Below are 56,407 nucleotides of genomic sequence, written 5' to 3' on the forward strand. Positions count from 1 at the left end.
GCCCCCGCCCCCGCCGTCGCGCGCTGCGCACGCACGCCCGACGGCCCGCACGCCCTGCCGCTCACGCCCGGGCACGACACGGCCCTCCCTGCCCGCCTTCCTGACGCCGGTGCGGTTCAGGGCTGTCGCGAGCGGGCCTTGTAGGCCGCCTTGCGGGCCTCCTTGGCAGCCTTCCTGTCCGGGTGCAGCCGGCCCATCGCCTCCAGCACCTCCCCCGCCGCCGGGTGGTCCACCCGCCACGCCTGGTCGAAGAAGCCCGTGTGGTGGGCGGTCAGGGACTCCATCAGCAGCGGCAGTTCCACGGCCTGCGCGTCCGCGGCCAGCTGCGCCGCGATCGTGTCGACGGTCAGCCAGTACACCATCGCCCCGTTCGGAGCCGGTACGTCGGCGGCCCCGCGCTCGGCGAGCCACACCCGGGCGAGGCCGCCGAGCTCCGGGTCGTCCAGCACCGCCCGGACCGCCGGCTCGGCGCCCTCCCCGGCGGACGCGAGGGCCTGCTGGCAGCGCAGCCGGCGCAGCGGGGCGCCGTGGTCCGAGCCGCGGGCAGCGGCCAGCAGCTCGGCGACCGCGCCGGACGGTTCGCGGTCGGCGAGCCACTGGCCGATCTCGGCCTGGGCCGCGCCCTCGGGGTAGTCGCAGACCGCGTCGAGCAGCGCGTCGGCGCCCTTGTCGGCGAGGTCGCCGACGGCAGGGGCCGTGATGCCGGCCTCCCGCATGCGCGCGCGGAGGCCGTACAGACCGAGCGGGGTGAGGCGGACCATCCCGTACCGGGAGACCTCCTCCGCGTCGAGCTCGCGCGGGCCGGCTCCGGCGGGCTCCTCGTCATCGGTCTGCGCCATCAGCGTTTCGTCGACGGGCCGGTACTCGACCAGCCCGATCGGCTCCAGCTGCCGGAACTGGTCGTCCAGGCGCATCATCACGTCCGAGACCTGCTCCAGCGCGGCGTCCGTCGGCCGGGCCATGCCGTCCGGAACCACCATGGAGGCGGCGAGCACGGGCAGCGGCACCGCGCCGCCCCGCTCGACACCGGCGTCGGCGACGGTGAGCAGGTAGAGGTTGGCGAGAACGCCGTCGAGGAAGTCGGCCTCCCGCTGCGGGTTCCAGTCGAGCCGGTCGAAGTCGATGGTGCCGCCCTCGTCCAGCGCGTCGACGAGGTCGTCGAGTCCGGGCACGGCCGCGTCGGCGAGGACGGCGTCCAGAGCGGACAGCCACAGGTCGAGCACCTCGGCGGGCGCGCCGCCACCGACCCGCGCCAGGTCCTCGCCGGCCGTGGCGCCGCCGAACTCCCCGGTCCCGCCCGCCTCCGCAGCACCCGCTTCCCGGCGACCCGCCTCCGCACCGTCCGCCTCCGGCCCTTCCGGCTCGGTCAGTTCGACGAGGCCGGTGTCGAGGGCCGTCCTCCACGCCTGGCTCGCGTCCGCGCGGGCGTCCGCGTCTGCGGGGTCGAGGCCGAGCGCGGCGGCGGCCTCGGGCAGCTGCGCCCGGTCGAGTTCGCCGTTGCCGTCGACGCGGGTGCCGGGGCCGGCCCAGCGGGCCAGGCGCACGGCGCGGGCGAACAGGGGGGCGACGAGGGCGTCTCGGGCGAGTTCCGCGTCGGAGGGCAGCCGTACCGGCGGCAGGGTGGAACGCGGCTCTGCGGACATGGATTGGGTCTCCTCGCGGACGCGGTCGTTCGGAGGGCCGTCAGCGGCCGTCCGGCGCACCAGAGTAGACGCAATTCGGACGTGTCCGGCGGTCATACCTTTGGTTCATCTCACAGTCGGCCTCCGTATGTCCTGGAGGTCTTGACAACGTCCCTGATCACCCAGGAAATTGACGCGCGTAGACATTAGGGGGACCCCGGCGATCCCTGCGGAACACGTACGGCCAGCCCGTCGACCACCGTGGATTTCCGGCCATTCAGCACCGCAGTACCGCACCGCAGCACCGCATCGCAGCACCAAGGCACCGCCGCTGTACCGCTCCTCGCAGTACCGCGCCGCCCCCCTCCGCTTTCCTCCTCCACACACCGGAGTACCTGACCATGCACTCCTCACACCCCCGCTCCGCCGCCGTCGCGGCCCTCGTCGCGGGCGCCCTGGCCACCGGCCTGCTCACGGGCACCGCCGGCGCGGCCGAAGGCGTCGCGGCCGACGGCGCGGTGCGCATCCACGACATCCAGGGCACCACCCGGATATCCCCGCTGAACGGCAAGCAGGTCACCGACGTCGCGGGCATCGTGACGGGTGTGCGCGCCCACGGCTCGCGCGGCTTCTGGATCCAGGACCCCGACGCCGACGACAACGCGGCCACCAGTGAGGGCATCTTCGTCTTCACGGGCTCCGCCCCGACCGTCGCCGTCGGCGACGCCGTCAAGGTCTCCGGCCTGGTCGGCGAGTACGTTCCCGGCGGCGTCAACTCCGGCAACCAGTCGGTCACCCAGATCTCCAAGCCGGCCGTCACCGTGGTCTCCTCGGGCAACGCCCTGCCCGAGGCCGCCGCCGTCAACGAGTACACCGTGCCCGCCGCCTACGCCCCCGCGGGCGACCCGGCCGCCGCCGGCAGCATCAACGGCCTGGCCCTGAACCCGTCCCGCTACGCCCTGGACTTCTACGAGTCCCTGGAGGGCATGAACGTCGCCATCGGCACCTCGCGCGTGGTGGGCGCCACCGCCGCCGAGTACGGCGAGCTGTGGGTCACGGTCAAGGGCTGGGAGAACAACGCCAAGCGCGGCGGCACCCTCTACGGTTCCTACGAGTCCCAGAACACCGGCCGCCTGAAGGTCCAGCAACTGGCCCCGCTCGCGCAGCAGCCCTTCCCGGTAGCCAACGTCGGCGACAAGCTGACGGGCACCACCGAAGGCCCGATGGACTTCAACCAGTTCGGCGGCTACACCCTGGCGGCCCGCACCCTGGGCACCCTCTCCAAGGGCACCACCGCCCCCGAGAAGACCAAGGCGCAGGCGCCGGGCGAGCTCGCGGTGGCCACGTACAACGTCGAGAACCTCGACCCGACCGACCCGCAGGAGAAGTTCGACGCCCTCGGGAAGGCGGTCGTGGAGAACCTGGCCTCGCCCGACATCCTGGCCCTGGAGGAGATCCAGGACGACAACGGCGCCAAGAACGACGGCACGGTGTCCGCCGAGCAGACCCTGGCCAGGTTCACGGCGGCGATCGCGGCCGCCGGCGGCCCTTCCTACCAGTGGCGCACCGTCAACCCGTCGAACAACCAGGACGGCGGCGAGCCCGGCGGCAACATCCGCCAGGTGTTCCTGTTCAACCCGGCCCGCGTCTCGTTCACCGACCGCGCCGCCGGCGACGCCACCACCGCCACCGGTGTGACCACGGAGAAGGGCCGCGCCGCCCTCACCCACTCCCCGGGCCGCATCGACCCGGCGAACCCTGCGTGGAAGGACAGCCGCAAGCCGCTGGCCGGCGAGTTCGTCTTCCGCGGCCGCCCGGTCTTCGTGATCGCCAACCACTTCGGTTCGAAGGGCGGCGACGAGGCCCTGACCTCCCACCACCAGCCGCCGGCCCGCCCCTCCGAGGCCAAGCGGCTGCAGCAGGCGCAGGCCGTGAACGCCTTCGTCAAGGAGCTCCTGGCCGTCGACAAGAACGCCAAGGTCCTCGCCCTCGGCGACATCAACGACTTCGAGTTCTCGGACACGACGAAGGCGCTGGAGGACGGCGGCGCGCTGTACTCGGCCATCAAGTCGCTGCCGAAGTCGGAGCGCTACTCGTACGTCTTCCAGGGCAACGCCCAGGTGCTGGACCAGATCCTGGTCAGCCCGGCGGTCAAGGGCTACACGTACGACAGCGTGCACATCAACGCCGAGTTCTCGGCGCAGAACAGCGACCACGACCCGCAGGTGCTGCGCTTCCGCCCGTAACACCACGGCACCGCACCACCGTGCGCCCGCAGCCCCGGGGGACGACCCACGGGGCTGCGGCCTCCGGTCCGCGTCAGGGCCCGGCCGCCGTCCCGGCCGGGCCCTCTGCCACACTTCCGGCCATGATCCTCCGCGAAGCCACCCGCCCGGACCTGCCCGTCGTGCTCGCCCTGCTGGACGACGACCACGCCGAACGGGCCGAGGTCACCGAGGCCCACAAGCGGGCCTTCGCCGCCATCGGGGCGGACCCCCGCAACGAGATGCTGGTCCTCGCCGACGGGGACGAGGTGGTGGGCTGCCTGCAGTTGACCTACATACCCGGCCTCGGGCAGGGCGGCCGGGAGCGGGCGCTGGTGGAGGCGGTCCGGATCCGCGCGGACCGGCGCGGCGGCGGCCTCGGCGCCGAGCTGATGCGGCTCGCCGTGGAGCGGGCCCGCGGGCGCGGCTGCGGAATGGTCCAGCTGACCAGCAACAAACGGCGCGGCGCCGCCCACCGGTTCTACGAGCGGCTCGGCTTCGCCCGCAGCCACGAGGGCTTCAAGCTGCACCTGGAACCGTGAGTTCCGGCACCGGGAGGCCGCGGAGCGGCAGCCCGGCGGTTCTCCAGCCGAAAAAACGGGCAGAAAGGGGAAGTCGGGGACTTTCGACCCTGGCGTGACGCTCGCCACATCCCGGCCCCTTCGGCCCGGGTTGTGGTGTTGAGTGTGTTCACGCCCGGTCTCGCCTTCCTGCCTTGCCCGTCGCCCGGAGGTCCGCGTGCTCCCCTCGATCTCCCCCGCCCAGCAGATCGGCGTCGCCGTCCTGCTCGTGGCCGTCCTCCTGTGGCTGGCCGGATTCGGTCGCCTGGTCCGGGGGGCCCGCTTCCCCCACCGCCCGGAGCCCGAGCCCCGCGTCGCGGGCCTCGCCGGGCTCGCCGCGATCCCCGCCCAGCGCCGCGCGGAGGCGCACCCGATGGAGTCGGTCGAGTTGACCGAGGCGGAGGAAGAGGCCTTCGCGAGCCTGGTCCGCTCGATCCGCACCCTCCCCCAGCGCTGACCCACGACAGCCCCGCGGCAAACCCGGAGCCGAACCGGGGCTGAACCCGCCGCCCGGACACGAACACCGGACCGCCGGCCTCCCGCCACACCCAACCCCCGAAAACGCGCGCGGCCGGTGTGCGCTCCCCCGCTCGGGGAGGGAGCGCACACCGGCCGCGCCAGGGCGGCGGGGCGTCAGTTGTGGCTGTGCAGGACGTCGTTCAGGCCGCCCCAGACCGCGTTGTTCGGGCGTGCCTCGACGGCACCGGTGACCGAGTTGCGGCGGAAGAGGACGTTGTTGGCGCCCGAGAGGGTCAGCGCCTTGACGATCTCGCCGTCCGGCAGGGTGACGCGGGTGCCCGCGGTGAGGTAGAGACCGGCCTCGACGACGCACTCGTCGCCGAGCGCGATGCCGATGCCCGCCTCCGCACCGATCAGGCAGCGCTCGCCGACCGAGATGATCTGCTTGCCACCGCCGGACAGGGTGCCCATGGTGGAGGCGCCGCCGCCGATGTCCGAGCCGTCGCCGATGACGACGCCCGCGGAGATGCGGCCCTCGACCATGGACGTGCCGAGCGTGCCGGCGTTGAAGTTGACGAAGCCCTCGTGCATGACGGTGGTGCCCTCGGCGAGGTGCGCGCCGAGGCGGACCCGGTCCGCGTCGGCGATGCGCACGCCCTTGGGGGCGACGTAGTCGGTCATCCGCGGGAACTTGTCGATCGAGGTGACCTGGAGGTGCAGGCCGGCGGCGCGCGCGTTCAGGCGCACGGTCTCGACCTGGTCCACGGCGACGGGGCCGAGGGAGGTCCAGGCGACGTTGGCGAGGAGGCCGAAGACGCCGTCCAGGCTCTGGCCGTGCGGCTTGACCAGGCGGTGGCTGAGCAGGTGCAGGCGCAGGTACGCGTCGTGCGCGTCCAGCGGCTTGTCCTCCAGGGAGGCGATCACGGTGCGGACGGCCACGACCTCGACACCGCGCACCTCGTCCTTGCGGATCGCCTTGGCCGCGGCGGCGCCCAGGAGTTCCACGGCCTGCTCGGCGGTGAGGCGCTCGGTCCCGGCCGGGCCGGGCTCGGTGACCAGCTCCGGCGCGGGGAACCAGGTGTCGAGGACGGTGCCGTCAGCGGCGAGGGTGGCGAAACCGGCGGCGGCGGCGCCGGTGGTACGGGTAGCAGTCATACGGGAAACCTAACCGGCCGCGGCCCGAGGTTGCGAACCGGTCTCGGGTGCCGGGCGCAGCCCCTGTCGCGCCGGCCGCCGGCCCGCGTACAACACCGCGGCGCCCGCCCCGCCCGCCAGGACCGCGCACAGCGGCCAGAGCAGCCCGGGGGCCGTCGCGTACAGGGCGCCGCCGAGCGGTGGGCCGAGGACGACGCCGCTGACGGAGACCCCTGCGTACAGGCTCTGGAACCGGCCGATGGCGTGCTCGGGTGCCTGGTCGGCGACGTAGGCGGTGGCGGTGGTCTTGTAGAGGATCTCGCCCAGGCTCAGCAGCACGATCATCGAGGCCGCGGTGCCGACGCCCGCTCCGGGCAGGAGTGCCGCGTAGGCGGCACCGACCAGCAGCAGCCCGGTGCCGATGACGGGGAGCGGCGGCCGGGCGCGCAGGGCGACGGCGGCAGGCAGTTCCAGCAACAGGATGACGGCGCCGTTGAGGGCGATCACGAAGCCGAAGTCCCGGGTGTCGAGGCCGTGGTCGGCGAGGAAGACGGGGAAGGTTCCGTACTGCTGGCGGTAGACGAGGTCGGTCACCAGGACCGCTCCGAGGACGACGAGTACGGCGGGCCGGGCGCGCAGCTCGGCCCACAGGCCGCGGCCGGGCGCCGCATCGGGGCAGCCGGTGGTGGGACCGGCGGCAGGGGTGCGGGCGGCGGCGCGGGCGGGGACGACCCGCGCGGTCCACAGGGCGAAGAGGAGGGTGCCGAGGCCGTCGCCGACGAAGAGCCAGTCGTACGAGAGCCGGGTCGCGATCAGCGCGCCCAGCGGCGGGCCGAGGGTGAAGCCGCCGTTGGAGACGCAGCGTACGACGGCGAAGGCCTGGCGGCGGGCGCCCTCGGGGACGGCCACCGCGACGAGTGCCGAGTTCGCGGCCCGGACCACGCCGGAGGCGTACTGGGCGAGGGGCAGGGCGGCGTACAGCCCGGCGGCGGGCAGCAGCGGGAAGGAGATGAGGGTGAGGCCGCCGAGCGTGGAGGCGGCGAGCAGGACGCGGCGGTGGCCGAAGCGGTCGCCGTACCAGCCGCCGGTGAAGTTGCCGGCGACGAGGCCGATGCCGCCGATGCCCGTGACCAGGCCCGCCTGGGCGGTGCCGAGGCCGCGGGGGCCGGTCAGGTACAGGAAGACGAAGACGAAGGTGAAGCTGACGACGGCGTTGACGAACACCCCCGCTGCCAGCAGCCACACCACTCTCGGCACGTCCCTCAGCACTTGCACCATGCCGGACCGCTCCCCCCGCGACTTAGTAAGTTCCTTTTGGGAACGGACTATGTCAGCATGACAGCCTTGGGTCAACGGACGAAGGAGTGCCCATGGCCCAGCGCACGCACCTCGGCGACGCGGACTGTTCGATTGCCCAGGCCCTCGACGTCGTGGGCGACTGGTGGACGCTGCTGATCGTGCGCGACGCCGCGCGCGGGCTGCACCGCTTCGAGGAGTTCCAGCGCGAGCTGGGGGTTTCCCGGAAGGTGCTGGCCGAGCGGCTGAAGCTGCTGGTCGAGGCCGGGGTGCTGACGCGCGAGCCGTACCGGGAGCGCCCGGTGCGGCACGAGTACCGGCTGACCCCGCGCGGGCGGGGGCTGCTACCGGTCCTGGTGGCCCTCCAGGACTGGGGTGACACCTGGGTCCTGGGAGAGGGAGAGATGACGGCGACGACGCAGGAGGCCTCGCGGGAGGCGGAGCGGGTGCACGGGCTGCGCGGCCGGCGCGTACCGGAGCTGCTGCTGCCGGACCGGTTCGGTGAACTCCGCGACCCGGTCGCGGCCGACACCCCGTTCACCGTCCTGTACTGCTTCCCCGGCGCGTACGCCCGGGCCGATTCCTACCCGCCCGGCTGGGCCGGCATTCCGGGTGCGAAGGGCTGCACGCTGGAGTCGTGCACCTACCGCGACCAACTCGCGGAGTTCACGGCGGCGGGGGCGACCGTCCACGGGGTCTCGACCCAGCGGCCCGATGAGCAGCGCGCCTTCGCGGAGGCCGAGCGGCTGCGCTTCCCGCTCCTCTCGGACGCGGACCTGGGCCTGACGGCCGCCCTGCGGCTGCCGACGTTCCGCGCGGCGGGAGTGAGCCGGATCAGGCGGCTGACCCTCGTGCTGGACCGGGACCGGACGGTGCGCGAGGTGATCTACCCGATCACGGACATCGAGGCGAGCGTCACCGCGGCCCTCGCCGCGGTCCGCGCCGCCGCCTGACGACACCGGGAGGCAGGCCTCCGGCGCGGAGCCGGGCGGATCAGGGACCCCTTCAGGCCTCCCGGCGCAGGGCCCGGGCGGATCAGGGACCCCTTCAGGCCTCCCGGCGCAGGGCGCGGGCGAATCGGGGACCCCTTCAGGCCTCCCGGCGCGGGGCCGGTGCGTGCAGGACCCGGCTCAGGATCTCGCGGGCGTGGCCCTCGTCGTACGGCGTGTCCGTCAGCAGCACCTGGAGGCTGATCCCGTCCATCACCGCCACCAGTGCCCGCGCGGTCACCGGGTCGGTCCGCTCAGCCAGGGCCGCGGCCACCGACCCGCACCACTGCGCGGCCACCGGCCGCAGCGCGGGGCGGCGCAGCGCCGCGAGGTAGAGGTCGTACTCCAGTTCCGCCCGCGTCCGGTCCGCCCCGAGGAAATCTCCCAGCAGCGCGGCCAGCGCCCCGGCGAGGTCCGCCTCCGGGTCCGCCAGGGCGGGAGAGGCGGCGACGGTCTCGGCGAAGCCCTCGTTGGCCTGCCGCAGCGCGGCGACCAGCAGGTCGTCAAGGGTCCTGAAGTGGTACGTGGTCGAGCCCAGCGGTACGTCCGCCTCCGCGGCCACCGTGCGGTGGGTCAGCCCGGCGATGCCCTTGGCGCCGGCCACGCGGATCGCCGCGTCGATGATCCGCTGCCGCCGCTCGGGGTCGTGGCGGCGGACTCCGGAGGAGCCCATCAGTGCGCCCCGCTCAGGTTGACGAGGACCACCCCGGCGATGATCAGCGCGATGCCGGCGAGCTTCGCGGCGGTCGCGGCCTCGCCCAGGAACGCCATGCCGATGGCGGCGATGGCGGCGGTGCCGACTCCGGCCCATATGGCGTAGGCCGTGCCCACCGACATCGACTTCAGGGTCTGGGCGAGCAGCGTGAAGGCGACCAGGTACCCGACCACGGTGCCCACCGAGGGCCACAGCTTCGTGAACCCGTCGCTGAACTTCATGGCGGTGGTCCCGGCGACCTCGGCCGCGATGGCGGCGGCAAGCAGTACGTAGGGCATGCGCACGACAATACGCACCGTTGTGGACGGCCGTACACACACGCGGGAGGAGCAAGGGTCGGGACTGCGGGCCGACCGGATCGAGGCAAGCGGGCCGCCGCCCACCTCGTCCGGCTGGACTGGACCCGTGCCGGTGGCGCTTGACGGCTTCGACGCCACGGCCACCCACGAACGGGCGGGGCCCCCGGCAGGTGCCGGGGGCCCTCGTGGTCCCGCTCCGCGGAATGCGGAAGGTGTCAGACGTTGAAGCCGAGCGCGCGCAGCTGCTCACGGCCGTCGTCCGTGATCTTGTCCGGACCCCACGGCGGCATCCAGACCCAGTTGATGCGCAGCTCGTTGACGATGCCCTCGGTCGCCGACTTCGCCTGGTCCTCGATGACGTCCGTCAGCGGGCAGGCCGCCGACGTGAGCGTCATGTCGAGGGTGGCGATGTTCGCGTCGTCGATGTGGATGCCGTAGATCAGGCCCAGGTTGACGACGTCGATGCCCAGCTCGGGGTCGACCACGTCGTAGAGGGCCTCGCGGACCTCCTCCTCGGTGGCCGGCTTGATCGACGCCTCGGGCGTCGCGTTCTCGGTCATGCCGTCTCCCTCTCCGCGCCGCCCAGCACCTGGGCGGTCGCGTCCTTCCACGCCATCCAGCTCAGCAGAGCACACTTGACACGCGCGGGGTACTTGGAGACGCCGGCGAACGCGACCGCGTCCTCCAGCACCTCCTCCATCTCCTCGTCCGGCTCGATCTTGCCCTTGGACTGCATCAGCTCCAGGAAGGTGGCCTGGATCCGCTGCGCCTCGGACAGCTGCTTGCCGACGAGCAGCTCGTTCAGCACGGACGCGCTGGCCTGGCTGATGGAGCAGCCCTGGCCCTCGTACGAGACGTCGGTGAGCGTCTCCCCGTCGTACTTCACACGCAGCGTGATCTCGTCGCCACACGTCGGATTGACGTGGTGCACCTCGGCGTCGCCCTCGCGCAGGCCACGCCCGTGCGGGTGCTTGTAGTGGTCCAGGATGAGCTCCTGGTACATCGAATCCAGCTTCACAGCGTCCTCGTCCTCGTGGCCCTGGTCAGGCGAAGAAGTTCCGTACGTGCTCCAGCCCGTCGACCAGTGCGTCGACGTCGGCCGGAGAGGAGTACAGATAGAAAGACGCTCGCGTCGTCGCCGGAATTCCGTACCGCAGGCAGACGGGGCGGGCACAGTGGTGTCCCACGCGGACGGCGATGCCCTGCTCGTCCAGGACCTGCCCCACGTCGTGCGGGTGGATGTCGCCGAGCACGAAGGAGATCGCGGCGCCGCGGTCCTCGGCCGTGGTGGGGCCGATGATCCGCAGGTCGGGGACCTCCTGCAGGCGCTTCACCGCGTACTCGGTGATCGCGTGCTCGTGGGCGGCGATCTTGTCCATGCCGATCGCGGACAGGTAGTCCACGGCCGCGCCGAGGCCGACGGCCTGGGCGATCGGGGGCGTGCCCGCCTCGAACTTGTGGGGCGCCGGGGCGTACGTCGACGAGTGCATCGAGACGGTCTCGATCATCTCGCCGCCGCCGAGGAACGGCGGCAGGTCCTCCAGGAGCTCCTGCCGGCCCCACAGGACGCCGATGCCGGTCGGGCCGCACATCTTGTGGCCGGTGAAGGCCACGAAGTCGGCGCCGAGGGCCTGGACGTCCAGGGGCATGTGCGGGGCGGCCTGCGAGGCGTCGATCAGCACCAGCGCGCCGACCTCCTGCGCGCGCCGGACGATCGTCTCGACCGGGTTGACGGTGCCGAGCAGGTTGGAGACCAGCGTGAAGGAGACGATCTTCGTCTTCTCCGTGATGACCTCTTCGATGTTCGACAGGTCGAGCCGGCCGTCGTCGGTCAGGCCGAACCACTTCAGCTTCGCGCCGGTGCGCTGCGACAGCAGCTGCCACGGAACGATGTTGGAGTGGTGCTCCATCTCGGTGATGGCGATCTCGGTGTCGCGGTCGACCCGGTAGGGCTCATCGGCCCAGCCGAGCATGTTCGCGACCAGGTTGAGCGACTCCGAGGCGTTCTTGGTGAAGATCACCTCGTCGCGGCTCGGTGCGTTGACGAAGGCGGCCACCTTGTCGCGGGCGCCCTCGTACAGTGCCGTGGCCTCCTCGGCGACCAAGTACACGCCGCGGTGGACGTTGGCGTTGTGCCGCTCGTAGTACTCGTTCAGCGCGTCGAGCACCTGGCGCGGCTTCTGCGAGGTCGCCGCGGAGTCCAGGTAAACGATCTTCTTCCCGTCGTGGACCACACGATCCAGCAGGGGGAAGTCCTTGCGGATCGCCTCGATGTCGAGGAGGCCAGGCAGCTGTGTCACGCGGTCGCGCCACCCTTCACGTACTTGTCGTAGCCCTCCGACTCCAGCTGGTCGGCCAGCTCGGCGCCGCCGGACTCGGCGATGCGGCCGTTCGCGAAGACGTGCACGAAGTCGGGCTTGATGTAGCGCAGGATGCGCGTGTAGTGGGTGATCAGCAAGGTGCCGACCTCGCCGGTCCCGCGGACGCGGTTGACGCCCTCGGAGACGATGCGCAGCGCGTCGACGTCGAGGCCGGAGTCGGTCTCGTCGAGGATCGCGATCTTCGGCTTGAGGAGCTCCAGCTGGAGGATCTCGTGGCGCTTCTTCTCACCGCCGGAGAAGCCCTCGTTGACGTTGCGCTCGGCGAAGGCGGGGTCCATCTGGAGGCGCTCCATGGCCTCCTTGACCTCCTTCACCCAGGTGCGCAGCTTGGGGGCCTCGCCGCGGACGGCGGTGGCGGAGGTGCGCAGGAAGTTGGAGACCGAGACGCCGGGGACCTCGACCGGGTACTGCATGGCGAGGAAGACGCCGGCGCGGGCGCGCTCGTCGACGGACATCTCCAGGACGTCCTCGCCGTCGAGGGTCACCGAGCCACCGGTGATGGTGTACTTCGGGTGGCCGGCGAGCGAGTACGCCAGGGTGGACTTGCCGGAGCCGTTGGGGCCCATGATGGCGTGCGTCTCACCCTGCTTGACGGTGAGGTCGACACCCTTGAGGATCTCGCGGGCGCCGTTCTCCGCCTCGACGGAGACGTGCAGGTCGTGGATTTCAAGCGTTGCCATGGGTGCCTCAGGACTCCTGGGTGAGGGAGACGAGCACGTCGTCCCCTTCGATCTTTACGGGGTATACGGGAACGGGGCGCGTCGCGGGCAGCCCGGACGGCTTGCCGGTGCGCAGGTCGAAGGCGGATCCGTGCAGCCAGCACTCGATCATGCAGTCGTCGACCTCGCCCTCCGAGAGCGAGACGTTCGCGTGCGAGCAGATGTCGTTGATCGCGTACACCGATCCCTCGGTGGAGACGATGGACACCGGCGTACCGTCGAGTTCCACCCGCTTGGGGGTGTTCTCCTCCAGCTCGCTCAGCGCACAGGCCTTGATGTAGGTCATCAGACGGACGCCTCGAGCTCGGCCTCGATCTTGGCGATGAGGCGCTCCTCGATGTCGCCGACACCGATCTGCTGGACGAGCTCGGCGAAGAAGCCGCGCACGACCAGGCGGCGGGCCTCGTCGGCCGGGATACCGCGGGCCTGCAGGTAGAACAGCTGCTCGTCGTCGAAGCGGCCGGTCGCGGAGGCGTGGCCGGCGCCGACGATCTCGCCGGTCTCGATCTCCAGGTTCGGCACCGAGTCGACCCGCGCGCCGTCCGTGAGGACGAGGTTGCGGTTCATCTCGTAGGTGTCGGTGCCTTCGGCGCTCTTCTGGATCAGGACGTCGCCGATCCAGACGGCGTGGGCGTCCTGGCCCTGGAGCGCACCCTTGTAGACCACGTGGGACTTGCAGTGCGGGGCGTCGTGGGTGACCAGGAGGCGGTGCTCCTGGTGCTGGCCGGCGTCGGTGAAGTACAGGCCGAGCATCTCGGCCTCGCCGCCGGGGCCGGCGTAGCGCACGCGCGGGTGGATGCGGACGACGTCGCCGCCGAAGGTGACGACGACCGACTTGAAGCTTGCGTCGCGGCCGATCAGCGCGTTGTGCTGGGAGGTGTGGACGGCGGTGTCGTCCCAGTCCTGCACGGACACGAAGGTCACCTTGGCGCCGTCGCCGACGAGGATGTCGACGTTGGCGGCGCGGACGCCGTCACCGGTGTGGTCGATGACGATGATCGCCTCGGCGAACGGCTTGATGTCGAAGACGGTGTGGCCGAAGGTCGTGCCGCCCTCGCCGTGCAGGGCGACGCGGATCGGCTCGGCGAGCACGGTCTCCTTGGGCACGGTGACGACCGTGGCCTTGGCGAACGAGGTGAAGGCCTGGGCGGCGACCCGGTCCACCGGGGTGCCGGCCTTGCCGATGCGCTCGTCACCGCGCTCGACGGTCTCGACCGTGACGCCCTCGGGCGCGTCGATCTGCGCCTTCATCGACCCGCTGGCCACGGCGGTGCCGTCGTGGAGTCCGCGCAGGCGTCCCAGCGGGGTGAAGCGCCACTCCTCCTCGCGGCCGTGGGGGATGGGGAAGTCCGCCACGTCGAAGGACGGCGGCGCGCTCATCCGAGTGGCGACGGTGGACTCTGCGGCCACCGCGATGGAGCCGGCGGTGGTGGAGCCCACCGGAATGTTCTGAGCATCAGCCATGGCTGTCGTTCTGCTCACTCTCTTTAAAGAACACTGCCTACGTCAAAGAATGTGCTGCGGGACGGTTGCGGGCCGGGCCTAGCCGACCGAGCCCTCCATCTGCAGCTCGATCAGCCGGTTGAGCTCCAGCGCGTACTCCATCGGCAGCTCCTTGGCGATCGGCTCGACGAAGCCGCGCACGATCATCGCCATGGCCTCGAACTCGCTCAGGCCGCGGGCCATCAGGTAGAAGAGCTGGTCCTCGGAGACCTTGGAGACGGTCGCCTCGTGGCCCATCGTCACGTCGTCCTCGCGGACGTCGACGTACGGGTAGGTGTCGGAGCGGGAGATGGTGTCGACGAGCAGGGCGTCGCACAGGACGTTGCTCTTCGATCCGGCCGCGCCCTCGCCGATCTCGACCAGGCCCCGGTAGGAGGTGCGGCCGCCGCCTCGCGCCACCGACTTGGAGACGATGTTGGAGGAGGTGTTCGGCGCCATGTGGACCATCTTGGAGCCGGCGTCCTGGTGCTGGCCCTCGCCCGCGAAGGCGATGGACAGGGTCTCGCCCTTGGCGTGCTCGCCCATCAGGTAGACGGCCGGGTACTTCATGGTGACCTTGGAGCCGATGTTGCCGTCGATCCACTCCATGGTCGCGCCCTCGTAGGCCACGGCGCGCTTGGTGACCAGGTTGTAGACGTTGTTCGACCAGTTCTGGATCGTCGTGTAGCGGCAGCGTCCGCCCTTCTTCACGATGATCTCGACGACCGCGCTGTGCAGCGAGTCGGAGGAGTAGATCGGGGCGGTGCAGCCCTCGACGTAGTGGACGTACGCGTCCTCGTCGACGATGATCAGCGTCCGCTCGAACTGGCCCATGTTCTCCGTGTTGATGCGGAAGTAGGCCTGCAGCGGGATCTCGACGTGGACGCCCTTGGGCACGTAGATGAACGAGCCGCCGGACCACACGGCGGTGTTCAGCGACGCGAACTTGTTGTCGCCGACCGGGATGACCGTGCCGAAGTACTCCTTGAAGAGTTCCTCGTGCTCCTTCAGCGCGGTGTCGGTGTCGACGAAGATGACGCCCTGCTCCTCCAGGTCCTCGCGGATCTGGTGGTAGACGACCTCGGACTCGTACTGGGCCGCGACACCGGCGACGAGGCGCTGCTTCTCCGCCTCCGGGATGCCGAGCTTGTCGTACGTGTTCTTGATGTCCTCGGGCAGTTCCTCCCAGGAAGCGGCCTGCTTCTCGGTGGAGCGCACGAAGTACTTGATGTTGTCGAAGTCGATGCCCGACAGGTCGGAGCCCCAGGTCGGCATGGGCTTCTTGTCGAAGAGCTTCAGGCCCTTGAGGCGGAGCTTCAGCATCCACTCGGGCTCGTTCTTCTTCGCCGAGATGTCCCGGACGACCTCTTCGGACAGGCCTCGCTTGGCAGCCGCGCCCGCCTCGTCGGAGTCGGCCCAGCCGTACTCGTAGTTGCCCAGACCCTCGAGCTCAGGGTGAGCAGTCTCCGTGGTCATGCGGGGTTCCTCCCGGCCGTGCTTGCAGATGCTGATGTGTTGGACTGTGCAGTGCCCGCGCCACGCGGGATGAAGGTGGTGCACACCCCGTCGCCGTGGGCGATGGTGGCGAGGCGCTGCACATGGGTCCCGAGCAGACGGGAGAAGACCTCGGTCTCCGCCTCGCAGAGCTGCGGGAACTGCTCGGCTACGTGGGCCACCGGGCAGTGGTGCTGGCAGAGCTGTTCACCGCTGTGCGGACCGGGAGCGCTCTTGGCCGTCGCAGCGTACCCGTCCGCGGTCAGCGCCTCGGCAAGGGCCTCGGCGCGGTCCGCGGGGGCGGCTGCGTCGACCTTCGTGCGGTACGCCTCGGCCTGGGCCTCCATCCGCGCCCTGGCGAAGGCGGCGACGGCCGCCTCCCCCGCCTCGCCTCCGCCGGCGGCCTGCGCGATCCAGCGCATGGCGTCCGCGGCGAGCGAGTCGTAGGACTGGTCGAAGGCGTCGCGCCCGCAGTCGGTGAGCGCGAAGACCTTGGCCGGCCGGCCTCGGGTGCGCGTGCCGTACACCCGCTGCTCACGGGCCTCGACCACGTCGTCGGCGACGAGCGTGTCGAGGTGGCGGCGGACGGCGGCCTGAGTGAGGCCGAGACGCGCGGCGAGGTCGGCGACGGTGGACGGACCGTGGTCCAGGATGGACCGCGCGACCCGGTTGCGGGTGGACCGCTCCCCGGTAGCGAGCTCCCCCTGGGGGGTCTCGATCAGCCGTTCGCCGTATTTCACAACGCCATTGTTGCGTAATTACCTGAGGACCGACAAGCCGTGACGGACGCCACCCCTGGTGTCCTCCATCACTAAGGGTCACCTAACCTGTCTACGGAGAGTGAGGAAGAGGCCCGGGTTCAACGGCCTGGCCAGCCATGATGCCCCGGGTGGCCGAACCTCGCCCCGGCGCCGGTACCGGCCCGTACGGCTCCGTAGACTCACCCGCATGAGCAACGACCCCGCCGTGGAGATCCGCGGACTGGTGAAGCGGTACGGCCCGAAGACGGCGGTGGACGGTCTCGACCTCACCGTCCGCAGGGGCTCGGTCACCGCGGTCCTCGGCCCCAACGGCGCGGGCAAGACGACCACCGTGGAAACCTGCGAGGGGTACCTGCGCCCGGACGCGGGAACCGTGCGCGTCCTCGGCCTCGACCCGGTCGCCCAAGCCGCCGCCCTGCGCCCGCGCGTCGGCGTCATGCTCCAGTCCGGCGGCGTCTACTCCGGGGCCCGCGCCGTCGAGATGCTGGGCCACATGGCACGCCTGTACGCCGACCCGCTCGACGTGGACGGCCTGGTGGAGCGGCTCGGGCTGGGCGGCTGCGGCCGCACCCCCTACCGCCGGCTCTCCGGCGGCCAGCAGCAGCGCCTGTCGCTGGCCATGGCCGTGGTGGGCCGCCCGGAGCTGGTCTTCCTGGACGAGCCGACCGCCGGCCTGGACCCGCAGGCCCGCCGCGCCACCTGGGACCTGGTGCGGGAGCTGCGCGCCGACGGGGTCGGCGTCGTCCTCACCACCCACCACATGGACGAGGCCGAGCAGCTCGCCGACGAGGTGGCCGTCATCGACGCCGGGAAGGTCATCGCCCACGGCAGCCCCGAGCAGCTGTGCCGCGGCGGCGCCGAGAACACCCTGCGCTTCACCGGCCGCCCCTCCCTCGACCTCGCCTCGCTCCTCAAGGCGCTGCCCGACGGCACCGAGGCCGCCGAGCTCACCCCGGGCGTCTACCGGGTCACCGGCGACGTCGACCCCCAGATGCTGGCCACCGTCACCTCCTGGTGCGCCCAGAACGGGGTCATGCCGGACAGCCTCTCGGTGGAGCGGCACACCCTCGAAGACGTCTTCCTGGAGCTCACCGGTAAGGAGCTGCGCGCATGAGCGCCGGTACGTTCGCCCCCCGCCCGGGGGCCGCGCCCGTGTCCCGCATGATCCTCGCCCAGACGGCGCTGGAGACCCGGATGCTGCTGCGCAACGGGGAGCAGCTGCTGCTGACCGTGGTCATCCCCGCGCTGCTGCTGACCCTGTTCTCGGTGGTCGACATCGTCGACACGGGCGAGGGCAGGCCGGTGGACTTCCTGGCCCCGGGCGTGCTCGCGCTCGCCGTGATGTCCACCGCCTTCACCGGGCAGGCCATCGCCACCGGCTTCGACCGGCGCTACGGGGTGCTCAAGCGGCTCGGCGCCTCGCCGCTGCCCCGCTGGGCGCTGATGGCCGCCAAGACGCTGTCCGTGCTGGTCACGGAGGTGCTCCAGGTCGCCCTGCTGACGGTGATCGCGCTGGCCCTGGGCTGGTCCCCCCAGGGGAACCCGCTGTCCGTGGCGCTGCTGCTCCTGCTGGGCACGGCCGCCTTCTCCGGGCTCGGGCTGCTGATGGCGGGCACGCTCAAGGCCGAGGCGACGCTGGCCGCCGCCAACCTGGTGTTCCTGCTGCTCCTGGTGGGCGGCGGGGTGATCGTGCCGCTGGAGAAGTTCCCCGGCTCGGTCCAGGCGGTGCTCGGCCTGCTGCCGATCTCGGCGCTGTCCGACGGCCTGCGCGAGGTGCTCCGGGACGGGGCCGCGCTGCCGTGGGGCGACGTCGCGGTGCTGGCCGGATGGGCCGTCCTCGGCCTCGGCGCCGCCGGGAAGCTCTTCCGCTGGGAGTGATTCCCGGCCCCCGGACGTTGGTCTTGCAGACCACGGGCGCCGCCGCACAGGCGCGGCGCCCACCAGGACGCCGGGGGGCGGACGCATGGGGGAACGGGAAGCCGCACTGCGGCTGGACGAACAGTGGGCACGGATCCGGTCGGGGGCGGATCAGACCGAGTACGCCGCGGCGGAGGCGCTGCTGGCGGAGCTCATCGGCGCGCTGCGCGAGCCCGCCGCGAGCGATCCCGAGTGCGCCGCGCGCCTCGGGCTGCGCCTGGGCGACCTGGCGGCCCGCCGGTTCGCCGGCGGCGACCGGGCGGGGGCGCTCGCGGCGATCGAGGAGGGGCTGCGGTACGCGCAGCAGGCCGCCGGGTACGAGCCGGAGTACGCCCGCTGGTACGCCCGGGGGCTGATCAACCAGGGTGTCTGGCTGGCCTGGCCGCTCAGCGACGGCGACCGGCTGCCCCGGTACCCGCTGGGTGCGGCGGCGGAGCAGGGCCCGAGCGCCATCGAGCGGGCGGCGGGCGAGCGGGCCCGGGACCTGACCCGCGCCGCGGTGGAGGTGTGGGGCGGCCTGGACCGGCAGGACCCGGTCAACCGGCGGGGGCTCGCACAGGCCGAGGTGTTCCTCGGGGACCGCCTGGCGGAGCTGGGGCTCGCCGAGGAGGCGGTGGCCTGGGCGGTGGACGCCGAGGAGGGCTTCCGCCGGCTGCTGCTCGGCGGCGCCGGCCCGGAGGAGGCCCGGGAGGCGGAGGAGGCCCTGGACCACATCGGCCGTCAGCTCCGGCTGCGGCTGCGCTTCCTGTCCTTCGACGCGCTGGCGAACCTGCGCGCCCGGGGGCTGCTGCCCGAGCGGCTGCTGCCCCAGGCCGTGGTGGCGGCCCGGATCGGCGGGGCGGCCGAGCCCGCGATCGCGGAGGGGCTGCGGCTGGATGCCGAGCAGGTGCGGACGATGCTGGAGGTCACACCCTGGCTGGCCGTGTGGCGCTTCGAGGTGCGCGGCCCCGACGGGCTGTGGGAGGTCCTGGGGGACCCGTGGCGCGGCAGCGCGGAAGCGCGGAACCGGACGGCCGAGGACGTAGGGGACGAGCTCATACGAACCTTCCGGGCTTCCCCGGACCACCCCGGCGACGGCACCTACTGGCGCGTCCTGGTCTGGTGGCACGAGGAGGGAGATCCTGCCGGGGCCCGGTTCCGGGCGCTGGCGGGGCCCGACGGCCGCGGCGGCGTGCTCGACGCGACCCCCTCGTGAAAGTTTGCACAAGGGGCCGCCTACGATAGGGGGCGTGTTTAACCCCCTCGCCTACCTCGCCGCCCGCTGGACGCCCTCGCCCGGGATCGTCCGGCGTGCCGCACTCGCCGCGCTCACCATGACCGTCGTCATCGTCGTCACCGGCGGCGCCGTACGGCTGACCGGATCCGGGCTGGGCTGCGACACCTGGCCCAAGTGCACCGACGACAGCCTGATCACCACCCAGGCCCAGGGCATCCACGGCGCCATCGAGTTCGGCAACCGCATGCTGACCTACGTGGTCAGCGCGGCCGTCGGCTGGTGCATCCTGGCCGCCCGGTGCGCCAAGCCGTGGCGCCGGTCGCTGACCAGGCTCGGCTGGGCCCAGTTCTGGATCGTCGGCGCCAACGCCGTGCTCGGCGGGATCACCGTCCACACCAAGCTCAACCCGTGGAGCGTGGCCGGGCACTTCCTGCTCGCCACCGCGCTGATCACCGTCACCACGCTCACCTGGCAGCGGGCCCGCGAGGGCGACGGCGCCCCCAAGCCGCGGGTGCCGGGGCCGGTGCGCAAGCTGTCGTGGGCCCTGCTCGCCACCACCGCCGTGCTGATCGCCGCGGGCACCGTGGTCACCGGCTCCGGGCCGCACGCCGGTGACAGCAGCGAGGTGCCGCGCATGCCCTTCGACTGGGAGAGCACGGCCCACGTGCACGCCGTCGCCGCCTGGGCGGTGTGTGCGCTCGCCGTCGCCATGTGGCTGGTGCTGCGGGTGGTGGACGCCCCCGACGACACCCGGGCCCGCGCCCGGGACCTGCTCCTCGTCCTCCTCGCGCAGGGGGCCATCGGATACGTGCAGTTCTTCACGGACCTGCCCGAGATCCTGGTCGGCGCCCACATGCTGGGGTCCTGCCTGGTGTGGATCGCCGTCCTCCGCGTGGCGCTGGGCCTCCGGGAGCGCCCGGCCGAGCAGGCGGAGATCCCGGCGCAGAGCGACCCGCAGCTCTCCGCGCTCTGATCCGCCCGGTCCGCACCCGCTGATCCCGCGCCGAGCCGGGCCGTCCACCGCGACGGCCCGGCTCCGCCGTACCCGCGCCCGCCGTGTCCGCGCCCCCTGCCCGCTCCGCCCGCCGGGTCAGGGGCGCTCGTCCAGGCGGTAGACCCGCCGGGCGTTGCCCGCCGCGACCATCGCTGCCACGCGCTCGGCGTCCCGCCAGGACCAGGCCCCCTCCCCCACCCAGCCGCCGAGCACCCGGCTCAGCGCCTCCCGGAAGACCAGGGCGCCCACCGCGTGCAGCTCGGGCAGCCGCCGCCCGCCGCTGGAGAACAGCAGCTTGCCGAACGGGGCGAGCTCCAGCAGCTCGGCCAGGACCGCCGGGGCCCGTGCGCCGCTCTGCCCGAGGGCCGCTCCGAGGTCGGCGTGGACGTGCGGGAAGGCGGCCGCCAGCTGGGCCGTGCGCCGGTGGTACGGGTAGCCGCCGAGCAGTACCAGCGGGCTACCCCGCCCCTCGGTGGCCCGTACGAAGTCCGCCAGCAGCGCCGGATCGGCCTCCTCCGGCTGCCGCCGCGGCGCGGCCCCGCCCGTGTGCAGCTGGAGCGGCAGCCCGGTCGCCACCGCACTCCACAGCAGGTGCCGCAGGAGTACGGGGTCCCGTGCGCCCCCACCCGCGGCACGGCCGGCCAGCCACCGCCCGGCGGCCCCGCGCACCTCTCCGGGGCCGGGCGGCTCGGGGCACCACGCGAGGGCGGCCGGGTACCCCGCGTCGGCGCCGCAGGTGAAGGCCACGGCCCCGGCGGCGGCATGGTGGACGGCCTCGGCGAGGCCGGCCAGGAAGGCGGGCACCGTCGCGGAGGTGTCGGCGACCCGCTCGGCCAGCAGCTCCAGCCGGACGACCTCGAAGGCCTCGGCGCCCCCGGCGAGGGCGAGTTCCACGGGCCCTGCGAGGTCGCCGGCCTCGCCGGTGTCGACCAGGTAGGCGGCGATGCCGGAGCCGCGCAGCAGTCTGCGCCCGGATTCGGCCGCACCGAGCTCGCGTCGCCGGGCCAGGTACCGGGCGGGGGCGCAGTGCGGTTCCAGGCCGAGCAGCGGCGGGCACCAGCGGCGCACGGCGAAGCCGGTCTGGGTGTCGAAGAAGGTGGTCCCGGGGGCGGGCGGTCCTGCCGGGGCGAACAGCTGGGCCTCGAAGGTGCCCAGACCCAGCTCCGTGCGGAGCAGTCCGTGGCAGTACTGGTCCACCAGGGGCGGCGTTTCGATCATCCGGGCATCCCGTTGCGGGCGTGGGGGCTTCCACACGTCCTAACGGGTGAGCGGGGTGCGAGGTGTTGCTCGCGCTGTTGACCGAGCGGCCACCGCCCGGGCCCGGGCCGCCGTACCGGCGCGCGCCCGGGCGGGCAGGCTCAGGCGGGCGGACCCAGGCGCGCGGCCCGGCGCGGGCGGGCTCAGGCCGCCGGGTTAGCCGTTCCGCCGAGCTGGATTCCGGCCATCCGGGTCCACTCGTAGGGCCCGGTCTTCACGCGGGCGGCGAATTCGCCGTCGAACTCCTCGTGGAGGGTGAGCCCGGCCTTCTCGGCGGCCTTCTCGGCCACCGCGTAGCTCGGGGCGACCAGGTCGCCCCAGCCGCCGTCCGTGCCCACGAGCACGATCCGCGTGCCGGCCTGGCCGATGTGCGCGAGCTGGCCCTCGGCGCCGCCGTGCTCCCGCGCGAAGGCGCCGATCTGCTTGGCCAGCTTCGCGGCGGCCCGGTCCTGCTTCTTGGTGTCTGCGGTGGTGGTGTCAGCCATGGACAGCATGCTACCGGCGGGTAATCAGCGGAGGAAGGGATCCACGGCCACGGCCACGAAGAGCAGCGACACGTAGGTGATCGACCAGTGGAACAGGCGCATCTCCTTGAGCTTCGCGCCGGTCACACCCGCCTTCGCCCGCGCGTGCAGCGCGTGCGCCTCCCACAGCCACCAGCCGCCCGCCGCCAGCGCGACCGCGGTGTAGAACCAGCCGGTGTACCCCAGCGGGGTGAGCAGCAGCGAGACGCCGACCATCACCCAGCTGTAGAGCACGATCTGCCGCGCGACGGCCTTGTTGCCGGCGACGACCGGCAGCATCGGCACGCCGACGCGCGCGTAGTCGTCCTTCACCTTCATGGACAGCGGCCAGTAGTGCGGCGGCGTCCAGAAGAAGATGACGAGGAAGAGGATGACGGCGGCCCAGGAGACCTCGTTGCGGACCGAGGACCAGCCGATGAGCACCGGCATGCAGCCCGCGATGCCGCCCCAGACGATGTTCTGGGTGGTGCGCCGCTTCAGCAGCATCGTGTAGACGACGACGTAGAAGAGGAGCGCGCCCAGGGCGAGCGCGGCGGACAGCCAGTTGACGAGCAGCCCGAACCACAGCGTGGAGACCACGCCCAGGGTGATGCCGAAGACCAGGCACTCGCGGGGGCTGACCATGCCGGTGACCAGGGGCCGCTGCGCCGTGCGGTCCATCAGGGCGTCGATGTCGCGGTCGATGTACATGTTCAGCGCGTTCGCGCCGCCGGCCGACATGTAGCCGCCGAAGCAGGTCGCGAGGACCAGCCACAGCGACGGCACGCCCTGCTCGGCTAGGAACATCACCGGCACTGTGGTGATCAGCAGAAGTTCGATGATTCGCGGCTTGGTCAAAGCCACAAAAGCCTTCGCACGGGCCCCGAACGGCCGGTGGCCGGGGCTCGTCCCGAGCACCCCCGAAGGACGGGATTCGACGGCCGTCACGCACACCCCTGACAGAGAATCCAGCAAGTTCCGGACATGTTGGACCGGTAAAGACTTGCGCGTACCACGCCACTTTAGACGTTCCGCTGTGCGCGCCCCGCGCGGGGGTCGCCTCGTGTTGGTCCGATCGCGGGCGGCAACGTTTTGACGTACTGCGCGCACTCGAATAGCTGCACGCCGCGGCGGGGGTAGGCTCGGAATCGCCGGTGCACGGTAAGTCACCGGGAACCGACATCTGGAGAGGAGCCCTGACCCACGGTGACCACCAAGCCGACGACCACAGAGCTCGAATGGACCGATCTGGACCAGCGGGCCGTCGACACCGCCCGCATCCTGGCCGCCGACGCGGTCCAGAAGGTCGGCAACGGCCACCCGGGCACGGCGATGAGCCTGGCCCCGGCCGCCTACACCCTTTTCCAGAAGGTGATGCGGCACGACCCGGCGGACCCGGACTGGGTCGGGCGTGACCGCTTCGTGCTGTCCGCCGGTCACTCCTCCCTGACCCTCTACACCCAGCTGTACCTGGCCGGTTTCGGCCTGGAGCTGGACGACCTCAAGGCCTTCCGCACCTGGGGCTCGAAGACCCCCGGCCACCCGGAGTACGGCCACACCAAGGGCGTCGAGACCACCACCGGCCCGCTCGGCCAGGGTGTGGCCAACGCCGTGGGCATGGCGATGGCCGCCCGCTACGAGCGCGGCCTGTTCGACCCGGAGGCCGCCCCGGGCACCTCCCCCTTCGACCACATGGTCTACTGCATCGCCGGCGACGGCTGCCTCCAGGAGGGCATCTCCGCCGAGGCCTCCTCCCTCGCGGGCCACCAGAAGCTCGGCAACCTGGTGCTGCTGTGGGACGACAACCGCATCTCCATCGAGGGCGACACCGAGACGGCCGTCTCCGAGGACACCGCCAAGCGCTACGAGGCGTACGGCTGGCACGTCCAGCGCATCGAGCAGCAGGCGAACGGCGACATCGACCCCAAGGCCCTGTACGAGGCCCTGGCCGCCGCCAAGGCCGAGACCGAGCGCCCCTCCTTCATCGCGATGCGCTCGATCATCGCCTGGCCCGCCCCGCACGCCCAGGGCACCGAGGCCTCCCACGGCTCGGCCCTCGGCGACGACGAGGTGGCCGCCACCAAGCGCGTCCTCGGCTTCGACCCGGAGCAGGCCTTCGAGGTCACGGACGCCGTCATCGGCCACACCCGCAAGGCGCTGGACCGCGGCCGCGAGGCCAAGGCCGCCTGGGAGAAGGACCTCTCCGCCTGGCGCACCGCCAACCCGGAGCGCGCGGCCGAGTTCGACCGCATCCAGGCCAACGAGCTGCCCGAGGGCTGGGAGGACAAGCTCCCCGTCTTCGAGCCCGGCACCGGTGTCGCCACGCGCGCCGCCTCCGGCAAGGTGCTCCAGGCCCTCGGCGCGGTCATCCCGGAGCTGTGGGGCGGCTCGGCCGACCTGGCCGGCTCGAACAACACCACCATCGACAAGAACTCCTCGTTCCTGCCGAAGGGCAACCCGCTGCCGGAGGCCGACCCGTACGGCCGCACCATCCACTTCGGCATCCGCGAGCACGCCATGGCCGCCGCCATGAACGGCATCGCGCTGCACGGCCACACCCGTGTCTACGGCGGCACCTTCCTGGTGTTCTCCGACTACATGCGCAACGCCGTGCGCCTGTCGGCCCTGATGCACCTGCCGGTGACGTACGTGTGGACGCACGACTCCATCGGCCTCGGCGAGGACGGCCCGACCCACCAGCCGGTCGAGCACATCGCCTCGCTGCGCGCCATCCCCGGCCTGAACGTGGTCCGCCCGGCCGACGCCAACGAGACGGCCGTCGCCTGGCGCGAGATCATCAAGCGCCACACCAAGGTCTTCGGCAAGGGCACCCCGCACGGCCTTGCACTGACCCGCCAGGGCGTCCCGACGTACGAGCGCAACGAGGACGCCGCCAAGGGCGGCTACGTCCTCTTCGACGCCGAAGGCGGCGAGGCCCGGGTCGTGCTCATCGGCACCGGCTCCGAGGTCCAGCTCGCCGTGGCCGCCCGTGAGGCGCTGCAGGCCGAGGGCATCCCGGCCCGGGTCGTGTCGATGCCGTCCGTCGAGTGGTTCGAGGAGCAGGACCAGGCGTACAAGGACAGCGTCCTGCCGCCGTCCGTCAAGGCGCGCGTCGCGGTCGAGGCCGGCATCGGCCTGACCTGGCAGCGCTACGTCGGCGACGCGGGCCGCATCGTCTCCCTGGAGCACTTCGGTGCCTCCGCCGACGCCAAGGTGCTGTTCCGCGAGTTCGGCTTCACCGCCGAGGCCGTTGCCGCGGCTGCCAAGGAATCGATCGAAGCCGCGCGCTGACGCCGGTACGAGAACCAGTAGGAGTTGCAATTCCCATGACAGACGCACTCAAGCGCCTCTCCGACGAGGGCGTGGCGATCTGGCTGGACGACCTGTCCCGCAAGCGCATCACGTCGGGCAACCTGGCGGAGCTCGTCGACGAGTCGCACGTCGTCGGCGTCACCACCAACCCGTCGATCTTCCAGAAGGCGATCAGCAGCGGCGACGGCTACGAGCAGCAGCTCGCGGACCTGGCCGCCCGCAAGGTCACCGTCGACGAGGCCATCCGCATGATCACGACGGCGGACGTCCGCGACGCCGCCGACATCCTGCGCCCGGTCTTCGACCGGACCGACGGCCAGGACGGCCGCGTGTCGATCGAGGTCGACCCGCGCCTGGCCCACAACACCGCGGCGACGATCGCCGAGGCCAAGCAGCTCGCCTGGCTGGTGGACCGCCCGAACACGCTGATCAAGATCCCGGCGACCAAGGCCGGCCTGCCGGCGATCGCCGAGGTCATCGGCAAGGGCATCAGCGTCAACGTCACGCTGATCTTCTCGCTGGAGCGCTACCGCGAGGTCATGGACGCGTACCTGACGGGTCTGGAGAAGGCGAAGGCCGCGGGCCTGGACCTGTCGGAGATCCACTCGGTCGCCTCCTTCTTCGTCTCCCGCGTGGACACCGAGATCGACAAGCGCCTGGACGCGCTGGGCACGGACGAGGCGAAGGCCCTGAAGGGCAAGGCGGCGCTCGCCAACGCCCGTCTCGCCTACGAGGCCTACGAGGAGGTCTTCTCCTCCGACCGCTGGGTCGCCCTGGAGCGTCTGGGCGCCAACAAGCAGCGCGCGCTGTGGGCCTCGACCGGTGTGAAGGACCCTGCGTACAAGGACACCCTGTACGTGGACGAGCTGGTCGCCCCGAACACGGTGAACACCATGCCGGAGGCCACCCTGGAGGCCACCGCCGACCACGGGCAGATCACGGGCGACACGGTGCGCGGCACCTACGAGCAGTCGCGTGCGGAGCTCGACGCGGTCGCGAAGCTGGGCATCTCGTACGACGATGTGGTCCAGCTGCTTGAGGACGAGGGCGTCGAGAAGTTCGAGGCGGCCTGGAACGACCTGCTGAAGTCCACCGAGGCGGAGCTGGAGCGCCTCGCTCCCACGGAGGCCTGAGCACTTTGTCTGTAAACGGAGCGAACCCGCTTCGTGACGCACAGGACCGGCGGCTCCCGCGCATCGCGGGGCCGTCCGGTCTGGTCATTTTCGGCGTTACGGGTGACCTGTCGCGCAAGAAGCTGATGCCTGCCGTCTACGACCTGGCCAACCGCGGCCTGCTTCCGCCGGGCTTTTCGCTGATCGGCTTCGCCCGCCGGGAATGGGAGCACGAGGACTTCGCCCAGGAGGTGTACGAGGCCGTCAAGCAGCACGCGCGCACGCCCTTCCGGGAAGAGGTGTGGCAGCAGCTGGTGCAGGGCTGCCGCTTCGTCCAGGGCGATTTCGACGACGACCAGGCCTTCGAGATGCTGAAGGCGACGATCGAGGAACTCGACAAGCAGCAGGGGACGGGCGGCAACTTCGCCTTCTACCTGTCCGTGCCGCCGAAGTTCTTCCCGAAGGTGGTCCAGCAGCTCAAGGACCACGGACTCGCCCAGAAGGAGGGCTCCTGGCGGCGCGCCGTCATCGAGAAGCCCTTCGGCCACAACCTCAAGAGCGCCGAGGAGCTCAACAAGGTCGTGCACGAGGTGTTTCCGCGGGACGAGGTCTTCCGCATCGACCACTACCTCGGCAAGGAGACCGTCCAGAACATCCTGGCGCTCCGCTTCGCGAACACGATGTTCGAGCCGATCTGGAACCGGTCGTACGTCGACCACGTGCAGATCACCATGGCCGAGGACATCGGCATCGGCGGCCGGGCCGGCTACTACGACGGCATCGGCGCGGCCCGCGACGTCATCCAGAACCACCTGCTCCAGTTGCTCGCGCTGACCGCGATGGAGGAGCCCGGCTCCTTCCACCCCAAGGCGCTGGTGGCGGAGAAGCTGAAGGTGCTCAGCGCCGTCCAGATCCCCGAGGACCTCGGCAAGCACACCGTGCGCGGCCAGTACACCTCGGCGTGGCAGGGTGGCGAGAAGGTCGTCGGCTACCTCGAAGAGGACGGCATCGACCCGAATTCGAAGACCGACACCTACGCGGCCATCCGTCTGGAGATCAACAACCGCCGCTGGGCGGGTGTGCCGTTCTACCTGCGGACCGGCAAGCGGCTGGGCCGCCGGGTCACCGAGATCGCGGTGGTCTTCAAGCGGGCCCCGTACCTGCCGTTCGAGTCGGGTGCGACCGAGGAGCTGGGGCAGAACGCCCTGGTCATCCGGGTCCAGCCGGACGAGGGCGTGACGGTCCGCTTCGGCTCCAAGGTCCCGGGCACCTCCATGGAGGTCCGGGACGTCACGATGGACTTCGCCTACGGCGAGTCCTTCACGGAGTCGAGCCCCGAGGCGTACGAACGGCTGATCCTCGACGTCCTGCTGGGTGACGCGAACCTCTTCCCGCGGCACCAGGAGGTCGAGCTCTCCTGGAACATCCTCGACCCGATCGAGGAGTACTGGGACAGGCACGGCAAGCCCGCCCGGTACGCGGCGGGTACCTGGGGGCCGGTCGAGGCGGACGAGATGCTCGCACGAGACGGACGGAGCTGGCGCCGGCCATGAAGATCGACCTCACGGAGACCACCTCCAGCAAGATCAATGCCGCGCTGGTGCAGGCACGCCGGGACATCGGCACGCCGGCCGTCGGCATGGTCCTCACGCTGGTGATCGTGACCGACGAGGAGAACGCGTACGACGCGCTCAAGTCGGCGAACGACGCGTCCCACGAGCACCCCTCGCGGATCATCGTCGTCATCAAGCGGGTCAGCCGCTCGCCGCGCAGCCGCCGCGACGCCCGTCTCGACGCGGAAATCCGCGTCGGGGCGGACGCCGGCTCGGGTGAAACGGTTGTCCTCCGCCTCCACGGTGAGCTGGTCAACCACGCCGACTCGGTGGTTCTCCCCCTGCTCCTGCCGGACGCCCCCGTGGTCGTCTGGTGGCCGGAGGGTGCCCCTTCGGATCTGGCGGGCAACCCGCTGGGCGCACTCGGGCAGCGCAGGATCACGGACACGTACGCCTGCGAGGACCCCATCGGCGTGCTGTCGGGGCGGGCGGCCGCCTACGCCCCCGGCGACACGGACCTGTCCTGGACCCGCATCACGCCGTGGCGCTCCATGCTCGCGGCGGCCATGGACCAGCAGCCCTTCCAGGTGACCGCGGCGGTCGTCGAGGGCGAGGACGAGAACCCGAGCTGCGAGCTGCTGGCCATGTGGCTGGCGGACCGCCTGAAGGTCCCCGTCCGGCGCACGCTGTCGGCGGGCCCCGGCCTGACGTCGGTGCACCTGGAGACCAAGGACGGGGAGATCGTCCTGGACCGGGCGGACGGTTCGCTGGCGACGCTGCGGATGCCGGGCCAGCCCGACCGGAGCGTGGCGCTCAAGCGCCGCGACACGGCGGAGCTGCTGGCGGAGGAGCTGCGCCGGCTCGACCCGGACAACACCTACGCGTCCGCGCTGAAGTTCGGCGTGGCGAAGCTGGAGTCGGCCCGGGCCCAGGCCGCCCCGGCCGGGGCGGAGCCCGCCGCGGCCGAGGCCGTGGCCGAAGCCGTGGCCGACGCCCCGTCCGATGCCGCCGGGTCCGCGCCCGCGGCCAAGGGCGGCAAGTCCGCCGGCAAGGCGGCCGCGCCGGCCAAGAAGGCCCCGGCCAAACAGTGAAGCACGACGGCCGCCGGCCGGCCCGCCCCCCGTTCCCGGGGGTGCGGTCCGGTCGGCGGCCGAGCCATTTCCTGACGAAGAAGGCGGCAAGAACATGGGTATGACGACTCCCCAGGTCGTCGTCCACCGGGACAAGGAGCTGATGGCCCAGGCCGCGGCCGCCCGGCTCATCACGAAGATCGTGGACGCGCAGACGGCCCGCGGCGGCGCCTCGGTGGTCCTCACGGGCGGCCGCAACGGCAACGGGCTCCTCGCGGCCCTGGCGGCGGCCCCGGCCCGGGACGCGGTCGACTGGTCCCGCCTGGACCTGTGGTGGGGCGACGAGCGGTACGTCCCGGCCGACGACCCCGAGCGCAACCACGTCCAGGCCCGCGAGGCGCTGCTCGACGCGGTCCCGGTGGACCCGGCGCGGGTCCACGTGATGCCGGCCTCGGACGGCCCGTACGGCAGCGACGTGGACGCGGCGGCCGCGGCGTACGCGGAGGACCTGCGCCGCGCCGCGGGGCCGGAGGACCACGGTCCGGTGCCCCGCTTCGACGTGCTGATGCTGGGCGTCGGCCCGGACACCCACGTGGCCTCGCTGTTCCCGGAGCACCCGGCGGCGCGCGAGACCGAGCGCACGGTCGTCGGCGTCCACGGCGCCCCGAAGCCCCCGCCGACCCGGGTTTCGCTGACGCTGCCGGCCATCCGGGCGGCCCAGGAGGTATGGCTGCTGGCGGCCGGAGAGGACAAGGCGGGCGCGGTGGCGATCGCGCTCGGCGGGGCAGGCGAGCTCCAGGCCCCGGCGGCGGCCGCGTACGGGCGCTCGCGCACCCTGTGGCTGCTCGACCGGGCCGCGGCGGCGAAGCTCCCGCCGGGCCTGTACCCGCCGGCCTCGGCCTGACCCGACACGGGGCCGGCGCCCGGCCCGGCCCGGCCGGCCCGGCCCCGTCAGCACGCACAAGGGCCCGCCCTCCCCCGGAATGGTGAATTCCCCGGCGGAGGGCGGGCCCTTGGCGGATGCCGCGGCCGGCGGCCGCGGCGGGCCGCGAGCCGCGAAGGGTCAGGAGCGGCCGCGCAGCGAGCGGTACGCGTCGACCAGGGCGCGGGTCGAGGCGTCGAGGCCCGGGACGTCGGCGCCCTCGGTCAGGGCCGGCTCCACCCGCTTGGCCAGGACCTTGCCGAGCTCCACGCCCCACTGGTCGAAGGAGTCGATGTTCCAGACGGCGCCCTGGACGAACACCTTGTGCTCGTAGAGGGCGATGAGCTGGCCGAGCACGGACGGGGTCAGCTCGGCGGCCAGGATCGTGGTCGTGGGGTGGTTGCCGCGGAAGGTCTTGTGCGGGACGAGGGGCTCCGGCACGCCCTCGGCGCGGACCTCGTCCGCGGTCTTGCCGAAGGCCAGCGCCTGCGTCTGCGCGAAGAAGTTGGCCATCAGCAGGTCGTGCTGGGCGGCCAGGGCCGGGGACAGCCCGTCCACGGGGTTGGCGAAGCCGATGAAGTCCGCCGGGATCACCTTGGTGCCCTGGTGGATCAACTGGTAGTACGCGTGCTGCCCGTTGGTGCCGGGGGTGCCCCACACGACCGGGCCGGTCTGCCAGTCCACCGGCCGGCCGTCGCGGTCCACGGACTTGCCGTTGGACTCCATGTCCAGCTGCTGGAGGTACGCGGTGAACCGGGACAGGTAGTGGCTGTAGGGCAGGACGGCGTGCGACTGGGCGTCGTGGAAGGCCCCGTACCAGATCCCGAGGAGGCCGAGCAGCAGCGGGGCGTTCTCCTCGGCGGGCGCCGTGCGGAAGTGCTCGTCCATCAGCCGGAAGCCGCCCAGGAGTTCGCGGAAGCGGTCGGGGCCGATCGCGATCATCAGGGAGAGGCCGATCGCCGAGTCGAAGGAGTAGCGGCCGCCGACCCAGTCCCAGAACTCGAACATGTTGGCTGGATCGATGCCGAAGTCCGACACCTTCCCGGCGTTGGTGGACAGCGCGACGAAGTGCCGTGCCACGGCGGCCCGGTCGCCGCCGAGCCCGTCCAGCAGCCAGGCGCGCGCCGATTCGGCGTTGGTGATGGTCTCGATGGTGGTGAAGGTCTTGGAGGCGATGATGAACAGGGTCCGCGCCGGGTCGAGGTCGCGCACCGCCTCGTGCAGGTCGGCTCCGTCCACGTTGGAGACGAACCGGACGGTCAGGTCGCGGTCGGTGAAGGAGCGCAGTGCGTCGTAGGCCATGGCCGGACCCAGGTCGGAGCCGCCGATGCCGATGTTGACGACGTTGGTGATGCGCTCGCCGGTGAAGCCGGTCCACTCCCCCGAGCGGATCCGGTCGCTGAAGGCGGCCATCTTGTCGAGGACGGCGTGCACCCCGGGGACGACGTTCTCGCCGTCCACCTCGACGACCGCGTCGGGGGCGGCGCGCAGCGCGGTGTGCAGGACGGCGCGGTCCTCGGTGGTGTTGATCTTCTCGCCGCGGAACATGGCCTCGCGCAGTCCGGCCACGCCGGTTGCCGCCGCCAGCTCGCGCAGCAGCGTCAGCGTCTCGTCCGTCACGAGGTTCTTGGAGTAGTCGATGTGCAGGTCCCCGACCCGCAGCGTGTAGTCCGCGCCCCGGCCCGGCGCGGCCTCGAACAGCTCGCGCAGATGCGTCTGCCCCAGCTCTTCCCGGTGCTTGCCGAGGGCAAGCCACTCGGGGGTCCGGTTGAGCCTCACACGGCTGTCTGCGTTCATATCGGACATCAACCCGTTTCTTCCGTCCTGTCGTGCCCCGCCGATCACCAACTTAAAGGATCGGAAGGGGGCCGACCGCACGCGAAGGGGCCCGGCCCGCGGGAGAACACTCCTGCGGGCCGGGCCCCTGTCACATCGTCATCGCGCGTTCGTCAGATCTCGCCGCGGAGTTTGGCGAGTGCCTCGGCGAGGATCGCCTCCCCGTCGGCGTCCGTGCGCCGCTCCCGTACGTACGCCAGGTGCGTCTTGTAGGGCTCGGTGCGGGGCGGCGCCGGGGGGTTGTCCCGGTCCTGTCCGGCCGGGAACCCGCAGCGCGGGCAGTCCCAGGTGTCCGGCACCTGCGCGTCGCTGGCGAAGCTGGGCTGCGTCTCGTGCCCGTTCGAGCACCAGAACGAGATGCGCAGGCGGGGCGCGGACTCGCCGCGCTCGGCCTCGCCCATCGGCCCCGCCCCGACCCGGCTACCACGGATCGCGTTGCCACTTGCCACGGTCGTAACTCCCTGCGTGATGGTGCCGCGAAGCGTGAGTGGTTTCCGCCGCGGGCGCCCCAGTCTACGTAAGGCCCAACGGACGTCCAGCAAATGGAGTTACTCACTCCAGGCCGTGGACGCCCTCCTCATGATAGGCAGGGCGGGCCCGGCCGGACGGGCCGAATGGCAAGAACCGGCGGCTGCCCGTACGGGTCAGGTCGCCGACTTGGTGAGCAGGCCGAGCACCACGATGCACGCGAACCACAGCAGCCCCACCACGATGGTGATGCGGTCGAGGTTGCGCTCGGCGACCGAGGAGCCGCCGACCGACGACTGCATGCCGCCGCCGAACATGTCCGAGAGGCCGCCGCCCTTGCCCTTGTGCATCAGCACGAGCAGCATCAGCAGGGCGCTGAAGACGATCAGGGCAATCGAGAACCCCATAACCACGGCTGATTCCTACTTTCTGGCTTCTCTGGCTTCCGGCTGTGCTGGACGTGCGCGGGGGCCAGAGGCTGCTGGTTCAGCCCCCTGGCCCCCGCAAGGGTACGACGGATCCGCCCCGCCGCCTACTCGCTGCCGCGAGCGTCAGACCTGCGTGCGGACCCGCCGCGGACTACTGGTCCCGGAAGCGGACGATCTTGACGAACTCGTCCGCGTCGAGGGCCGCGCCGCCGACGAGCGCGCCGTCGACGTCCGGCTGGGCCATGATCGCCGCGATGTTGCCGGCCTTGACCGAGCCGCCGTACTGGATGCGGACCGTGTCGGCCAGCTCCTGGGAGTACAGCTCGGCGAGGCGGGTGCGGATGGCCCCGCAGACCTCCTGGGCGTCCTCGGGGGTGGCGACCTCGCCGGTGCCGATGGCCCAGACGGGCTCGTAGGCGATCACGATGGACTCGGCCTGGTCGGCCGGGACGTCCTTCAGGCCGCCGTCGACCTGGGCGAGGGTGTGCGCGACCTGGTTGCCGGCCTTGCGGACGTCGAGGCCCTCGCCGACGCACAGGATCGGGGTGAGGCCGTTGCGGTAGGCGGCCTTGACCTTGGCGTTGCAGAGCTCGTCGGTCTCGCCGTGGTACTGGCGGCGCTCGCTGTGGCCGACGGCCACGTACGTGCACTTCAGCTTCGAGAGCATCGGGCCGGAGATCTCGCCGGTGTAGGCGCCGGAGTCCTGCGCCGAGATGTCCTGGGCACCGTACTTGATCTTCAGCTTGTCCCCCTCGACCAGCGTCTGGATCGAGCGCAGGTCGGTGAAGGGGACCAGTACGGCGACCTCGACGGCGTCGAAGTCCTTGTCGGAGAGGGCGAAGGCGAGCTTCTGGGCGTGGGCGATGGCCTCAAGGTGGTTGAGGTTCATCTTCCAGTTGCCCGCCATCAGCGGGGTGCGCGTGGTCATGCGGGGTCAGACCTCCAGTGCAGCGATGCCGGGGAGCGTCTTGCCCTCGAGGTACTCGAGGGAGGCGCCGCCGCCGGTAGAGATGTGGCCGAAAGCGTTCTCGTCGAAGCCGAGCGTACGCACGGCGGCGGCGGAGTCACCGCCGCCGACGACGGTGAACGCGGAGCTGTCGACGAGGGCCTGCGCGATCGCGCGGGTGCCGCCGGCGTAGTCGGGGTGCTCGAAGACGCCCACCGGGCCGTTCCAGAACACGGTCTCGGCGTCGGCGATCTTCGAAGCGTACAGCTCCCGGGTCTTGGGACCGATGTCCAGACCCTCCTTGTCGGCGGGGATCCCGTCCGCGTCGACGGTCTCGAAGTCGGCCGGGGCCTTGGTCTTGAGGTCGGGGAAGTCCGTCGAGACCAGGACGTCCACCGGCAGGAGCAGCTCGACGCCATTGGCCTGCGCCCGCGCCATGTACTCCTTGACCTTCTCCACCTGGTCCTTCTGGAGCAGGGAGATGCCGACCTCGTAGCCCTTGGCGTACAGGAAGGTGTACGCCATGCCGCCGCCGATCAGCAGGCGGTCGGCCTTGCCGAGCAGCTCGTCGATGACGGCGAGCTTGTCGGAGACCTTGGCGCCGCCCAGGACGACGACGTAGGGGCGCTTGACCTCGGCGGTCAGCTTCTTCAGGACGCCCACCTCGGTGGCGATGAGGAAGCCGGCCGCGTGCGGGAGGCGGGCGGGCAGGTCGAAGACCGAGGCGTGCTTGCGGTGGACGGCGCCGAAGCCGTCGCCGACGTAGACGTCGGCGAGCTCGGCGAGCTGGTCGGCGAAGGCGCCGCGCTCGGCGTCGTCCTTGGACGTCTCGCCGGGGTTGAAGCGCAGGTTCTCGAGGACCGCGACCCGGCCGTCGGCGAGCTTGGCGACGGTCTCGCGGGCCGAGGCGCCCACGGTGTCGGTGGCGAAGGCCACCTCGGCGCCGAGCAGTTCGCCGAGCCGCTTGGCGGCCGGGGCGAGCGAGAAGGCCGGGTCCGGAGCGCCCTTCGGGCGGCCCAGGTGCGAGGCGACGACCACGCGGGCGCCGGCCTCGGCGAGCTTCGCGATGGTCGGCTGCACGGCGCGGATGCGGCCGTCGTCGGTGATCTCGTCACCGGCGAGCGGCACGTTGAGGTCCGCGCGCACGAAGACCCTCTTGCCGGAGACGCCCTCGGCGAGGAGTTCGTCGATCGTCTTCATCTGTTTCTACTCCTTGTCCCCCGGCACGGGCGGTGCCGGTGCGGGGTGGGTGGGACAGGCAAGCAACAGGGCCCGTACAACGCTTCATCGCGCTGCGCGGACCCTGTGCTCACATCATCGTGTTTGGCTTTGGTGCCCGACGAACCTTAGAGCTGACCGCCGACGAAGACGGTGAGGTCGACGAGGCGGTTGGAGTAGCCCCACTCGTTGTCGTACCAGCCGACGACCTTGACCTGCTTGCCCTGGACCATCGTCAGGGAGGAGTCGAACGTGCAGGAGGCGGGCCAGTTCACGATGTCGGAGGAGACGATCGGGTCCTCGGTGTAGTCCAGGATGCCCTTCAGCTGGCCCTCGGCGGCCTTCTGGAAGGCGGTGTTGATCTCTTCCTTGGTCGTCTCGCGGTCCAGCTCGATGACGAGGTCGGTGACCGAGCCGGTGGGGACCGGGACGCGCATGGCGATGCCGTCCAGCTTGCCCTTGAGCTGCGGGAGGACCAGGGCGGTGGCCTTGGCGGCACCGGTGGAGGTCGGGATGATGTTCTCGGCGGCGGCGCGGGCGCGGCGCAGGTCCGAGTGCGGGAAGTCCAGGATGCGCTGGTCGTTCGTGTACGCGTGGACCGTGGTCATCATGCCCTTGACGATGCCGAAGTTCTCGTCGAGGACCTTGGCCATCGGCGCCACGCAGTTGGTGGTGCAGGAGGCGTTGGAGATGACGTGGTGGCTGGCCGCGTCGTACTTGTCCTGGTTGACGCCCATCACGATGGTGATGTCCTCGTCCTTGGCGGGGGCCGAGATGAGGACCTTCTTCGCGCCGGCGGCGATGTGCTTGGCGGCGTCGGCCTTCTTCGTGAAGATGCCGGTCGACTCGATGACGATGTCGGCGCCCAGTTCGCCCCAGGGGAGGTTCGCGGGGTCGCGCTCGGCGAAGGTCTTGAAGGTGTTGCCGCCGACCGTGATGGTGTCCTCGGTGTGCGTGACCTCCTGCTTGAGGCGGCCGAGGATGCTGTCGTACTTGAGGAGGTGCACCAGGGTGGCGTTGTCCGTCAGGTCGTTGACACCGACGATCTCGATGTCCGCCCCCTGCTCCAGGAGAGCTCGGAAGTAGTTGCGGCCAATGCGGCCAAAACCGTTGATTCCTACGCGGATCGTCACGAACCGATCTCCTCGTTGGTGCGCCGGTCTGTGCGCCGGCGAGCTGTAATGGGATGTCCCCGACCGCTTACGACCCTACCTCTCCGTGAGCTTGCGAGTGACATCGTCCAAGGGCTGACACACCCGGGGACCCGCACCGTGAAGCCCGTGCGGGAACCCTCGGGCAACTCGGCCCCCGTGACGCAGGGTGAGCGGCGGTCGGGCCTTCGATCAGTGGTGCAGCGAGCGGAGCGCCTTACCGATCAGTACGGCTCGGTCCCGGGCCGTCGGCAGGTGCTCCAGGCCGAATCCGAGCAGGACGGTGTTACGCGTGGTGATCGACGCATAGGACTTGAACAGCTCTCCGGAGAGGGACCAGTCGCCCTGGACCACGGGACTTCCGGCCGGCCCGGGCTGCACCGTCCAGGCTCCCGTGGAGCCCTCGAAACCGTCAGTGGTCTGGTCCACTGACCCGAGGGAGATGCGCGCGTTGTCGAGGAAGACGCCCCGGCCGCCCTCGCTCCCGTCGGTGATGTACGAGAAGGAGAGTTCGACCGTCTTCCCCGCGTAGGCGCTCAGGTCGAAGGAGACCTGCTTCCAGCCGTCGGAGGAGCCGGTGAAGCTGTGCCACGCACCGCTGGTGCCCTGCGCGGTGCAGCCGCCGCTGCCGAGGGTCAGGTAGTGGCCCAGGAACGGGTGGCCGCCCAGGAAGAACCCGGCGGCGCAGTCCGTCGGGACCTGCGAGCGGGTCAGGCCGCCGGCCTCCGGCAGCGTGGTCCAGTCGTCCGCGCCCGTGGTGCGGGCCTCCAGGACCGCATGGTCGTAGCCCGGTTCGGTGTTCCAGTGGAGAGCGGCCTTCAGCTGCGGCCGGTCGGCCGCGGTGACCTTGGTGAGGTCGACGGTGCGGGTCAGCCGCTTCCAGTCGTCGTCGGCGTGGGTCGCCGCGGCCATCCCGGTGCCGGCGTACGGGGCGTACGGGTTCACGACCCCGGCGTAGCTGCCGCCCTGTGCACTCTTGAACTGCGGGAACTGCGCCGGGGGCAGGGCATCGGAGGTCACCGTGTACGCCCCGGGGGTGTCCAGCGGATTGCCGGCCGCGTCGCCGACGGCCCCCCGGGCGCCGGCCAGGGATCCGGCGCCGGTGAAGCCGGTGGCGCCGCCCGCTCCGGCGCGGCCGTACGCGCCGAGCCAGTACTGGCTGAAGTCGTCGGTCAGGGCGGGCCCGACCCGGGCGCTGCCGCCCGCCAGTTCGCCGGCCTCGACCAGCCGGCCGCCCTCGTTGAGGAAGTCGCGCACGGCGAGCTGGGTGGGGCCGCCGGGGGCCGCGGCTCCGGTGTAGTGGACGGCGGTGCGGAAGTGGGAGAGGACACCGAGGTGGTGCGGGGCGCCGCGCTCGGCCACGTCCCAGACCGCCGCGGACCGGCCGGCCGCGCGCAGGGCGTCGACGTAGGTCTGCGCGTGCCGGGCCGTGGCGCCTTCCTCGGCGATCACCAGGACATCGGCGCGGGGCCGCTGTGCGACCGTGTACGTGAAGTGCTCGCTGGCGACCTGCCGGCCGGACTCGTCGCGGCCGGTGAACCAGACCTCGACGCGGTCGCCGGGCCGGGCGCCGTCGACCTTCGCCCGGTACCGGTCGAACCAGTTGTTGTCCTCGCCGCCGTAGACGGAGCCGCCCTTCCACGGGCGCAGGCCCTCGTCGTGCGTGCGGCCGCCGTTGATGCGGTATGTGAGCCTCTTGTCCTTCAGCGCCTTGCGGGCCGTGACGGAGACGGCCTGGTCCTGGCCGCGGGCGGCGTAGGAGGTGGTGAAGGGGTCGAGGGTGAAGTCGGCGGCGGTCAGGCCCACGGGGGACTTCGGTCGGTCGGGGCGGGCGGCGCTCTCGGCGACGGCCAGGGCGAAGGGGACGTTCTTGGCGAACTCGGCCTGGATCAGCTTCTCGTCGTCGGGGAAGGTGAAGCCGGAGCGGCAGTCCTCGGGCCGCCAGCGGTCGTCCGGATCGCTTGCGGAGGCCGTCTGGCAGGTCGTCATCTCCGGCGTGAACATCATGATGCCGTTGACGTTGGATGCGTGGCCGTCGGCCTCGCCGTTGGTGGTGTAGAGCTCCGACGACAGCTGCGGGTGGTAGCCGGGCACGGCCGGGTTCTCGGGGGTGCCGGCCAGCGCCTCGTAGGCCACGTCGTCCGGGGTGCCGGTGGCGACCTGCCAGCCCACGCCGTAGAGCAGCAGCTCGGCGGCGGAGTGGTAGTTGACGGCGTACCGGAAGCCGATGCGCTTCTGGAACCGGTCGAGGGCGACGGTCTCAGGCTCGGAGGAGGCGCGGGGACCGCGGTAGGTCTCGCTCGCCGGGACGGGGGAGGAACCCTCGTTGTCGTAGCCCCACTTGTAGGCGAAGTTCCGGTTGAGGTCGACGCCGTCGCCGGTGGTGATCTTTCCGTCCCGGTTGTTGTCCGCCAGGTTCTTGCGCCACAGCCGCTTGCCGTCGGGGGCGTGGGTGTAGTCGTACCCGTCGGGGTTGGCGGAGAGCAGGAACCACAGCTCGGTGGAGTCCACGAGAGCGGTGATCCGCGGGTCCTTGCCGTAGCCGTCGAGGGTGTGGTGCATCAGCCGCCGGGTCATCTCGGGGGTGATCCATTCGCGGGCGTGCTGGTTGGACATGTAGAGCACGGCCGGCTTCCGGCCGTCGCCGGTCCGGGCGGCGTCCTTCGTGACCTTCAGCGCGAGGATGTCCTTGCCCTGGACGGTCTTGCCGATGGAGACGGCCTTGGTGAGCCCCGGGTGGTCCTGGGCGGTCTTGAGGATCTCCTCCTGGAGGCCGCCCTTGCCGCTGTACGGGCGGAAGACGCCGTCGCCGGGGGCCTGGGCGCGGGCCGACTCCCCCACGCGCCGCTCGGCGAGGCTGATCCCGCGGGCGGAGAGCTGCCCGGCCTGGGCGGGGGTGAGGATCAGTTCGATGCGGGCGGTGCCCGTCTGCGGGGCGCGCTCGGTGAGCTCGTGGGCGTCCTGGCCGGCGGCCAGGACGAGGGGGATCTGCTCCTTGGTGACGTCGGCGTCGTAGACGCGCACGTCGTCGGTGTCGGCGCCCGGTGCGGTGTCCGCCGCGGGGCGCGCGTGGGCCGCCGGGAGGGCGGCGAGGGTGGTCCCTAAGAGGAGTGCGCCGGCGGCGAGGATCGATCTCGTGAGGTGCCTCATGTGCCCCCCTGGGCGTCGTCAGCCACGAAAGCGAAAGCGTGTGCACGACAGGCTCACGAGAGCCCATGTTCATGTCAATGGGGCCTCGTGGGTTTGAGTGGGATTGAGTCGCCGCACGGCGGGGGCCGGCACGTGACGCGGTCTGCGACGTGCGGGCCCCTGCCGCGCGGCGTAGGGGCGGCGACTGCTCAGCCGGCCAGGTTGTCGGCCATCTCCTCGCTGAGGTTCGACTCGGTGCCGGGGATGCCGAGGTCCTGCGCCCGCTTGTCGGCCATCGCCAGCAGGCGCCGGATGCGGCCGGCGACCGCGTCCTTGGTCAGCGGCGGGTCGGCGAGCGCGCCGAGCTCCTCCAGGGAGGCCTGCTTGTGCTCCATGCGCAGCCGGCCGGCGGCGGCGAGGTGCTCGGGGACCTCCTCGCCGAGGATCTCCAGGGCGCGCTGGACGCGGGCCCCGGCGGCCACGGCGGCCCGCGCCGAGCGGCGCAGGTTGGCGTCGTCGAAGTTGGCGAGGCGGTTGGCGGTGGCGCGGACCTCGCGGCGCATCCGCCGCTCCTCCCAGGCCAGCACCGATTCGTGGGCGCCGAGCCGGGTCAGCAGGGCGCCGATCGCGTCGCCGTCGCGGACCACGACCCGGTCCACCCCGCGCACCTCGCGCGCCTTGGCGGCGATGGAGAGCCGGCGGGCGGCGCCCACCAGGGCGAGCGCGGCCTCCGGGCCGGGGCAGGTGACCTCCAGGGAGGAGGACCGGCCCGGCTCGGTGAGCGAGCCGTGGGCCAGGAAGGCACCGCGCCAGGCCGCCTCCGCGTCGCAGGTCGCCCCGGACACCACCTGCGGGGGAAGACCCCGGATCGGACGGCCGCGGCCGTCCACGAGCCCCGTCTGGCGGGCCAGCTGGTCGCCCCCGGCCACGACCCGGACGACGTACCGGCTGCCGCGGCGCAGGCCGCCCGGGGCCATGACCACCAGGTCCGACGAGTGGCCGAAGATCTCCAGGATGTCCTTGCGCAGGCGCCGGGCGGCGATCCCGGTGTCCAGCTCCGCCTCGATGACGATCCGGCCGCTCACCAGGTGCAGCCCGCCCGCGAACCGAAGGATCGCCGAGACCTCCGCCTTCCTGCAGCAGGTCCGGGTGACGGGGAGCCGGGAGATCTCATCCTTCACCGCTGGCGTCATCGCCATGGGCCGATCCTTCCATGCATCCGAAAAATACGGTCGTACGCGGCGGCCAGCAGCTCCGGGTCGTGCTTCGGGGAGCCGTCCTCCCTGGCCACCGGCGCCAGCTCGACCGCGGCACCGAAGCGCTGCGCGGCATCGGCGAGGGACTCGCGGTCGGGCACGGCGGCCTGGTCGGCCAGCACCACGTCCAGGGCGAGTTTAGGGGCGTGTCGGGCCAAAACCTCCAAATGACGCTGCGGAGAGAAGCCCTCTGTTTCGCCGGGCTGCGGAGCCAGGTTCAGCGAGAGGACCCGCCTGGCCTTGGTCTCCATCAGCGCGTCGAGCAGCTCCGGCACCAGCAGGTGCGGGATCACGGAAGAGAACCAGGATCCGGGGCCCAGCACCACCCAGTCCGCGTCCAGGACCGCGGCGACGGCCTCGGGCACGGCCGGCGGATCACCCGGCACGACCTGCACCGACAGCACCTCGCCGGGGGTGGTGGCGACGGTGGCCTGCCCGCGGACGGTGTCGACGTCCGCGGGCCGGGCCGGGTCGTGGCCCCTGACCATGGCCTGGAGCTCCAGCGGCACCGCCGACATCGGCAGGACCCGGCCCTGCGCGCCGAGCAGCCTGCCGACCAGGTCCAGGGCCTGGACGGGGTCGCCGAGCTGCTCCCACAGGGCCACGATCAGCAGGTTGCCCACCGCGTGCTCGTGGAGGGCGCCCGCCGACTGGAAGCGGTGCTGGATGACGCGGGCCCAGGTCTGCCCCCAGTCGTCGTCGCCGCACAGGGCGGCCAGTGCCTTGCGCAGGTCGCCGGGCGGGAGCACACCGAGTTCCTCGCGCAGCCGGCCGCTGGATCCGCCGTCGTCGGCGACGGTGACCACGGCCGTGAGCTCGCCGGTGATCCGGCGCAGGGCGGCCAGGGAGGCCGACAGCCCCATGCCGCCGCCGAGGGCGACGACCTTGGGGGCGGCCCCCTTGGAGGCCGCGCCGCGGCGCGGCGCGGTGCGGCCGGCGATGTCCTCGCCCCGCCCCGAGGTGAGGCGGCGCAGGCGGCGCAGCCTCAGGGTGCGTCCGGTCACTCGCGCCCCATGTCCCGGTGGACCACGACGGTCTCGACCCCTTCGGAGGCGAGGCGGGCGGCGAGCTTCTCGGACATGGCGACGCTGCGGTGCTTGCCGCCCGTGCAGCCGACGGCGATGGTCACGTACCGCTTGCCCTCGCGGCGGTAGCCCGCGGCGATGAGCTGGAGCAGCTCCGTGTAGCGGTCCAGGAACTCCTTGGACCCCGGCTGGCTGAAGACGTAGCCCGACACCTCCGGGTTGAGGCCGGTGAAGGGCCGCAGCTCGGGCACCCAGTGCGGGTTGGGGATGAAGCGGCAGTCGACGACGAGGTCGGCGTCGACGGGCAGGCCGTACTTGTAGCCGAAGGACATGACGGTGGCCCGCAGCTCCGGCTCCTCGTCGCCGGCGAACCGGGCGTCCATCTTGGCGCGCAGCTCGTGCACGTTCAGGCTGGACGTGTCGATCACCAGGTCGGCGTCGCCCCGCAGCTCGCGCAGCAGGTCGCGCTCGGCGGCGATGCCGTCGACGATGCGGCCGTCGCCCTGGAGGGGGTGCGGGCGGCGGACCGACTCGAAGCGGCGCACCAGGGCCTCGTCGGAGGACTCCAGGAACACGATGCGCCGGGTGACCCCGCGCAGCTCCAGGTCGGCGAGCGACTCGCGCAGGGCGTCGAAGAACTGGCGTCCGCGGACGTCGACGACGACGGCGATCCGCGCCACGTTGCCCTGCGAGCGGGCGCCGAGCTCCACCATCGTGGGGATCAGCGCCGGCGGAAGGTTGTCCACGACGAACCAGCCGAGGTCCTCCAGGCACTTCGCCGCGGTGCTGCGGCCGGCCCCGGACATCCCGGAGATGATCACCAGCTCGGGGATGGCGGCCTCGGCGCTCTCGCCGGGCTCTGGTGTCGTGCCCGTACTCACCTGTGCTCCGTCTCGGTCGTACTCGGTCTCGTGCTCGGTCATTGATCGGTCCCCCGTTCGGACGATGTCCCCCGGCTGCCGCCGGGCGGTGGCCCCACCGCCGGCGCGGGGCTCTCATCCTCAATGATCTCCCCTGTCGCCGTGTTGACGGCAGGAGCGGCGGGGGCCGCCTGGGCGAGGGCCGCGGCCACGGTCTCGGCCGTCTTGCGTCCTATGCCCGGGACCTCGCAGATCTGGTCGATTGTCGCCTGCCGGAGCCTCTTCACCGAACCGAAGTGCTTGATCAGGGCCTGCTTGCGCGTGTCGCCGAGCCCGGGCACCTCGTCCAGCGGACCTGCCTTGAGCCGTTTGCCGCGCTTGCTGCGCTGGTACTGGATGGCGAACCGGTGGGCTTCGTCACGCACCCGCTGGAGCAGGTACAGGCCCTCGCTGGTGCGGGGCAGGACGACGGGGTCGTCCTCGCCGGGCAGCCAGACCTCCTCAAGCCGCTTGGCCAGCCCGCACACGGCGACGTCGTCGATGCCGAGCTCCTCCAGGGCCCTCCGGGCGGCGGCCACCTGCGGCTGCCCGCCGTCGACCACGACGAGCTGCGGCGGGTAGGCGAAGCGCTTGGGCCGCCCGTCGTCCGGCGCCTGCTCGGCCATCCCGTCCACATGCCCGTCCCCGTCCTCGGGAGACCACTCGCCGGTCTTGAGCTTCTCCTGGAGGTAGCGGCGGAAGCGGCGGGAGACGACCTCGTGCATGGAGCGGACGTCGTCCTGGCCCGCGAAGGACCTGATCTGGAAGCGCCGGTACTCGCTCTTGCGTGCGAGCCCGTCCTCGAAGACGACCATGGACGCCACCACGTCGTCGCCCTGGAGGTGCGAGATGTCGAAGCACTCGATGCGCAGCGGGGCACTGTCGAGGTCGAGGGCCTCGGCGATCTCCTCCAGGGCCCGGGAGCGGGTGGTGAGGTCGGCCGCGCGCTTCGTCTTGTGCAGGGCCAGGGCCTGGAGGGCGTTGCGGTGGACGGTCTCCATCAGGGCCTTCTTGTCCCCGCGCTGCGGCACGCGCAGGCTCACCAGGGAGCCGCGCCGCTCCGCGAGCCACTGCCCGAGGGCGGTCTCGTCCTCGGGCAGGGCCGGGACGAGCACCTCCTTGGGGACGGCCTCGCCGGTCTCCTCCCCGTACAGCTGCTGCAGGGCGTGCTCGACGAGCCCGGCCGTGTCGACGGCCTCGACCTTGTCGGTGACCCAGCCGCGCTGGCCGCGGACCCGGCCGCCGCGCACGTGGAAGATCTGGACGGCGGCTTCGAGCTCGTCCTCGGCGACCGCGATCAGATCGGCGTCGGTGGCGTCCGCCAGTACGACCGCGTTCTTCTCCATGGCGCGGCGCAGCGCCCCTATGTCGTCCCGCAGCCGGGCCGCCTTCTCGTACTCCATCTCCTCGGCGGCCTCGTGCATCTGCGCTTCGAGCCGGGAGAGGTAGGCCCCCGTCCGGCCGGCCATGAAGTCGCAGAAGTCCTCGGCCAGTTCCCGGTGCTCTTCGGCGCTGACCCGGCCGACGCAGGGCGCGGAGCACTTCCCGATGTAGCCGAGCAGGCAGGGCCGGCCGATCTGCGCGGACCGCTTGAACACCCCGGCCGAGCAGGTCCGCACGGGAAACACCCGGAGCATCAGGTCGACGGTCTCGCGGATGGCCCAGGCATGCGCGTACGGCCCGAAATACCGCACGCCCTTCTTCTTGGGCCCCCGCATGACCTGGACCCGCGGGAACTCCTCGTTCATGGTCACGGCGAGGGACGGGTAGCTCTTGTCGTCCCGGTACTTGACGTTGAACCGGGGGTCGTACTCCTTGATCCAGGAGTACTCCAGCTGGAGCGCCTCGACCTCGGTGGACACCACGGTCCACTCGACGGAGGCGGCGGTGGTGACCATCGTGGCCGTACGGGGGTGGAGCCCGGCCACGTCCTGGAAGTAGTTCGCCAGGCGCTGGCGCAGGCTCTTGGCCTTCCCGACGTAGATCACCCGGCGGTGCTCGTCACGGAATCGGTAGACGCCCGGGGAGTCCGGGATCTGTCCCGGCTGGGGACGGTAGCTGGAAGGGTCGGCCATGCCGCCACCCTACTGTCGCCCACCGACAACCCACATGCCCCGCGCCCCCACGCTTCGCGCCCCCCGTCCGCGCAGTTCCCCGCGCCCCGGCGGGGCGCCCCGCCGGGGCGCGGGGAACTGGGGGGACGGCCATGGTCGGCCCGCAGCCGGCACGGCACCCCCGCCCGGGCGGAACGCAACGGCTCGGCGGGGCTCAGCCGGCGATCAGCTTGCCGCCCTCGGCCCGGACCGGAACCGCCGGCAGCGGATCGGTGGCCGGCCCGCGCAGCACCCTCCCGGTGGCGACATCGAAGCGGCTGCCGTGGCAAGGGCAGTTGCCCTGCCCCTCGACGATCTTGTCCAGGACGCAGCCGGCGTGCGTGCACTGCGCGCTGAACGCCTTGTACTGGCCCTCCGCCGGACAGCTGACGACGACCTTCCGCTCCCGGTACAGCTTCGCGCCCCCGACCGGCACCTCGGAGGCGGCGCCCAGTTCCACCGGGGCGGTGGGGACGGCCGGGGAGCCGGCGCCGCTGTTGGTCTCGGTGGAGCAGGCGGTGAGCGCCGCCCCGGCCCCGGCGGCTCCGACGATCGCGGCGGCGCCCTTGAGCACGGTACGGCGGGCGGCTGCGGGCTGCGGCGCGGGCATGCGGTTCTCCTGGCGTGAGCATGGGGGTTTCAGACCCCTCCGACGATACCGGCGGCGGATGGGATACCTTCCCCGCGTGATCGTCGTCGGTGGAGAGGCCCTGATCGACCTTGTCCCCGTGGCGCAGCCGCCGGGTGCGCTGCTGCCGCGCCCGGGCGGGGGGCCGTACAACACGGCCGTGGCACTGGGCCGGCTCGGCGCCGAGGTCGCCTTCTGCTCCCGGGTGTCGTCCGACGGGTTCGGGGAGGGCCTGCTGGCCGGGCTGCGGGCGGCCGGGGTGGACTGCTCGCTGGTGCAGCGCGGGCCGGAGCCCACCACGCTGGCCGTCCCCTCGGTGGGCCCGGACGGCTCGGCGGCGTACGGCTTCTACGCGGAGGGCACCGCGGACCGGCTGTTCCGGCTGCCCGGGGCGCTGCCGCGGGGGGCCCGGGCCCTGGCGCTCGGCACCTGCTCGCTCGTGCTGGAGCCGGGCGCGAGTGCGTACGAGGCCCTGCTGCGCCGGGAGGCCGGGCGCGGGCTGCTGACCCTGCTGGACCCGAACGTGCGCCCGGCGCTGGTGGCGGATCCGGCGGCGTACCGGGCCCGGTTCCTGGGCTGGCTGCCGTCGGTGTCGGTGCTCAAGCTGTCGGAGGACGATGCCGACTGGCTGGGCGGGCGGGTGGCGGACTGGCTGGCGGCGGGGCCGTCGGCGGTGGTGCTCACCCGCGGGGCGCAGGGGATGAGCGTGTGGACGCGGGAGGGCGCCCGGTACACGGTGGCCTCGCCGGCGGTGGCGGTGGCGGACACGATCGGCGCGGGCGACACGGCCAGCGCGGCGCTGCTGCACCGGCTGGCGGCTGCGGCCGGGGGCCCCGGCGGCGCGGTGGACTGGCCGGAGGTGCTGGCCTATGCCGCCCGCGCGGCGGCGCTGGCCTGTACCCGGCCGGGAGCCGAGCCGCCGTACGCGGCCGAACTCGGCTGAGCGTCGTCGCGGAGCACGGCCCGGAGGGTGTGCGCGTGTACGGCCCCGCCCCTGCCCGGGGTGTCCCGGGCAGGGGCGGGGCCGGTCGGCGCCGGGCTGCCGCCGACCGCAGCGGGCGCGGCTACGCCTTGCGGGCTCGGGCCGCGGTCTTCTTGGCCGCGGTCGTCTTCCGGGCCGTGGCCGTCTTCCTGGTGGTCGTCTTCTTCGCCGGGACGGCGGCCGGGGCCGCGTCGGAGATCCGCTCCGCGCCGAGGATGTCGCGCAGGAACTTGCCGGTGTGGCTGTCGCCCACGGACGCCACCTGCTCGGGGGTGCCCTCGGCGACGACGAGTCCGCCGCCGTAGCCGCCCTCCGGGCCCATGTCGATGACCCAGTCCGCGGTCTTGATGACGTCCAGGTTGTGCTCGATGACGATCACCGAGTTCCCCTTGTCCACCAGCCCCGACAACACCTTGATCAGCTTCGAGATGTCCTCGAAGTGCAGGCCGGTCGTCGGCTCGTCCAGGACGTAGACCGTCCGCCCCGTCGACCGCTTCTGCAGCTCCGACGCCAGCTTCACCCGCTGCGCCTCACCGCCGGACAGCGTCGGCGCGGACTGGCCGAGCCGGACGTACCCGAGGCCGACCTCGGTCAGCGTCTTCAGGTGCCGGGCGATCGTCGGGACCGCCTCGAAGAATTCCAGCGCCTCCTCGATCGGCATGTTGAGGACCTCGGCGATGGACTTGCCCTTGTAGTGGACCTCCAGCGTCTCCCGGTTGTACCGGTCGCCGTGGCAGACCTCGCACGGGACGTACACGTCCGGCAGGAAGTTCATCTCGATCTTGATCGTGCCGTCGCCGGAGCAGTTCTCGCAGCGGCCGCCCTTGACGTTGAAGGAGAAGCGGCCCGGCAGGTAGCCGCGCACCTTCGCCTCCATCGTCTCGGCGAACAGCTTGCGGACGTGGTCGAAGACACCCGTGTACGTGGCCGGGTTGGACCGCGGGGTACGGCCGATCGGCGACTGGTCGACGTGCACGACCTTGTCGACGAGGTCGTCGCCCTCGACCCGGGTGTGCCGGCCCGGCACCGAGCGGGCGCCGTTCAGCTCGCGCGCCAGGTGCGTGTACAGGATGTCGTTGACCAGCGTCGACTTGCCCGAGCCCGATACGCCCGTGACGGCCGTGAGCACGCCCAGCGGGAAGGACACGTCGATGTCCCGCAGGTTGTTCTCCTTGGCCCCGTGGACCGTGAGCTTGCGGTCCCCGTTGACGGGGCGGCGCACGTCCGGCACGGCGATGGACCGCTTGCCGGACAGGTACTGCCCGGTCATGGAGGCGCTGTTGTCCAGGAGCTCCTTGAGCGAGCCGCTGTGCACGACCTTGCCGCCGTGCTCGCCGGCGCCCGGGCCGATGTCGACGACCCAGTCGGCGGTCTTGATGGTGTCCTCGTCGTGCTCGACGACGATCAGGGTGTTGCCCATGTCGCGCAGCCGGACGAGGGTCTCGATGAGCCGGTGGTTGTCGCGCTGGTGGAGCCCGATGGAGGGTTCGTCCAGCACGTACAGCACGCCGACCAGGCCGGAGCCGATCTGGGTGGCCAGTCGGATGCGCTGGGCCTCACCGCCCGACAGGGTGCCGGCGGCGCGGTTCAGCGACAGGTAGTCCAGGCCCACGTCGACCAGGAAGCGGAGCCGCTCGTTGACCTCCTTCAGGACCCGCTCGGCGATCTTCTTGTCGCGGGCGTCGAGCCGGAGCCGGCCGAGGAACTCCGCGCACTCGCTGATCGACATCGCGGCGACCTCGGCGATGGACTTCTCCATCACCGTCACCGCGAGCACGATCGGCTTGAGCCGGGTCCCCTCGCAGGTGGGGCAGGGCACCTCGCGCATGTAGCCCTCGAAGCGCTCGCGGCTGGCGTCGCTCTCGGACTCCGCGTGCCGGCGCCGGACGAACGGCACCGCGCCCTCGAAGGCCGTGGTGTACGCGCGCTCGCGCCCGTAGCGGTTGCGGTAGCGGACCTCGATCTGCGTCTTGTGCCCGTACAGCAGGGCCTTCCTGGCCCGCAGCGGCAGGCCGGCCCAGGGGATGTCCGTACGGAAGCCCAGCTCGCCGGCGAGGGCGCCGATGAGCCGCTGGAAGTAGTCCTTGGTGTGGCCGAGCGACCAGGGTGAGACGGCGCCCTCGTCGAGGGACTTCTCCTCGTCCGGGACGATCAGCTCCGGGTCCACCTCCATGCGCGTGCCGATGCCGGTGCACTCGGGGCAGGCGCCGAAGGGCGAGTTGAAGGAGAAGGAGCGCGGCTCCAGCTCCTCGAAGGACAGGTCGTCGTACGGGCAGTAGAGGTGCTCGGAGAACATCCGCTCGCGCTCGGGGTCGTCCTCGGCGAGGTCGACGAAGTCCAGGATCACCATGCCGCCGGAGAGGCCGAGGGCGGTCTCCACGGAGTCGGTGAGCCGGCGCTTGGCGCTGTCCTTGACGGTGAGGCGGTCGACGACCACCTCGATGGTGTGCTTCTCCTGCTTCTTCAGCTTCGGCGGCTCGGAGAGCTGGATGGTCTCCCCGTCCACCCGGGCCCGGCTGTAGCCCTTGGTCTGCAGGTCCGCGAAGAGGTCGACGAACTCGCCCTTGCGCTCGCGCACCAGCGGCGAGAGCACCTGGAAGCGGCTGCCCTCGGGCAGTGCGAGCACCTTGTCGACGATCGCCTGCGGCGACTGCCGCGAGATCGGTCGGCGGCACTCGGGGCAGTGGGGCTTGCCGATGCGCGCGAAGAGCAGGCGGAGGTAGTCGTAGACCTCGGTGATGGTGCCGACCGTCGAGCGGGGGTTGCGGGAGGTCGACTTCTGGTCGATCGAGACCGCCGGGGAGAGGCCCTCGATGAAGTCCACGTCGGGCTTGTCCATCTGGCCCAGGAACTGGCGGGCGTACGACGAGAGCGACTCGACGTAGCGGCGCTGGCCCTCGGCGAAGATCGTGTCGAAGGCCAGGGAGGACTTGCCGGACCCGGACAGACCGGTGAAGACGATGAGCGAATCGCGGGGCAGGTCGAGCGAGACGTTCTTGAGGTTGTGCTCGCGAGCGCCACGAACGATGAGTCGGTCGGTCACGCCGGTCCGCACCTTTCTTGAGAGAACGGGGGCACGGGCCCCCGTCCCAGGGTATGGGGGGCGCCTCTGCATTGGGGTCGAGCTGACGGAGTCAGGCTGGACTTCCGAGCGTATAGCACGCGCATTCGATTTACGGCACTCCGGCCACCGCTTCACCCGTTCGTGTGGCCGAGGTCCCGTACCGCCCTCCGCAGGGGCGCGGGGAACTGCGCGCCGACCCCCACCGGACCGCGGTTTCATGACCGGACTCCACCGGAGCGCTTAGGCTCGGCCCCATGACCGATCATGTGCACGACCTGCAATGCGTACGTGAGGCCACGGACCGGCTGCTGACCGCCGCCGCACACCTGGACAACGCCGCCCTGGCCGGGCAGTCACACCTCCCGGGCTGGACCCGCGGCCACGTGCTCGCCCACCTCTCGCGCAACGCCGACGCCCTCGTCAACGTCTTCGCCGGGCGGCCCATGTACGACAGCGCCGAGGCCCGTGACAAGGACATCGAGCAGGGCTCCGGCCGCCCCCTCCCGGAGCAGCTCGCCGACCTGCGCGCCAGCCACGACCGCTTCATGGCGCAGACCGAGGGCGACCAGGACTGGTCCCGCACCGTCGAGCTCCGCAACGGTGTCACCGACGTCGCCGCGAACGTGCCGTTCCGCCGTCTCGTCGAGGTCGAGCTGCACCACGTCGACCTGAACGTCGGGTACGGGCTGGAGGACCTCCCGGAGGAGTTCACCGGCCGCGAGATCGCTTTCCTCGCGGACCGCTGGTCCGACCGTCCCGAGGTCCCGCCGACCGCCCTGGCCGCCGACGACGGCCGCACCTGGCGCACGGGCGCGGCCGGGGAGCCGGCCCTGACCGTCTCCGGCCCGGCCGCCGCACTGCTGGCCTGGCTGGCCGGCCGCGGCGACAAGGGCGCCTCCCTGACCACCTCGGGCGGCCCCCTCCCAGCCCTCCCGCCGCTCTAGGATCAGCACATGACGTACACCGGAGCGGTCAAGGTCGGCGGTCCCGCCGACGTACACGAACTCGCGGACCTGATGATCTCCAAGGTCGCGGTGGGTCCCATGGACAACAACGCCTACCTGCTGCGGTGCCGGGCCACCGGCGAGCAGCTGCTGATCGACGCGGCCGCCGAACCCCGGACGCTGCTGAACCTGATCGGTGACGACGGCATCGCGTCCGTCGTCACCACGCACCGGCACGGCGACCACTGGGGGGCCCTGAGGGAGGTGGTCGACGCGACCGGCGCGCGGACGTACGCCGGCGCCCTCGACGCCGAGGGCATCCCGGTGCCCACCGACGTGCCCGTCGGGGACGGGGACGTGATCCGGGTCGGCCGGGTGGAGCTGACCGCCCGGCACCTGGTCGGGCACACCCCCGGCTCGATCGCCCTCGTCTACGACGACCCGCACGGGCACGCGCACGTGTTCACGGGGGACTGCCTCTTCCCCGGCGGCGTCGGCAACACCCACGACGACCCGAAGGCCTTCGCGAGCCTCCTCGACGACGTGGAGCAGAAGCTCTTCGGTCGGCTCCCGGACGAGACCTGGGTCTACCCGGGCCACGGCAACGACACCACGCTCGGTGCCGAGCGGCCGCATCTGGCCGAGTGGCGCGAGCGCGGCTGGTAGGTCTCGGTCACCCTTCGGGCGCCGTGCACTCGTTCCGGTCGAAGATGACCGGACGCACGTCCCGGCGGTGCGGGGAGGGGTAACTGCTGCACCATGCAACAGGATCCCTCCCCGTCCCCGGTTCCCCGATCCCCGTCGATGCTGCGCCTCGCGTCGGCCGCGCTCGCCGGCACCGCCATCGAGTTCTACGACTTCTTCGTCTACGGCACGGCCGCGGCCCTGGTCCTCGGCCCGCTCTTCTTCCCCTCGTTCTCCCCGCTCGCCGGCACCCTGGCCGCCTTCGGGACGTTCGGGGTCGGCTTCCTCGCCCGCCCGCTGGGCTCGGCGCTCTTCGGGCACGTCGGCGACCGGTACGGGCGGCGTCCGGTGCTGCTCGCCTCGCTGCTGCTGACCGGCCTGGCGACGGTGGCGGTCGGCTGCGTGCCCACGTACGCCTCCATCGGGCCGGCCGCGCCGGTACTGCTGCTCGCGCTCCGCTTCCTCCAGGGCCTCGGCCTCGGCGGCGAATGGGGCGGGGCGGTCCTGGTGACCGCCGAGCACGCCCCCGAGGGGCGGCGCGGACTGTGGACGAGTTTCCCGCAGGTGGGCCCGTCGGTGGGCTTCCTGCTGGCCAACGGCATCACCCTCGCGCTGTCCGCGACGCTGACCGAAGCCCAGTTCGCCGCGTGGGGCTGGCGGCTGCCGTTCTGGGCGGCGGGGCTGCTGGCCCTGGCCGGGCTGTGGCTGCGCCGCTCCGTCGAGGAGACCCCGCAGTTCCGTGCGCTCGCCGAGTCCGGGCAGCGGGCCGAGGCCCCGCTGTCGGAGGTGGTGCGCGGGCACTGGCGGCTGATCCTGCTGACCGGCGGGGCGCTGGCCGCGGCGTACGCGGTCTTCTACGGGGTCACCACCTGGTCCCTCGCGTACGGCACCGAGCGCCTCGGGGCGGACCGCACCACGATGCTGGTCTGCATCATGACCGGGGTCGGCATCATGGCCCTGTGGACGCCGGTGGCGGCGGTCCTCGGCGACCGCTGGGGGCGCCGCCCGCTGTGCCTGGCCGGCTGTGCGGCCTGCGCGCTGTGGATGTTCCCCTTCGTGGCACTGCTGGGGACGGCCGACGCGGTGCCGATGGCGGTGGGCGCGGTCGGCGCGCTGCTGTGCATCGGGACGGTGCTGGCGGTGATCGGCGCGTACCTGCCGGAGCTGTACGCCCCGCGGATCCGCTGCACGGGCGCGGCCGTCGGCTACAACCTGGGCGGGGTGCTGGGCGGGGCGCTGACACCCGTCGTGGCGACGGCGCTGGCGGACGGCTCGGGTCCGCCGTGGGGCGTGGCGGCCTACCTGGGCGGGATCGGACTGGTGAGCCTGGTCTGCTTCGCACTGCTGCCGGAGACCAGCCCGGAGGCGGTGCGGCGGGCCGCGCACGCGGATACGGGGGCGGCCGAAGCGACCGCCCCCGTGTAGCCCCGGGCCGGGGCCTGCCGTACCGCGCCGGCGTCAGGCCTTGATGCCCTCCTGGGCCGGCTCGTCGTCCCGGCGGGCGGCCGCCTCGGCGGCCGCCTGCTTCTTCGAGGCCATCAGGCTGGTGACGGTGGTGGTGACGAGGACACCGCAGATGACGCCCAGGGAGACCGGGATGGAGATCTGCGGGACGTGGATCCCGGACTCGTGCAGGGCGTGGAGGACCAGCTTGACGCCGATGAAGCCGAGGATGACGGACAGGCCGTAGCTGAGGTGGACCAGCTTCTTGAGCAGGCCGCCGATCAGGAAGTACAGCTGGCGCAGACCCATCAGGGCGAAGGCGTTGGCCGTGAAGACGATGTAGGGGTCCTGGGTGAGGCCGAAGATCGCGGGGATCGAGTCCAGGGCGAACAGCACGTCGGTGGTGCCGATGGCGAGCATGACCACCATCAGCGGGGTGAGGATGCGCTTGCCGTTGCTCGTGATGAACAGCTTGGTGCCGTGGTACTTGTCGGCGACGCCGAACTTCTTCTCGATCGACTTCAGGAGGCGGTTCTCCTCGAACTCGTCCTCGCCCTCGTCGGCGCGGGCCTCCTGGATGAGCTTCCAGGCGGTGTAGATCAGGAAGGCGCCGAAGAGGTAGAAGACCCAGGAGAAGGTGGTGATGATCGCGGCGCCGGCGGCGATGAAGACCGCGCGCAGGACCAGGGCGATCAGCACGCCGATGAGCAGCACGCGCTGCTGGAGCTGCGAGGGCACCGAGAACTTCGCCATGATCAGGACGAAGACGAAGAGGTTGTCGACGCTCAGGGACTTCTCGGTGATGAAGCCGGCGAAGAACTCCTGGGAGGCCTGGGCGTTGCCGAAGTACAGCAGGCCGAGGCCGAAGAGCGCGGCGAGGACGATCCATACGACGGTCCAGGTGCCCGCTTCCTTGATCGACACGTCGTGCGGTTTGCGGCCGATGAAGAAATCGGCGCCGATGAGGATGCACAGACCGAGAATGGTCAGCACCCACACGTTCAACGAAACATCCATGGTTCAGGCCTCCGGCAGATGGCTTGGCACACAGGTCAGCGACATCGCTGCCGGAGGTCTCTTCCACCCTGGCGGCCTGGAGGCCGTGGGCCGGCGCCCCGGGACCACCCATGGGTCCGTACTGACGGGCACGCCGTAGCAGGAAAGCAGGAATACTCCCCTCCGCACGCACCAGGGTATCCACCGAAGGCCGAAAAGGTAAAGGGAAGACCAAGGACTGGTCACGGGCGGGCATGGCGGCGGGCCGTGGCGACCCGCTGCAGCACCTCCTCCAGCACCAGGCTGCCGGGCGGCGGCAGGTCCGGTTCGAAGGTCCAGTGATGGCCGACCCACGGGTCGGAGAGGTGGTCGTCGGGCACCGGCGTCAGCCGCATCAGCGAGCGCCACAGCGGGTCCAGCAGGGGCCCGTACGCCGAGGCCTCGTCCCGGTCGGCGACCAGCAGCAGGTGCACGCCGACCGCCGGGCCCTCGTCGGCGAGGTAGCGCAGCTGTGTGACGGCCCGGTCGTCGAAGCCGTGCGGGAAGTCGTGCACGATCAGCAGCTGCTCGGCCGTGTCCACGTCGGGCGGCAGCTCCTCCGGCGCCCCGGCCCGCAGCGCCATCTGCACGAGGTCCACCCGGCGGGTCAGCCTCGCCAGTGTCTCGGAGACCCCGGCGGCCCCGGCGGCGGGCGGCGCGGCGAGCACGCCGGCGTGCACGAGCGGGCCGAGGGAGGCGGCCCCGGCCCCGGCCGCATCGATGACGTGGACCGAGAACCGGCCGGCGGGGTGGACGGCGAGCAGCCGCGCCGCGTGCGCGACGGCCATGTCCATGGCGGCCTTGCGGAGCCGGTCGGTGTCGGTGGCCATCGCGGCCTCGGAGCCGGTGCGGCCGTTGTCGATCCACAGGCCCCGCTCCAGCGGGACCCGGACGAGCATGGGGATCCGCAGACCGGGCCGCTCCGGCAGGTGCAGGTCCCCGAGGCGCAGGGCCATCGGGGCCTCCTCGGGCAGCGCGAGCCCCTGCCAGACCGGGTTGGACCAGCGGGCGTACGCGGCCGGCAGGGCCGGTTCGACCACGTCGGACTCGGCGGCCAGCTGGGCGAGGTCCCGGTCGAGGGCGGTCTTGGCCTGGGCGACGAGTTCCTCGCGGCGGGCCCGGGCCGCCGCCTGCGCAGAGGCGCCGGCCGCGCGGTCGCGGGGGTCGGACAGGGCCTGGTCGAGCTCGCGGTCGAGCCGGGAGTCGGCGAAGTCGCAGGCGCTGCGGTACGCCGCGACCGTCCGGGCCAGGTCCTCGAACATGCCCCAGACCTGGTTGTAGAGCCGCTCGTCCATGGACCAGCCGGAGGCGTCGCCCGCGACGGGGGCCGGCGGCTCCCCGGGCCGGCCGGCAGCGACGGCGGGCGCCGGCTCGGGCGGCTCGCCGGTGGTGCGGCGGCGGCGCGGGTGCACGTAGTCGACGGTCGGCGGACCGCCCGGGGAGTCCGCGGGTCCGGCAGCCGGGGCAGGGCCGGGTGTGCCCGGGTACGGGGTGCCGGAGGCCGGGGCGGCGACCGCCTCCGGATCCGGCCGACCCGTCGGCCCCGTCGGCCCGGCCGGCCCCGGCCCCGTCGAGCCGGTCGGCCCGGGGACCATGAGGCCCTGCGGCGGAGTGGGCACGGTCGCGGCCTGCACGGGTGTGGGCGCACGGCCGTCCGCCGCGGCCGGACCCGCCACCGCGGAGGCCAGATCCGCGGCCGCCGGGGCGCCCAGCCCGGCGTCGGCGAGCAGCGCGGCGAGCCCGCCGGCGTAGCCCTGGCCGACGGCGCGGACCTTCCAGGCGCCCTGGCGGCGGTACAGCTCCACGGCGACGACGGCGGTCTCCGGGTCCAGGCCGGTCAGCGCGTACCCTGCGAGCACATCCCCATCCGGGGCGGCCACGGCCACGTACGGGGCCGGGATCGCCCCGAACCGGGCCGGGCCCCCGGGCGGCAGCACGAGCACCACCTTGATCTGGTCCGCCCCGGGCCCGACGGCGCCGAGGTCGACCGCGAAGCGGTGCTCGCCCGCCGCGGGACCGGGCGCCTGCAGCCCGGGCGGGGCCGAGGAGCCGGGGCGGGCCAGCGCGCCGGGCCCGCCGACCCGGCCCTCGGCGTCGTAGACGGCAGCCAGGGCGAGCACCGGTGCGCCCGCCGTGACCCTGATCTCCACCCGGCTCTGGGACAGGGGGTGGTTCTGCCCCCGGACCAGTTCGGCCGTCATCGTGCAGCCCTCCCCCGTGCCTTGCTCTTCCGTTCCGCCGTGTACTGCTTACAGGTGCGGCACGATCGCCGGCATCAGGTCCTGGAACGTGCGGCCGTTGGCCGCCTCGCCCAGGGCCGTCATCTGCCAGCCGCCGCCGCTGCGCGACACCTTGGCCATGATCTGCGCCGTGTACTGGCCGCCGCCGTCGAGGGTGTAACGGGCCAGCTCCTGGCCGTTGGTCTCGTCGACGAGGCGGCAGAACGCGTTCTGCACCTCCTGGAACGTCTGTCCGGTGAACGAGTTCACCGTGAAGACGATCTGGTCGATGTGGACCGGGACGCGCTGGAGGTCGACGAGGATCGACTCGTCGTCCCCGCCCTGGCCGGCGCCGCCGATCAGGTTGTCGCCGGTGTGCCGGACCGAGCCGTCGTCGCTCTGCAGGTGCCGGAAGAACACCACGTCCACCGGCTGCTTCTCGGCGAACAGCACCGCCGAGGCGTCGAGGTCGATCTCCCGGGTCCGCGAGCCGAACAGGCCGCGGCGCTTGGCCGCCTGCCAGCCGAGCCCCATGCGGACCGACGTCAGCGAGCCGCCGTCACCCTTCGTCAGACTGATGGCCTGACCCTTGGTCAAGTTGACCGTCACGCGCTGTCCCCTTTCCATAGCCACCCCCAGGCAGCGTGTACCTGCGGCTGCTGCCAACCCTACTGACCTCGGCGGGGGTCAGGCGAGGCCCGCCTCCTTCATCTGTCGCAGCTCCTTCTTCAGCTCGCTGACCTCGTCCCGGATCCGGGCCGCGACCTCGAACTGCAGCTCGGCCGCGGCGGCCCGCATCCGCTCGGTCATCTGCTCGATGAGCGAGGCCAGTTCCTCGGCCGGGCGATCCGTGACCGCCACGGCGCCCTTGGTCGCCTTGGCCCCCTTGGTCGCCTTGGCCGCCTTGCCCGGCGCGGCCTTGACGCCC

50 protein-coding genes (1 of these 50 cut by a window edge) are annotated in these 56,407 nt (G+C 72.1%); 17 read left to right on the top strand and 33 right to left on the bottom strand.

What is annotated here, in order from left to right:
* Positions 1 to 116 precede the first annotated feature (116 nt).
* The gene (locus HYE82_RS01550; protein WP_179172064.1) at positions 117 to 1,643 is read right to left on the bottom strand and encodes a hypothetical protein; all 1,527 of its coding nucleotides are present in this window, start codon (positions 1,641 to 1,643) and stop codon (positions 117 to 119) included.
* Between the two features lie 380 nt (positions 1,644 to 2,023).
* On the opposite strand from HYE82_RS01550, the gene HYE82_RS01555 reads away from it, so the two are divergent.
* From HYE82_RS01555 to HYE82_RS01565, 3 genes are all read left to right on the top strand, one after another.
* Positions 2,024 to 3,868: an endonuclease/exonuclease/phosphatase family protein gene (locus HYE82_RS01555; protein ID WP_179172065.1), complete on the top strand. Its 1,845-nt coding sequence runs from the start codon at positions 2,024 to 2,026 to the stop codon at positions 3,866 to 3,868.
* A 122-nt stretch (positions 3,869 to 3,990) separates the two neighbouring features.
* On the top strand, positions 3,991 to 4,428 hold the full coding sequence (locus tag HYE82_RS01560; protein ID WP_179172066.1) for a GNAT family N-acetyltransferase: 438 nt from the start codon (positions 3,991 to 3,993) through the stop codon (positions 4,426 to 4,428).
* Positions 4,429 to 4,624: 196 nt separating this feature from the next.
* The gene (locus HYE82_RS01565) at positions 4,625 to 4,903 is read left to right on the top strand and encodes a hypothetical protein (protein WP_179172067.1); all 279 of its coding nucleotides are present in this window, start codon (positions 4,625 to 4,627) and stop codon (positions 4,901 to 4,903) included.
* Positions 4,904 to 5,079: 176 nt separating this feature from the next.
* Here HYE82_RS01565 and dapD read toward each other — a convergent pair whose 3' ends face one another.
* Complete coding sequence (gene dapD, locus HYE82_RS01570) at positions 5,080 to 6,060, bottom strand: 2,3,4,5-tetrahydropyridine-2,6-dicarboxylate N-succinyltransferase (protein WP_179172068.1); 981 nt, start codon at positions 6,058 to 6,060, stop codon at positions 5,080 to 5,082.
* A 9-nt stretch (positions 6,061 to 6,069) separates the two neighbouring features.
* Positions 6,070 to 7,368, bottom strand: coding sequence for an MFS transporter (locus HYE82_RS01575; protein WP_179172116.1), 1,299 nt, complete (start codon positions 7,366 to 7,368; stop codon positions 6,070 to 6,072).
* A gap of 41 nt (positions 7,369 to 7,409) precedes the next feature.
* Between HYE82_RS01575 and HYE82_RS01580 the strand changes: the two genes are divergently transcribed.
* Positions 7,410 to 8,288 carry a winged helix-turn-helix transcriptional regulator gene (locus HYE82_RS01580; protein WP_179172069.1) on the top strand — a complete coding sequence of 293 codons (879 nt, stop codon included), beginning with the start codon at positions 7,410 to 7,412 and terminating at the stop codon, positions 8,286 to 8,288.
* Positions 8,289 to 8,424: 136 nt separating this feature from the next.
* Here HYE82_RS01580 and HYE82_RS01585 read toward each other — a convergent pair whose 3' ends face one another.
* The 10 genes from HYE82_RS01585 to HYE82_RS01630 all read right to left on the bottom strand — a co-directional run bounded on the left by HYE82_RS01585 (position 8,425) and on the right by HYE82_RS01630 (position 16,154).
* Complete coding sequence (locus HYE82_RS01585; protein ID WP_179172070.1) at positions 8,425 to 8,997, bottom strand: TetR/AcrR family transcriptional regulator; 573 nt, start codon at positions 8,995 to 8,997, stop codon at positions 8,425 to 8,427.
* A complete protein-coding gene (locus tag HYE82_RS01590; RefSeq protein WP_179172071.1) occupies positions 8,997 to 9,317 on the bottom strand; it encodes a multidrug efflux SMR transporter in 321 nt (106 codons plus the stop codon). Before HYE82_RS01590 ends, HYE82_RS01585 begins: the two co-directional genes overlap by 1 nt.
* 236 nt (positions 9,318 to 9,553) lie before the next feature.
* The gene (locus HYE82_RS01595) at positions 9,554 to 9,898 is read right to left on the bottom strand and encodes a metal-sulfur cluster assembly factor (RefSeq protein WP_007263433.1); all 345 of its coding nucleotides are present in this window, start codon (positions 9,896 to 9,898) and stop codon (positions 9,554 to 9,556) included.
* The gene (gene sufU, locus HYE82_RS01600) at positions 9,895 to 10,356 is read right to left on the bottom strand and encodes a Fe-S cluster assembly sulfur transfer protein SufU (RefSeq protein WP_179172072.1); all 462 of its coding nucleotides are present in this window, start codon (positions 10,354 to 10,356) and stop codon (positions 9,895 to 9,897) included. Before sufU ends, HYE82_RS01595 begins: the two co-directional genes overlap by 4 nt.
* A 25-nt stretch (positions 10,357 to 10,381) precedes the next feature.
* Positions 10,382 to 11,638: a cysteine desulfurase gene (locus tag HYE82_RS01605; RefSeq protein ID WP_179172073.1), complete on the bottom strand. Its 1,257-nt coding sequence runs from the start codon at positions 11,636 to 11,638 to the stop codon at positions 10,382 to 10,384.
* On the bottom strand, positions 11,635 to 12,399 hold the full coding sequence (sufC, locus tag HYE82_RS01610) for a Fe-S cluster assembly ATPase SufC (RefSeq protein WP_179172074.1): 765 nt from the start codon (positions 12,397 to 12,399) through the stop codon (positions 11,635 to 11,637). Before sufC ends, HYE82_RS01605 begins: the two co-directional genes overlap by 4 nt.
* Positions 12,400 to 12,406: 7 nt before the next feature.
* The gene (locus HYE82_RS01615; protein WP_179172075.1) at positions 12,407 to 12,724 is read right to left on the bottom strand and encodes a bifunctional 3-phenylpropionate/cinnamic acid dioxygenase ferredoxin subunit; all 318 of its coding nucleotides are present in this window, start codon (positions 12,722 to 12,724) and stop codon (positions 12,407 to 12,409) included.
* On the bottom strand, positions 12,724 to 13,902 hold the full coding sequence (gene sufD / locus HYE82_RS01620) for a Fe-S cluster assembly protein SufD (RefSeq protein WP_179172076.1): 1,179 nt from the start codon (positions 13,900 to 13,902) through the stop codon (positions 12,724 to 12,726). Before sufD ends, HYE82_RS01615 begins: the two co-directional genes overlap by 1 nt.
* A gap of 78 nt (positions 13,903 to 13,980) precedes the next feature.
* Entirely contained in the window at positions 13,981 to 15,396 is a 1,416-nt protein-coding gene (gene sufB / locus HYE82_RS01625) for a Fe-S cluster assembly protein SufB (RefSeq protein WP_179172077.1), read from the bottom strand.
* The gene (locus HYE82_RS01630; RefSeq protein WP_309144163.1) at positions 15,393 to 16,154 is read right to left on the bottom strand and encodes an ArsR family transcriptional regulator; all 762 of its coding nucleotides are present in this window, start codon (positions 16,152 to 16,154) and stop codon (positions 15,393 to 15,395) included. Before HYE82_RS01630 ends, sufB begins: the two co-directional genes overlap by 4 nt.
* A 208-nt stretch (positions 16,155 to 16,362) precedes the next feature.
* On the opposite strand from HYE82_RS01630, the gene HYE82_RS01635 reads away from it, so the two are divergent.
* From HYE82_RS01635 to HYE82_RS01650, 4 genes are all read left to right on the top strand, one after another.
* A complete protein-coding gene (locus HYE82_RS01635) occupies positions 16,363 to 17,289 on the top strand; it encodes an ABC transporter ATP-binding protein (protein WP_179172078.1) in 927 nt (308 codons plus the stop codon).
* Positions 17,286 to 18,053 (top strand): ABC transporter permease, encoded by a 768-nt coding sequence (locus tag HYE82_RS01640; protein WP_179172079.1) that lies wholly within the window; start codon positions 17,286 to 17,288, stop codon positions 18,051 to 18,053. The genes HYE82_RS01635 and HYE82_RS01640 overlap by 4 nt, the downstream gene beginning before the upstream one ends.
* An 85-nt stretch (positions 18,054 to 18,138) precedes the next feature.
* Entirely contained in the window at positions 18,139 to 19,287 is a 1,149-nt protein-coding gene (locus HYE82_RS01645; RefSeq protein WP_179172080.1) for a hypothetical protein, read from the top strand.
* A gap of 4 nt (positions 19,288 to 19,291) precedes the next feature.
* Positions 19,292 to 20,281 (top strand): heme A synthase, encoded by a 990-nt coding sequence (locus HYE82_RS01650; RefSeq protein ID WP_179172081.1) that lies wholly within the window; start codon positions 19,292 to 19,294, stop codon positions 20,279 to 20,281.
* A gap of 117 nt (positions 20,282 to 20,398) precedes the next feature.
* On the opposite strand, the gene HYE82_RS01655 is transcribed toward HYE82_RS01650, so the two are convergent.
* The 3 genes from HYE82_RS01655 to HYE82_RS01665 all read right to left on the bottom strand — a co-directional run bounded on the left by HYE82_RS01655 (position 20,399) and on the right by HYE82_RS01665 (position 23,016).
* On the bottom strand, positions 20,399 to 21,520 hold the full coding sequence (locus HYE82_RS01655; protein ID WP_179172082.1) for an amidohydrolase family protein: 1,122 nt from the start codon (positions 21,518 to 21,520) through the stop codon (positions 20,399 to 20,401).
* Between the two features lie 182 nt (positions 21,521 to 21,702).
* Positions 21,703 to 22,044 carry a hypothetical protein gene (locus HYE82_RS01660; protein WP_179172083.1) on the bottom strand — a complete coding sequence of 114 codons (342 nt, stop codon included), beginning with the start codon at positions 22,042 to 22,044 and terminating at the stop codon, positions 21,703 to 21,705.
* A gap of 24 nt (positions 22,045 to 22,068) precedes the next feature.
* Positions 22,069 to 23,016, bottom strand: a complete 948-nt coding sequence (locus HYE82_RS01665; RefSeq protein ID WP_179172118.1) for a heme o synthase — start codon at positions 23,014 to 23,016, stop codon at positions 22,069 to 22,071.
* 252 nt (positions 23,017 to 23,268) lie between these two features.
* Between HYE82_RS01665 and tkt the strand changes: the two genes are divergently transcribed.
* From tkt to pgl, 5 genes are all read left to right on the top strand, one after another.
* Positions 23,269 to 25,353, top strand: coding sequence for a transketolase (gene tkt / locus HYE82_RS01670; RefSeq protein WP_179172084.1), 2,085 nt, complete (start codon positions 23,269 to 23,271; stop codon positions 25,351 to 25,353).
* Positions 25,354 to 25,388: 35 nt separating this feature from the next.
* Positions 25,389 to 26,507: a transaldolase gene (gene tal / locus HYE82_RS01675; protein WP_179172085.1), complete on the top strand. Its 1,119-nt coding sequence runs from the start codon at positions 25,389 to 25,391 to the stop codon at positions 26,505 to 26,507.
* A gap of 5 nt (positions 26,508 to 26,512) precedes the next feature.
* Complete coding sequence (gene zwf, locus HYE82_RS01680; RefSeq protein ID WP_179172086.1) at positions 26,513 to 28,039, top strand: glucose-6-phosphate dehydrogenase; 1,527 nt, start codon at positions 26,513 to 26,515, stop codon at positions 28,037 to 28,039.
* Positions 28,036 to 29,130, top strand: coding sequence for a glucose-6-phosphate dehydrogenase assembly protein OpcA (gene opcA / locus HYE82_RS01685; RefSeq protein ID WP_179172087.1), 1,095 nt, complete (start codon positions 28,036 to 28,038; stop codon positions 29,128 to 29,130). The genes zwf and opcA overlap by 4 nt, the downstream gene beginning before the upstream one ends.
* A gap of 100 nt (positions 29,131 to 29,230) precedes the next feature.
* Positions 29,231 to 30,013: a 6-phosphogluconolactonase gene (gene pgl, locus HYE82_RS01690; protein WP_179172088.1), complete on the top strand. Its 783-nt coding sequence runs from the start codon at positions 29,231 to 29,233 to the stop codon at positions 30,011 to 30,013.
* 159 nt (positions 30,014 to 30,172) lie between these two features.
* Here the strand turns inward: pgl and pgi are convergent, their stop codons facing one another.
* The 12 genes from pgi to HYE82_RS01750 all read right to left on the bottom strand — a co-directional run bounded on the left by pgi (position 30,173) and on the right by HYE82_RS01750 (position 45,090).
* On the bottom strand, positions 30,173 to 31,828 hold the full coding sequence (gene pgi / locus HYE82_RS01695) for a glucose-6-phosphate isomerase (RefSeq protein ID WP_179172119.1): 1,656 nt from the start codon (positions 31,826 to 31,828) through the stop codon (positions 30,173 to 30,175).
* 152 nt (positions 31,829 to 31,980) lie between these two features.
* The gene (locus HYE82_RS01700; RefSeq protein ID WP_030197743.1) at positions 31,981 to 32,268 is read right to left on the bottom strand and encodes an RNA polymerase-binding protein RbpA; all 288 of its coding nucleotides are present in this window, start codon (positions 32,266 to 32,268) and stop codon (positions 31,981 to 31,983) included.
* A gap of 243 nt (positions 32,269 to 32,511) precedes the next feature.
* Positions 32,512 to 32,742 (bottom strand): preprotein translocase subunit SecG, encoded by a 231-nt coding sequence (gene secG, locus HYE82_RS01705; RefSeq protein WP_179172089.1) that lies wholly within the window; start codon positions 32,740 to 32,742, stop codon positions 32,512 to 32,514.
* A 172-nt stretch (positions 32,743 to 32,914) separates the two neighbouring features.
* Complete coding sequence (gene tpiA / locus HYE82_RS01710; RefSeq protein WP_179172090.1) at positions 32,915 to 33,691, bottom strand: triose-phosphate isomerase; 777 nt, start codon at positions 33,689 to 33,691, stop codon at positions 32,915 to 32,917.
* 6 nt (positions 33,692 to 33,697) lie between these two features.
* On the bottom strand, positions 33,698 to 34,909 hold the full coding sequence (pgk, locus tag HYE82_RS01715; protein WP_179172091.1) for a phosphoglycerate kinase: 1,212 nt from the start codon (positions 34,907 to 34,909) through the stop codon (positions 33,698 to 33,700).
* Positions 34,910 to 35,055: 146 nt separating this feature from the next.
* Entirely contained in the window at positions 35,056 to 36,060 is a 1,005-nt protein-coding gene (gap, locus tag HYE82_RS01720) for a type I glyceraldehyde-3-phosphate dehydrogenase (protein ID WP_179172092.1), read from the bottom strand.
* A gap of 210 nt (positions 36,061 to 36,270) precedes the next feature.
* On the bottom strand, positions 36,271 to 39,228 hold the full coding sequence (locus tag HYE82_RS01725; protein WP_179172093.1) for a M14 family metallopeptidase: 2,958 nt from the start codon (positions 39,226 to 39,228) through the stop codon (positions 36,271 to 36,273).
* A 188-nt stretch (positions 39,229 to 39,416) separates the two neighbouring features.
* On the bottom strand, positions 39,417 to 40,406 hold the full coding sequence (whiA, locus tag HYE82_RS01730) for a DNA-binding protein WhiA (protein ID WP_179172094.1): 990 nt from the start codon (positions 40,404 to 40,406) through the stop codon (positions 39,417 to 39,419).
* Positions 40,397 to 41,467: a uridine diphosphate-N-acetylglucosamine-binding protein YvcK gene (gene yvcK / locus HYE82_RS01735; protein ID WP_179172095.1), complete on the bottom strand. Its 1,071-nt coding sequence runs from the start codon at positions 41,465 to 41,467 to the stop codon at positions 40,397 to 40,399. The genes whiA and yvcK overlap by 10 nt, the downstream gene beginning before the upstream one ends.
* The gene (gene rapZ / locus HYE82_RS01740; protein ID WP_179172096.1) at positions 41,464 to 42,411 is read right to left on the bottom strand and encodes an RNase adapter RapZ; all 948 of its coding nucleotides are present in this window, start codon (positions 42,409 to 42,411) and stop codon (positions 41,464 to 41,466) included. The genes yvcK and rapZ overlap by 4 nt, the downstream gene beginning before the upstream one ends.
* A complete protein-coding gene (gene uvrC / locus HYE82_RS01745) occupies positions 42,408 to 44,462 on the bottom strand; it encodes an excinuclease ABC subunit UvrC (RefSeq protein ID WP_179172097.1) in 2,055 nt (684 codons plus the stop codon). The genes rapZ and uvrC overlap by 4 nt, the downstream gene beginning before the upstream one ends.
* Positions 44,463 to 44,655: 193 nt before the next feature.
* Positions 44,656 to 45,090, bottom strand: a complete 435-nt coding sequence (locus tag HYE82_RS01750; protein WP_179172098.1) for a Rieske (2Fe-2S) protein — start codon at positions 45,088 to 45,090, stop codon at positions 44,656 to 44,658.
* A gap of 76 nt (positions 45,091 to 45,166) precedes the next feature.
* Here HYE82_RS01750 and HYE82_RS01755 point away from each other — a divergent pair, with 76 nt between their 5' ends.
* A complete protein-coding gene (locus HYE82_RS01755; RefSeq protein WP_179172099.1) occupies positions 45,167 to 46,051 on the top strand; it encodes a carbohydrate kinase in 885 nt (294 codons plus the stop codon).
* Between the two features lie 121 nt (positions 46,052 to 46,172).
* On the opposite strand, the gene uvrA is transcribed toward HYE82_RS01755, so the two are convergent.
* On the bottom strand, positions 46,173 to 49,133 hold the full coding sequence (gene uvrA, locus HYE82_RS01760) for an excinuclease ABC subunit UvrA (protein ID WP_309144164.1): 2,961 nt from the start codon (positions 49,131 to 49,133) through the stop codon (positions 46,173 to 46,175).
* 275 nt (positions 49,134 to 49,408) lie between these two features.
* Here uvrA and HYE82_RS01765 point away from each other — a divergent pair, with 275 nt between their 5' ends.
* The 3 genes from HYE82_RS01765 (at position 49,409) to HYE82_RS01775 (ending at position 52,207) form a co-directional block, all read left to right on the top strand.
* A complete protein-coding gene (locus tag HYE82_RS01765; protein ID WP_179172101.1) occupies positions 49,409 to 50,098 on the top strand; it encodes a maleylpyruvate isomerase family mycothiol-dependent enzyme in 690 nt (229 codons plus the stop codon).
* Between the two features lie 9 nt (positions 50,099 to 50,107).
* Entirely contained in the window at positions 50,108 to 50,764 is a 657-nt protein-coding gene (locus HYE82_RS01770; RefSeq protein ID WP_179172102.1) for an MBL fold metallo-hydrolase, read from the top strand.
* 93 nt (positions 50,765 to 50,857) lie between these two features.
* Complete coding sequence (locus tag HYE82_RS01775) at positions 50,858 to 52,207, top strand: MFS transporter (RefSeq protein ID WP_256986835.1); 1,350 nt, start codon at positions 50,858 to 50,860, stop codon at positions 52,205 to 52,207.
* Positions 52,208 to 52,240: 33 nt separating this feature from the next.
* On the opposite strand, the gene HYE82_RS01780 is transcribed toward HYE82_RS01775, so the two are convergent.
* From HYE82_RS01780 to uvrB, 4 genes are all read right to left on the bottom strand, one after another.
* Positions 52,241 to 53,242 carry a TerC family protein gene (locus tag HYE82_RS01780; RefSeq protein WP_179172103.1) on the bottom strand — a complete coding sequence of 334 codons (1,002 nt, stop codon included), beginning with the start codon at positions 53,240 to 53,242 and terminating at the stop codon, positions 52,241 to 52,243.
* A gap of 221 nt (positions 53,243 to 53,463) precedes the next feature.
* Positions 53,464 to 55,461 (bottom strand): TerD family protein, encoded by a 1,998-nt coding sequence (locus HYE82_RS01785; protein WP_179172104.1) that lies wholly within the window; start codon positions 55,459 to 55,461, stop codon positions 53,464 to 53,466.
* 48 nt (positions 55,462 to 55,509) lie between these two features.
* Positions 55,510 to 56,088 (bottom strand): TerD family protein, encoded by a 579-nt coding sequence (locus HYE82_RS01790; protein WP_179172105.1) that lies wholly within the window; start codon positions 56,086 to 56,088, stop codon positions 55,510 to 55,512.
* A gap of 78 nt (positions 56,089 to 56,166) precedes the next feature.
* Positions 56,167 to 56,407 carry the 3' portion of an excinuclease ABC subunit UvrB gene (uvrB, locus tag HYE82_RS01795; RefSeq protein WP_179172106.1) on the bottom strand. It continues 1,916 nt past the right edge of the window, so the window shows 241 of its 2,157 coding nt (coding positions 1,917-2,157); its start codon lies beyond the right edge, outside the window; it ends in the stop codon at positions 56,167 to 56,169.

The sequence above is a fragment of the Streptomyces sp. BR123 genome (genome assembly GCF_013401435.1).
GTDB lineage: Bacteria > Actinomycetota > Actinomycetes > Streptomycetales > Streptomycetaceae > Streptomyces.

What these genes read in the sequence shown, in the direction of transcription:
- HYE82_RS01550 (WP_179172064.1), bottom strand. Translation starts at nt 1,643, where the DNA reads ATGTCCGCAGAGCCGCGTTCCACCCTGCCGCCGGTACGGCTGCCCTCC.
- HYE82_RS01555 (WP_179172065.1), top strand. Translation starts at nt 2,024, where the DNA reads ATGCACTCCTCACACCCCCGCTCCGCCGCCGTCGCGGCCCTCGTCGCG.
- HYE82_RS01560 (WP_179172066.1), top strand. Translation starts at nt 3,991, where the DNA reads ATGATCCTCCGCGAAGCCACCCGCCCGGACCTGCCCGTCGTGCTCGCC.
- dapD (WP_179172068.1), bottom strand. Translation starts at nt 6,060, where the DNA reads ATGACTGCTACCCGTACCACCGGCGCCGCCGCCGCCGGTTTCGCCACC.
- HYE82_RS01580 (WP_179172069.1), top strand. Translation starts at nt 7,410, where the DNA reads ATGGCCCAGCGCACGCACCTCGGCGACGCGGACTGTTCGATTGCCCAG.
- HYE82_RS01585 (WP_179172070.1), bottom strand. Translation starts at nt 8,997, where the DNA reads ATGGGCTCCTCCGGAGTCCGCCGCCACGACCCCGAGCGGCGGCAGCGG.
- HYE82_RS01590 (WP_179172071.1), bottom strand. Translation starts at nt 9,317, where the DNA reads ATGCCCTACGTACTGCTTGCCGCCGCCATCGCGGCCGAGGTCGCCGGG.
- HYE82_RS01595 (WP_007263433.1), bottom strand. Translation starts at nt 9,898, where the DNA reads ATGACCGAGAACGCGACGCCCGAGGCGTCGATCAAGCCGGCCACCGAG.
- sufC (WP_179172074.1), bottom strand. Translation starts at nt 12,399, where the DNA reads ATGGCAACGCTTGAAATCCACGACCTGCACGTCTCCGTCGAGGCGGAG.
- HYE82_RS01615 (WP_179172075.1), bottom strand. Translation starts at nt 12,724, where the DNA reads ATGACCTACATCAAGGCCTGTGCGCTGAGCGAGCTGGAGGAGAACACC.
- sufD (WP_179172076.1), bottom strand. Translation starts at nt 13,902, where the DNA reads ATGGCTGATGCTCAGAACATTCCGGTGGGCTCCACCACCGCCGGCTCC.
- sufB (WP_179172077.1), bottom strand. Translation starts at nt 15,396, where the DNA reads ATGACCACGGAGACTGCTCACCCTGAGCTCGAGGGTCTGGGCAACTAC.
- HYE82_RS01635 (WP_179172078.1), top strand. Translation starts at nt 16,363, where the DNA reads ATGAGCAACGACCCCGCCGTGGAGATCCGCGGACTGGTGAAGCGGTAC.
- HYE82_RS01640 (WP_179172079.1), top strand. Translation starts at nt 17,286, where the DNA reads ATGAGCGCCGGTACGTTCGCCCCCCGCCCGGGGGCCGCGCCCGTGTCC.
- HYE82_RS01645 (WP_179172080.1), top strand. Translation starts at nt 18,139, where the DNA reads ATGGGGGAACGGGAAGCCGCACTGCGGCTGGACGAACAGTGGGCACGG.
- HYE82_RS01655 (WP_179172082.1), bottom strand. Translation starts at nt 21,520, where the DNA reads ATGATCGAAACGCCGCCCCTGGTGGACCAGTACTGCCACGGACTGCTC.
- HYE82_RS01660 (WP_179172083.1), bottom strand. Translation starts at nt 22,044, where the DNA reads ATGGCTGACACCACCACCGCAGACACCAAGAAGCAGGACCGGGCCGCC.
- tal (WP_179172085.1), top strand. Translation starts at nt 25,389, where the DNA reads ATGACAGACGCACTCAAGCGCCTCTCCGACGAGGGCGTGGCGATCTGG.
- opcA (WP_179172087.1), top strand. Translation starts at nt 28,036, where the DNA reads ATGAAGATCGACCTCACGGAGACCACCTCCAGCAAGATCAATGCCGCG.
- pgl (WP_179172088.1), top strand. Translation starts at nt 29,231, where the DNA reads ATGACGACTCCCCAGGTCGTCGTCCACCGGGACAAGGAGCTGATGGCC.
- pgi (WP_179172119.1), bottom strand. Translation starts at nt 31,828, where the DNA reads ATGAACGCAGACAGCCGTGTGAGGCTCAACCGGACCCCCGAGTGGCTT.
- HYE82_RS01700 (WP_030197743.1), bottom strand. Translation starts at nt 32,268, where the DNA reads ATGGGCGAGGCCGAGCGCGGCGAGTCCGCGCCCCGCCTGCGCATCTCG.
- secG (WP_179172089.1), bottom strand. Translation starts at nt 32,742, where the DNA reads ATGGGGTTCTCGATTGCCCTGATCGTCTTCAGCGCCCTGCTGATGCTG.
- tpiA (WP_179172090.1), bottom strand. Translation starts at nt 33,691, where the DNA reads ATGACCACGCGCACCCCGCTGATGGCGGGCAACTGGAAGATGAACCTC.
- pgk (WP_179172091.1), bottom strand. Translation starts at nt 34,909, where the DNA reads ATGAAGACGATCGACGAACTCCTCGCCGAGGGCGTCTCCGGCAAGAGG.
- HYE82_RS01725 (WP_179172093.1), bottom strand. Translation starts at nt 39,228, where the DNA reads ATGAGGCACCTCACGAGATCGATCCTCGCCGCCGGCGCACTCCTCTTA.
- whiA (WP_179172094.1), bottom strand. Translation starts at nt 40,406, where the DNA reads ATGGCGATGACGCCAGCGGTGAAGGATGAGATCTCCCGGCTCCCCGTC.
- rapZ (WP_179172096.1), bottom strand. Translation starts at nt 42,411, where the DNA reads ATGACCGAGCACGAGACCGAGTACGACCGAGACGGAGCACAGGTGAGT.
- uvrC (WP_179172097.1), bottom strand. Translation starts at nt 44,462, where the DNA reads ATGGCCGACCCTTCCAGCTACCGTCCCCAGCCGGGACAGATCCCGGAC.
- HYE82_RS01750 (WP_179172098.1), bottom strand. Translation starts at nt 45,090, where the DNA reads ATGCCCGCGCCGCAGCCCGCAGCCGCCCGCCGTACCGTGCTCAAGGGC.
- HYE82_RS01765 (WP_179172101.1), top strand. Translation starts at nt 49,409, where the DNA reads ATGACCGATCATGTGCACGACCTGCAATGCGTACGTGAGGCCACGGAC.
- HYE82_RS01770 (WP_179172102.1), top strand. Translation starts at nt 50,108, where the DNA reads ATGACGTACACCGGAGCGGTCAAGGTCGGCGGTCCCGCCGACGTACAC.
- HYE82_RS01775 (WP_256986835.1), top strand. Translation starts at nt 50,858, where the DNA reads ATGCAACAGGATCCCTCCCCGTCCCCGGTTCCCCGATCCCCGTCGATG.
- HYE82_RS01780 (WP_179172103.1), bottom strand. Translation starts at nt 53,242, where the DNA reads ATGGATGTTTCGTTGAACGTGTGGGTGCTGACCATTCTCGGTCTGTGC.
- HYE82_RS01785 (WP_179172104.1), bottom strand. Translation starts at nt 55,461, where the DNA reads ATGACGGCCGAACTGGTCCGGGGGCAGAACCACCCCCTGTCCCAGAGC.